The organism is Nonomuraea sp. NPDC004186, assembly GCF_053603495.1.
Genome location: NZ_JBSGFQ010000081.1, coordinates 1 through 54,242 on the forward strand (window position 1 = coordinate 1; position 54,242 = coordinate 54,242).

At 71.3% G+C, this 54,242-nt stretch carries 58 protein-coding genes (1 of these 58 running past the window's edge); 33 read left to right on the forward strand and 25 right to left on the reverse strand.

Annotated elements, in window-relative coordinates:
- Window positions 1–25: 25 nt before the first annotated feature.
- Window positions 26–1,057: an AAA family ATPase gene (locus ACWEPL_RS44965; RefSeq protein ID WP_452439813.1), complete on the reverse strand. Its 1,032-nt coding sequence runs from the start codon at window positions 1,055–1,057 to the stop codon at window positions 26–28.
- Between the two features lie 275 nt (window positions 1,058–1,332).
- Entirely contained in the window at window positions 1,333–1,554 is a 222-nt protein-coding gene (locus tag ACWEPL_RS44970) for a hypothetical protein (protein ID WP_363968294.1), read from the reverse strand.
- Window positions 1,555–1,727: 173 nt separating this feature from the next.
- Here ACWEPL_RS44970 and ACWEPL_RS44975 point away from each other — a divergent pair, with 173 nt between their 5' ends.
- On the forward strand, window positions 1,728–2,186 hold the full coding sequence (locus ACWEPL_RS44975; RefSeq protein ID WP_452439814.1) for a hypothetical protein: 459 nt from the start codon (window positions 1,728–1,730) through the stop codon (window positions 2,184–2,186).
- A 7-nt stretch (window positions 2,187–2,193) separates the two neighbouring features.
- Here the strand turns inward: ACWEPL_RS44975 and ACWEPL_RS44980 are convergent, their stop codons facing one another.
- From ACWEPL_RS44980 to ACWEPL_RS45005, 6 genes are all read right to left on the reverse strand, one after another.
- The gene (locus ACWEPL_RS44980) at window positions 2,194–3,765 is read right to left on the reverse strand and encodes an ABC transporter permease (RefSeq protein WP_452439815.1); all 1,572 of its coding nucleotides are present in this window, start codon (window positions 3,763–3,765) and stop codon (window positions 2,194–2,196) included.
- Window positions 3,762–4,652 (reverse strand): ABC transporter ATP-binding protein, encoded by an 891-nt coding sequence (locus ACWEPL_RS44985; RefSeq protein ID WP_363968300.1) that lies wholly within the window; start codon window positions 4,650–4,652, stop codon window positions 3,762–3,764. Before ACWEPL_RS44985 ends, ACWEPL_RS44980 begins: the two co-directional genes overlap by 4 nt.
- Complete coding sequence (locus tag ACWEPL_RS44990) at window positions 4,649–5,278, reverse strand: TetR/AcrR family transcriptional regulator (protein WP_192783476.1); 630 nt, start codon at window positions 5,276–5,278, stop codon at window positions 4,649–4,651. Before ACWEPL_RS44990 ends, ACWEPL_RS44985 begins: the two co-directional genes overlap by 4 nt.
- Before the next feature lie 178 nt (window positions 5,279–5,456).
- Entirely contained in the window at window positions 5,457–6,086 is a 630-nt protein-coding gene (locus ACWEPL_RS44995) for a Rid family hydrolase (protein ID WP_355211773.1), read from the reverse strand.
- A 14-nt stretch (window positions 6,087–6,100) separates the two neighbouring features.
- Window positions 6,101–7,687: a flavin monoamine oxidase family protein gene (locus ACWEPL_RS45000; protein ID WP_452439816.1), complete on the reverse strand. Its 1,587-nt coding sequence runs from the start codon at window positions 7,685–7,687 to the stop codon at window positions 6,101–6,103.
- A gap of 125 nt (window positions 7,688–7,812) precedes the next feature.
- The gene (locus tag ACWEPL_RS45005; RefSeq protein ID WP_363968306.1) at window positions 7,813–8,274 is read right to left on the reverse strand and encodes a hypothetical protein; all 462 of its coding nucleotides are present in this window, start codon (window positions 8,272–8,274) and stop codon (window positions 7,813–7,815) included.
- A gap of 175 nt (window positions 8,275–8,449) precedes the next feature.
- On the opposite strand from ACWEPL_RS45005, the gene ACWEPL_RS45010 reads away from it, so the two are divergent.
- Window positions 8,450–9,169 carry a hypothetical protein gene (locus ACWEPL_RS45010; RefSeq protein WP_452439817.1) on the forward strand — a complete coding sequence of 240 codons (720 nt, stop codon included), beginning with the start codon at window positions 8,450–8,452 and terminating at the stop codon, window positions 9,167–9,169.
- Between the two features lie 145 nt (window positions 9,170–9,314).
- Here ACWEPL_RS45010 and ACWEPL_RS45015 read toward each other — a convergent pair whose 3' ends face one another.
- Window positions 9,315–9,785, reverse strand: coding sequence for a MarR family winged helix-turn-helix transcriptional regulator (locus ACWEPL_RS45015; protein ID WP_452439818.1), 471 nt, complete (start codon window positions 9,783–9,785; stop codon window positions 9,315–9,317).
- A gap of 132 nt (window positions 9,786–9,917) precedes the next feature.
- Between ACWEPL_RS45015 and ACWEPL_RS45020 the strand changes: the two genes are divergently transcribed.
- Window positions 9,918–10,892 (forward strand): NAD(P)H-dependent flavin oxidoreductase, encoded by a 975-nt coding sequence (locus tag ACWEPL_RS45020; RefSeq protein ID WP_452439819.1) that lies wholly within the window; start codon window positions 9,918–9,920, stop codon window positions 10,890–10,892.
- Window positions 10,893–10,905: 13 nt separating this feature from the next.
- On the opposite strand, the gene ACWEPL_RS45025 is transcribed toward ACWEPL_RS45020, so the two are convergent.
- Window positions 10,906–12,591, reverse strand: coding sequence for an HAL/PAL/TAL family ammonia-lyase (locus ACWEPL_RS45025; protein ID WP_452439820.1), 1,686 nt, complete (start codon window positions 12,589–12,591; stop codon window positions 10,906–10,908).
- 186 nt (window positions 12,592–12,777) lie between these two features.
- On the opposite strand from ACWEPL_RS45025, the gene ACWEPL_RS45030 reads away from it, so the two are divergent.
- From ACWEPL_RS45030 to ACWEPL_RS45045, 4 genes are read left to right on the forward strand one after another with little or no spacing between them, the layout of a single operon-like run.
- Window positions 12,778–13,164 carry a PadR family transcriptional regulator gene (locus ACWEPL_RS45030; protein ID WP_363968316.1) on the forward strand — a complete coding sequence of 129 codons (387 nt, stop codon included), beginning with the start codon at window positions 12,778–12,780 and terminating at the stop codon, window positions 13,162–13,164.
- Window positions 13,161–13,883, forward strand: a complete 723-nt coding sequence (locus tag ACWEPL_RS45035) for an RDD family protein (protein WP_363968318.1) — start codon at window positions 13,161–13,163, stop codon at window positions 13,881–13,883. The genes ACWEPL_RS45030 and ACWEPL_RS45035 overlap by 4 nt, the downstream gene beginning before the upstream one ends.
- 50 nt (window positions 13,884–13,933) lie before the next feature.
- Complete coding sequence (locus ACWEPL_RS45040) at window positions 13,934–14,263, forward strand: hypothetical protein (protein WP_363968320.1); 330 nt, start codon at window positions 13,934–13,936, stop codon at window positions 14,261–14,263.
- Between the two features lie 8 nt (window positions 14,264–14,271).
- Window positions 14,272–14,586 carry a hypothetical protein gene (locus ACWEPL_RS45045; protein ID WP_363968322.1) on the forward strand — a complete coding sequence of 105 codons (315 nt, stop codon included), beginning with the start codon at window positions 14,272–14,274 and terminating at the stop codon, window positions 14,584–14,586.
- A gap of 16 nt (window positions 14,587–14,602) precedes the next feature.
- Here the strand turns inward: ACWEPL_RS45045 and ACWEPL_RS45050 are convergent, their stop codons facing one another.
- On the reverse strand, window positions 14,603–15,574 hold the full coding sequence (locus ACWEPL_RS45050) for a hypothetical protein (protein ID WP_452439821.1): 972 nt from the start codon (window positions 15,572–15,574) through the stop codon (window positions 14,603–14,605).
- 2 nt (window positions 15,575–15,576) lie between these two features.
- Entirely contained in the window at window positions 15,577–15,780 is a 204-nt protein-coding gene (locus ACWEPL_RS45055; protein ID WP_452439822.1) for a hypothetical protein, read from the reverse strand.
- A 145-nt stretch (window positions 15,781–15,925) separates the two neighbouring features.
- Between ACWEPL_RS45055 and ACWEPL_RS45060 the strand changes: the two genes are divergently transcribed.
- From ACWEPL_RS45060 to ACWEPL_RS45070, 3 genes are all read left to right on the forward strand, one after another.
- Complete coding sequence (locus ACWEPL_RS45060) at window positions 15,926–16,357, forward strand: hypothetical protein (RefSeq protein WP_350741438.1); 432 nt, start codon at window positions 15,926–15,928, stop codon at window positions 16,355–16,357.
- A gap of 76 nt (window positions 16,358–16,433) precedes the next feature.
- Complete coding sequence (locus tag ACWEPL_RS45065; RefSeq protein WP_363968328.1) at window positions 16,434–17,948, forward strand: helicase HerA-like domain-containing protein; 1,515 nt, start codon at window positions 16,434–16,436, stop codon at window positions 17,946–17,948.
- 164 nt (window positions 17,949–18,112) lie between these two features.
- Entirely contained in the window at window positions 18,113–18,730 is a 618-nt protein-coding gene (locus ACWEPL_RS45070; RefSeq protein ID WP_452439825.1) for a DUF6069 family protein, read from the forward strand.
- A 57-nt stretch (window positions 18,731–18,787) separates the two neighbouring features.
- Here ACWEPL_RS45070 and ACWEPL_RS45075 read toward each other — a convergent pair whose 3' ends face one another.
- Window positions 18,788–19,855, reverse strand: a complete 1,068-nt coding sequence (locus ACWEPL_RS45075) for an alkene reductase (RefSeq protein WP_452439826.1) — start codon at window positions 19,853–19,855, stop codon at window positions 18,788–18,790.
- Window positions 19,856–20,017: 162 nt separating this feature from the next.
- Here ACWEPL_RS45075 and ACWEPL_RS45080 point away from each other — a divergent pair, with 162 nt between their 5' ends.
- Window positions 20,018–20,551: a MarR family winged helix-turn-helix transcriptional regulator gene (locus tag ACWEPL_RS45080; RefSeq protein WP_452439827.1), complete on the forward strand. Its 534-nt coding sequence runs from the start codon at window positions 20,018–20,020 to the stop codon at window positions 20,549–20,551.
- Here ACWEPL_RS45080 and ACWEPL_RS45085 read toward each other — a convergent pair.
- Both ACWEPL_RS45085 and ACWEPL_RS45090 read right to left on the reverse strand, forming a co-directional pair.
- On the reverse strand, window positions 20,517–20,987 hold the full coding sequence (locus tag ACWEPL_RS45085) for a nitroreductase/quinone reductase family protein (protein ID WP_452439829.1): 471 nt from the start codon (window positions 20,985–20,987) through the stop codon (window positions 20,517–20,519). The two genes, ACWEPL_RS45080 and ACWEPL_RS45085, sit on opposite strands and share 35 nt — an antisense overlap.
- Complete coding sequence (locus tag ACWEPL_RS45090) at window positions 20,984–21,412, reverse strand: PPOX class F420-dependent oxidoreductase (RefSeq protein WP_350741448.1); 429 nt, start codon at window positions 21,410–21,412, stop codon at window positions 20,984–20,986. The genes ACWEPL_RS45085 and ACWEPL_RS45090 overlap by 4 nt, the downstream gene beginning before the upstream one ends.
- 69 nt (window positions 21,413–21,481) lie before the next feature.
- Between ACWEPL_RS45090 and ACWEPL_RS45095 the strand changes: the two genes are divergently transcribed.
- Window positions 21,482–21,979: a MarR family winged helix-turn-helix transcriptional regulator gene (locus tag ACWEPL_RS45095; RefSeq protein ID WP_363968337.1), complete on the forward strand. Its 498-nt coding sequence runs from the start codon at window positions 21,482–21,484 to the stop codon at window positions 21,977–21,979.
- 21 nt (window positions 21,980–22,000) lie between these two features.
- Here ACWEPL_RS45095 and ACWEPL_RS45100 read toward each other — a convergent pair whose 3' ends face one another.
- Window positions 22,001–22,951, reverse strand: coding sequence for a GlxA family transcriptional regulator (locus ACWEPL_RS45100; RefSeq protein ID WP_452439830.1), 951 nt, complete (start codon window positions 22,949–22,951; stop codon window positions 22,001–22,003).
- Between the two features lie 151 nt (window positions 22,952–23,102).
- On the opposite strand from ACWEPL_RS45100, the gene ACWEPL_RS45105 reads away from it, so the two are divergent.
- On the forward strand, window positions 23,103–23,510 hold the full coding sequence (locus ACWEPL_RS45105; RefSeq protein WP_363968341.1) for a DUF6010 family protein: 408 nt from the start codon (window positions 23,103–23,105) through the stop codon (window positions 23,508–23,510).
- A gap of 8 nt (window positions 23,511–23,518) precedes the next feature.
- Here ACWEPL_RS45105 and ACWEPL_RS45110 read toward each other — a convergent pair whose 3' ends face one another.
- Window positions 23,519–24,667 (reverse strand): acyl-CoA dehydrogenase family protein, encoded by a 1,149-nt coding sequence (locus tag ACWEPL_RS45110; RefSeq protein WP_452439831.1) that lies wholly within the window; start codon window positions 24,665–24,667, stop codon window positions 23,519–23,521.
- Window positions 24,668–24,751: 84 nt separating this feature from the next.
- Between ACWEPL_RS45110 and ACWEPL_RS45115 the strand changes: the two genes are divergently transcribed.
- The 3 genes from ACWEPL_RS45115 to ACWEPL_RS45125 all read left to right on the forward strand — a co-directional run bounded on the left by ACWEPL_RS45115 (window position 24,752) and on the right by ACWEPL_RS45125 (window position 29,998).
- Window positions 24,752–28,318, forward strand: a complete 3,567-nt coding sequence (locus ACWEPL_RS45115; RefSeq protein WP_452439832.1) for a WD40 repeat domain-containing serine/threonine protein kinase — start codon at window positions 24,752–24,754, stop codon at window positions 28,316–28,318.
- 84 nt (window positions 28,319–28,402) lie between these two features.
- On the forward strand, window positions 28,403–28,597 hold the full coding sequence (locus ACWEPL_RS45120) for a hypothetical protein (protein ID WP_452439833.1): 195 nt from the start codon (window positions 28,403–28,405) through the stop codon (window positions 28,595–28,597).
- A 141-nt stretch (window positions 28,598–28,738) separates the two neighbouring features.
- Window positions 28,739–29,998 (forward strand): MFS transporter, encoded by a 1,260-nt coding sequence (locus tag ACWEPL_RS45125; RefSeq protein WP_452439835.1) that lies wholly within the window; start codon window positions 28,739–28,741, stop codon window positions 29,996–29,998.
- Between the two features lie 181 nt (window positions 29,999–30,179).
- Here the strand turns inward: ACWEPL_RS45125 and ACWEPL_RS45130 are convergent, their stop codons facing one another.
- From ACWEPL_RS45130 to ACWEPL_RS45140, 3 genes are all read right to left on the reverse strand, one after another.
- On the reverse strand, window positions 30,180–30,710 hold the full coding sequence (locus tag ACWEPL_RS45130) for a hypothetical protein (protein ID WP_363968350.1): 531 nt from the start codon (window positions 30,708–30,710) through the stop codon (window positions 30,180–30,182).
- 82 nt (window positions 30,711–30,792) lie between these two features.
- Entirely contained in the window at window positions 30,793–31,293 is a 501-nt protein-coding gene (locus ACWEPL_RS45135) for an NUDIX hydrolase (RefSeq protein ID WP_452439837.1), read from the reverse strand.
- A 92-nt stretch (window positions 31,294–31,385) separates the two neighbouring features.
- On the reverse strand, window positions 31,386–31,838 hold the full coding sequence (locus ACWEPL_RS45140) for a winged helix-turn-helix transcriptional regulator (protein WP_363968354.1): 453 nt from the start codon (window positions 31,836–31,838) through the stop codon (window positions 31,386–31,388).
- Window positions 31,839–32,007: 169 nt separating this feature from the next.
- Between ACWEPL_RS45140 and ACWEPL_RS45145 the strand changes: the two genes are divergently transcribed.
- Complete coding sequence (locus tag ACWEPL_RS45145; protein ID WP_363968356.1) at window positions 32,008–32,133, forward strand: hypothetical protein; 126 nt, start codon at window positions 32,008–32,010, stop codon at window positions 32,131–32,133.
- A 56-nt stretch (window positions 32,134–32,189) separates the two neighbouring features.
- The gene (locus ACWEPL_RS45150) at window positions 32,190–32,573 is read left to right on the forward strand and encodes a PPOX class F420-dependent oxidoreductase (protein WP_452439838.1); all 384 of its coding nucleotides are present in this window, start codon (window positions 32,190–32,192) and stop codon (window positions 32,571–32,573) included.
- Window positions 32,574–32,821: 248 nt separating this feature from the next.
- Here ACWEPL_RS45150 and ACWEPL_RS45155 read toward each other — a convergent pair whose 3' ends face one another.
- Window positions 32,822–33,487, reverse strand: a complete 666-nt coding sequence (locus ACWEPL_RS45155) for a maltokinase N-terminal cap-like domain-containing protein (RefSeq protein WP_452439840.1) — start codon at window positions 33,485–33,487, stop codon at window positions 32,822–32,824.
- Between the two features lie 128 nt (window positions 33,488–33,615).
- Here ACWEPL_RS45155 and ACWEPL_RS45160 point away from each other — a divergent pair, with 128 nt between their 5' ends.
- On the forward strand, window positions 33,616–34,086 hold the full coding sequence (locus ACWEPL_RS45160; RefSeq protein WP_452439841.1) for a hypothetical protein: 471 nt from the start codon (window positions 33,616–33,618) through the stop codon (window positions 34,084–34,086).
- Window positions 34,087–34,381: 295 nt separating this feature from the next.
- Here ACWEPL_RS45160 and ACWEPL_RS45165 read toward each other — a convergent pair whose 3' ends face one another.
- From ACWEPL_RS45165 to ACWEPL_RS45175, 3 genes are all read right to left on the reverse strand, one after another.
- Window positions 34,382–36,724, reverse strand: a complete 2,343-nt coding sequence (locus ACWEPL_RS45165; RefSeq protein ID WP_452439842.1) for a DUF4132 domain-containing protein — start codon at window positions 36,722–36,724, stop codon at window positions 34,382–34,384.
- A 324-nt stretch (window positions 36,725–37,048) separates the two neighbouring features.
- Window positions 37,049–37,717 carry a response regulator gene (locus ACWEPL_RS45170; protein WP_452439844.1) on the reverse strand — a complete coding sequence of 223 codons (669 nt, stop codon included), beginning with the start codon at window positions 37,715–37,717 and terminating at the stop codon, window positions 37,049–37,051.
- A complete protein-coding gene (locus ACWEPL_RS45175) occupies window positions 37,714–38,994 on the reverse strand; it encodes a sensor histidine kinase (protein ID WP_452439846.1) in 1,281 nt (426 codons plus the stop codon). Before ACWEPL_RS45175 ends, ACWEPL_RS45170 begins: the two co-directional genes overlap by 4 nt.
- A 158-nt stretch (window positions 38,995–39,152) precedes the next feature.
- Between ACWEPL_RS45175 and ACWEPL_RS45180 the strand changes: the two genes are divergently transcribed.
- The 13 genes from ACWEPL_RS45180 (at window position 39,153) to ACWEPL_RS45240 (ending at window position 52,280) form a co-directional block, all read left to right on the forward strand.
- The gene (locus ACWEPL_RS45180; RefSeq protein ID WP_452439847.1) at window positions 39,153–40,574 is read left to right on the forward strand and encodes an alpha/beta hydrolase family protein; all 1,422 of its coding nucleotides are present in this window, start codon (window positions 39,153–39,155) and stop codon (window positions 40,572–40,574) included.
- A 168-nt stretch (window positions 40,575–40,742) separates the two neighbouring features.
- Window positions 40,743–41,063 (forward strand): hypothetical protein, encoded by a 321-nt coding sequence (locus tag ACWEPL_RS45185; RefSeq protein ID WP_350734536.1) that lies wholly within the window; start codon window positions 40,743–40,745, stop codon window positions 41,061–41,063.
- Between the two features lie 44 nt (window positions 41,064–41,107).
- Entirely contained in the window at window positions 41,108–41,440 is a 333-nt protein-coding gene (locus tag ACWEPL_RS45190; protein WP_452439848.1) for a hypothetical protein, read from the forward strand.
- A gap of 42 nt (window positions 41,441–41,482) precedes the next feature.
- A complete protein-coding gene (locus ACWEPL_RS45195) occupies window positions 41,483–41,605 on the forward strand; it encodes a hypothetical protein (RefSeq protein ID WP_452439849.1) in 123 nt (40 codons plus the stop codon).
- 1,229 nt (window positions 41,606–42,834) lie between these two features.
- A complete protein-coding gene (locus ACWEPL_RS45200) occupies window positions 42,835–43,842 on the forward strand; it encodes a hypothetical protein (protein ID WP_363968375.1) in 1,008 nt (335 codons plus the stop codon).
- 175 nt (window positions 43,843–44,017) lie between these two features.
- Window positions 44,018–44,308, forward strand: coding sequence for an RNA polymerase sigma factor (locus tag ACWEPL_RS45205; RefSeq protein WP_452439851.1), 291 nt, complete (start codon window positions 44,018–44,020; stop codon window positions 44,306–44,308).
- A 31-nt stretch (window positions 44,309–44,339) separates the two neighbouring features.
- Window positions 44,340–45,239: a hypothetical protein gene (locus ACWEPL_RS45210; RefSeq protein WP_452439852.1), complete on the forward strand. Its 900-nt coding sequence runs from the start codon at window positions 44,340–44,342 to the stop codon at window positions 45,237–45,239.
- A gap of 370 nt (window positions 45,240–45,609) precedes the next feature.
- The gene (locus ACWEPL_RS45215; protein WP_185074514.1) at window positions 45,610–45,960 is read left to right on the forward strand and encodes a bifunctional 3-phenylpropionate/cinnamic acid dioxygenase ferredoxin subunit; all 351 of its coding nucleotides are present in this window, start codon (window positions 45,610–45,612) and stop codon (window positions 45,958–45,960) included.
- Entirely contained in the window at window positions 45,957–47,135 is a 1,179-nt protein-coding gene (locus ACWEPL_RS45220) for an NAD(P)/FAD-dependent oxidoreductase (protein ID WP_452439853.1), read from the forward strand. Before ACWEPL_RS45215 ends, ACWEPL_RS45220 begins: the two co-directional genes overlap by 4 nt.
- Before the next feature lie 14 nt (window positions 47,136–47,149).
- A complete protein-coding gene (locus ACWEPL_RS45225; protein WP_452439855.1) occupies window positions 47,150–48,235 on the forward strand; it encodes an S-(hydroxymethyl)mycothiol dehydrogenase in 1,086 nt (361 codons plus the stop codon).
- A gap of 70 nt (window positions 48,236–48,305) precedes the next feature.
- Window positions 48,306–48,929 carry an MBL fold metallo-hydrolase gene (locus tag ACWEPL_RS45230; protein WP_452439856.1) on the forward strand — a complete coding sequence of 208 codons (624 nt, stop codon included), beginning with the start codon at window positions 48,306–48,308 and terminating at the stop codon, window positions 48,927–48,929.
- A gap of 28 nt (window positions 48,930–48,957) precedes the next feature.
- The gene (locus tag ACWEPL_RS45235; RefSeq protein WP_452439858.1) at window positions 48,958–50,070 is read left to right on the forward strand and encodes an aromatic ring-hydroxylating oxygenase subunit alpha; all 1,113 of its coding nucleotides are present in this window, start codon (window positions 48,958–48,960) and stop codon (window positions 50,068–50,070) included.
- Window positions 50,067–52,280 (forward strand): FdhF/YdeP family oxidoreductase, encoded by a 2,214-nt coding sequence (locus ACWEPL_RS45240; protein WP_452439859.1) that lies wholly within the window; start codon window positions 50,067–50,069, stop codon window positions 52,278–52,280. The genes ACWEPL_RS45235 and ACWEPL_RS45240 overlap by 4 nt, the downstream gene beginning before the upstream one ends.
- Here the strand turns inward: ACWEPL_RS45240 and ACWEPL_RS45245 are convergent.
- Complete coding sequence (locus ACWEPL_RS45245) at window positions 52,252–53,025, reverse strand: IclR family transcriptional regulator (protein WP_363968391.1); 774 nt, start codon at window positions 53,023–53,025, stop codon at window positions 52,252–52,254. The genes ACWEPL_RS45240 and ACWEPL_RS45245 overlap by 29 nt on opposite strands.
- A 127-nt stretch (window positions 53,026–53,152) precedes the next feature.
- On the opposite strand from ACWEPL_RS45245, the gene betA reads away from it, so the two are divergent.
- A protein-coding gene (gene betA, locus ACWEPL_RS45250; RefSeq protein ID WP_452439860.1) for a choline dehydrogenase crosses the window boundary here: on the forward strand, window positions 53,153–54,242 show its 5' portion. 548 nt of this gene lie beyond the right edge of the window; 1,090 of the gene's 1,638 nt are visible here — the first part of the coding sequence; it begins with the start codon at window positions 53,153–53,155; the stop codon falls past the right edge of the window.

The following is a 54,242-nucleotide window of genomic DNA, read 5'->3' on the forward strand; positions in this document are numbered from 1 at the left end:
GGCCTGGATGCCCGCCGGGATCGCGTCATGGCGGAAGCCGGCGGTCTTGGACCGCCCGGCGGGACGCCGGCGCCGCGGCCTCATGCACGGCCGAGCGGATGAGGGGGTGACGGAATCGTACGGACGCGCCCTCGACCCGCACCAGGCCGGCGACCTCCAGCTCATGCAACGCCGCCCGCCCTGTCTCCGTCGACCCGGCCGCTTCCCGCCCATGCGGCGCCAACCTGCCCGCGCCGATCCGCGCGGCGGCGCGCAGCACCAGGTCGAGGTCGCTTTCCACGGCGGCGAGCAGGGCCACCAGCCGGGCGTCGTCCGGCAGCCCGGCCACCTGCTCACCGAACAGCTGCGTGCCACCGGGCAGCGGATCGGGCAGCGGCTCACGGCCCGCGAGCTGTCCGGGGCCCAACCGCCGTACGATCTCGCGCAGGGCCAGCGGGTTGCCGCCGGTGGCCGCCACGAGCTCCCTCTTGACGGCGGGCGGCATCGCGGCGTCGAGCAGTTCGGCCGCCGCCGGCTCCGGCAGGCCGCCGAGCCGCAGCGGCGGCACCCCCTTCACCGGCGCGTCCCCGCGCACGGCCAGCAGCATCGCGATCCGCTCCGTGCCGAGCCGTCTGGCGGCGAACAGCAGCGCGTCCGCCGAGGCCCGATCCACCCACTGGAAGTCGTCGACCACGCAGACCAGCCCGTCGGGCGCGGCGGCCTCGGCCAGCAGCGACAGAACCCCGGCCGCCAGCAGGAACCGGTCCCCCGACGCGCCCCCGCCCAGCCCGAGCGCCCCGCGCACGGCCTCGCGCTGCGGCTCCGGCAGCGTGTCCAGCAGCCCGGCGACCGGCCGCAGCAACTGGTGCAGCGCGGCGAAGGCCAGGTCGGACTCGGGCTCGACGCCGGTCGTCCTGAGCACCCGCATGGAGCCGCCCCGGGAGGCCGCCAGGTCGAGCAGGGCCGTCTTGCCCACGCCGGCCTCGCCCCGCAGCACCAGGGCATCGCCCGCGCCCTCGCGGGCCCGGGAGATCACGTCATCGATGGCGGCGATCTCCGCCGATCTGCCGAACAGCACAAGCGCCCACTGTATGCCCAAATCCGGACACCCCCGGCGGGCCGGCGTTCACTGGAGAAACACCGGAGCCGCGCCGCGACCGGGCCGACCTCCCCTCGCTCCAGCACAGCGGCCTCCAGCAGGCGCAGCCGGCCGGGCCCGAGGGGCCGCTGGTGCCGCGTCCTCGCCGATCGACGCCGTGGACGGGTGAAGACGGTGGCCCGCTCGGATGCCCGCCGCCGGATGCGGCCGGCCGCCGTACGGGAGCGCCGCGAAGGCGTGGCCGCCGCCCGGTTTCACGGAGTGAGGGATGCGGGCGTCGGCTGGTCGGAGGGTGAGGATGCCGTGCTCTCGGCGGGTTCGTCGCGCGCGGGCTCGGGCGGGGTGTCGGAGCACTGCCCCCGGCAGTAACCGTTGGTGACGATCAGCCGCCCCCGAGCGGGCGTGTAGGCGCTGTCCTGCGCCCCGACGATCACACCCTGACACGTGGAGCAGATGAGCGGCTGGTCGGCTGTCATGAAAGCCCTTCCGAAGGTCCTCGCGTGCACGGTGCGCCCGGGAGACCGTCTCGGGCGCGGGATCTACCATGCCGGACGCCACCGACAATTCTCGCCGCCACATCCGGCCCGGAATGGGTGTGTACTTGAGACGCCCGGAAACCGACACCCCGACCGCCCTTGGAGAAGTCGTCATGACCACGCCCGAGCCCATCACGACCTGGCGCGACGCTCGCTTCGACATGCCCGTCAGCCGGCAGCTGGAGCGCTACGACGCGTTGGCCGCCAAGGACGCGGCGGCTCGCGCCCGGGTCGAGCTGGTGACCCGGGGGATCTACGACCCCGACCGGCACGGCGCCGACGACCGGCCCGCGCTCACCGTGGCCGAGCACCTCGAGCTGCTGGCGCTGGCGGAGTGCATCGCGCGCACCGTACGCCATCCCGCCCACGTCCATCACGCGCTGCAGGCGGGGGCCACCTGGGCCGACATCGCGCGGATCGTCGACTCCGACGAGCTGACCGTCCGGCGGGACTACCAGCAGTGGGCCAACGACCAGCACGACCTCCACCAGAGCTACCCCCACCTCGGCATGACCGCCGACGAGTACGCCGCCGCGACCGCCAGGGCCGGCCAGGGCGCGACGGAAGCCTGAGCGGGGATCAGGCGGAGGGCACCAGGTTGCGGCGGCGCAGGAACGCCAGCCCCGCCGCGGCCAGGGCGACGGCCACCGCGGTCAGCCCCAGCAGCGGCGCCACCGCCGACGAGGAGCCGCCCAGCAGCATCGCCGGCACGTGCACGAACGGCGACAGGTTCAGGACGATCCCGGTGGCCAGCTTGAACTCCGCCAGCAGATCCACGACCAGGAAGAGGCCGAGCGCGGTCCAGCTCACGGCCACCGCCAGCCGGGGCAGCAGGCCGAACAGCAGCGTCGCGATCCCGACCACGGTCCAGACCGCGGGCAGGTACGCCAGCGTGGCCCCGGCGACGCGGGCCACGTCGCCGTCGTAGGTGAGCCCGGCCGCCGCGCCCAGCACGGCCAGCAGCAGCGCCGGGCTGACGACGGCGAACACCAGGTGGCTCAGCGCCCAGCGCAGCCGGCCGACGGGGGTGGACAGCAGGAGCTCGGCCCGGCCCGCCGCCTCCTCGCCGCGGGCGCGCAGCGCCGACACGAGCGCCGCCCCCGTGACGAGCTGGCTGAGCACGTACATCACGAAGGTGAAGAACACGTCCGAGATGCGGGCACCGGCGCCGCCGACGGTCGCGGCCAGCTGCTGGAACTGCGGCGTGTCCAGCTGGGTGTCCAGGCCTCGCGCCGACACGCCGAGCAGCGCCCCCAGCAGGCCGAACCCGATCGCGAAGCCCGCGAGCGTGCTCCGGTGCAGCCGTCCGGCCAGGCCGAACGGGCCCGGCAGCCCTCCGGTGGCGGGCCCCTGGCGGGTGGGCACCAGGCCGCCGGCCACGTCGCGCCGGGTGGACAGGACGAAGGCGGCCGTCGCCACGGCGGCGACGGCCACCGCGATCAGGCCCAGCACCCACCAGTGGTCGCCGGCGTAGGGCTTGGTCAGCCGGACCCAGCCGAACGGCGTCAGCCACGCCAGCCAGCCGATGCCGCCGGTGTCGGCCAGCGAGCGCAGCGCGAACAGCAGGCCGCCGACGGCGATCGCGATGCCGCGCGCCGTCCCGGATGACGCGGTGAGCTGCGCGGTGACCGCTGCCACGGCCGCGAACGCCCAGCCGCCCCCGGCGGTGGACAGCCCGAACAGCAGCGAGGAACCCGCGGGCAGGCCGCTCGCGATCAGAGGGACCACCGACAGCAGGCCCAGCAGCAGGTTGGCGGCCAGCACGACCGCGAGCGCGGCGGCCAGCGGGGCGTGGCGGCCGATGACGCCCGACGACAGCAGCTCGCGCCGGCCGGTCTCCTCCTCGACCCGGGTGTGCCTGGTCACCAGCAGGATGCTGACCAGCCCGCCGATCAGCGCGAGGGACGAGCCGAGCGTCCAGGCGGTCAGGCCGCCGACGCTCGCGTCGTAGATGTGGCCGCGCATGGCCAGCTGCGCGGGGTTGCTCGCCGAGGCCGCCGCGAAGGCGTCGCGGGCGGCCTGGTCGGCGTACAGGTCACTGGTGGCGGAGGCGATGCTCGCCGGCAGCAGCGCGCTGATCGCGATCCACACCGGCAGCAGCACGCGGTCCCTGCGCAGGATGAGCCGGATCAGGGTCAGGGTGCCGGTCATGCGGCGGCTCCCTCGTAGTGGCGCAGGAACAGCTCCTCCAGCGTCGGCGGCTGCGTGGTCAACGTCCGCACGCCCGCCCTGGCCAGCTCGGCGAGCACGGCGGTCAGCGCGTCGCCGTCCACCTGGCAGCGCAGCCGGGCGCCGTCCACGGTCAGGTCGTGCACGCCGGGCAGCGCGGCCAGCCCCGGCGCGGGCCCGATCAGCTCGGCCGTCACCGAGGTGCGGGTGAGGTGGCGCAGGTCGGCCAGGCTGCCGGACTCGACGGTACGGCCGGCGCGGATGATGCTGACGCGGTCGCACAGCGTCTCGACCTCCGACAGGATGTGGCTGGACAGCAGCACGGTGCGGCCGTCGCGCTTCTCCCGCAGGACGCAGTCGTTGAAGACCGCCTCCATCAGCGGGTCCAGGCCCGAGGTCGGCTCGTCCAGCACCAGGAGTTCCACGTCGGAGGCGAAGGCGGCCACCAGCGCCACCTTCTGCCGGTTGCCCTTGGAGTAGGTGCGGCACTTCTTGCGCGGGTCGAGCTCGAAGTGCTCGAGCAGCTCGGCGCGCCGCCGCGGGTCGAGGCCGCCGCGTACCCTGCCCAGCAGGTCGATGACCTCGCCGCCGGTCAGCGAGGGCCACAGGGTGACGTCGCCGGGCACGTAGGCGAGCCTTCGGTGCAGCTCGGTGGCGTCGTGCCACGGGTCGCCGCCGAGTAATTCGATCCGGCCGCCGTCGGCGCGCATCTGGCCCAGCAGGATGCGGATCGTGGTGGTCTTGCCCGCGCCGTTGGGGCCGAGGAAGCCGTGCACCTCCCCCGTCCTGACGGTGAGGTCGAGCCCGTCCAGGGCCCTTGCCGGGCCGAAGGTCTTGACCAGGCCGTCGGCGCGCACTGCGGCGTTCATTGTTGTCCCTCGAACTTCTCCAGCCCGGTCCGCGCCTGTTCGAACAGCTCGCGGCCGAGGAATTCGGGTCTGATCAGGTCGAGCTGGGCCTTGCCGACGCGCAGCGCGCCCTGCGGGGCGTAGAGGTCCGTGCCGAGCGCGCGGGAGACGTGCTCGTGCAGCACCGTGATGCCGAGCTTCATCGCCGTCAGCACGGTCGCGCGGGCGCGGTGGTCGGCCTCGGAGTGCTGGTCCTCGTTGGCGAGATGCTGCTCCGTCACGGTCACGAGGTCGTCGAACATGGTGGCCGCCGCCGGAGAGCCCTCCACGAGCGCGCGGCCGAGGTACTTCATCAGGGGCGGCGCGGTGCGGTGGACGTTCTCGATGAACTCGGGCTTCTCGAGGTTGCGGTCGGTGACGCCGGCGGTGACCTGCTCGCGCACGTAGCTGAGGACGTACTCGTCGCAGGCCTGCCTCAGCGCTTCCTTCGTGCCGAAGTGGTGCTGCACCAGGCCGGGCGAGACTCTGGCCGCCTCGGCGATCCCGCGGATCGTGGTGGCCTTGACCCCCTGCTCGGCGAACAACGCCATCGCGGCGTCGCGGATGCGGGCACGCGTGGTCAGGTCCTCTTCAGAAATTGGTCGCACGTCCAGCATTCTATACAGTTGTATTGGTTCCCATGCAAGCGTTCAACCAATCGGGCGTCGGAGGCCGGTGGCGGGAACGATGAAGGCGCCGCCTCTCTTCAGTGCGTGAGCAGAGGCGGCGCCTTCATGTTTCTTCCCTTGGACAACAGAGCCCACACCAGCCTCGGCAGCGCCGAGGTCAGTGCTTGTAGGCGGCGACGACCTCCACTTCGACGAGCCAGCCCGCGACCGGGAGGTTGGCGATCTCGATCGTCACGCGGGCCGGGCGGGCCGGGTTGACCTCCATGGGCGGGGCGGGCGGCGCGGTGCCGAGCGGGACGGGTACGGGCCGGCCGGTGGCCAGATCCGTGTTGGCGAAGAACTGGCGGTAGGCGCGGTTCCAGCCGGCGAAGTCCGCCGACTCGGCTCCGGGCGGCTTCTCCAGGTAGGCGCGCATCGAGACGACGTCGGCCAGGCCAAGCCCGGCCGCGGTGAGGTTGGCCTTGACGCGTTTGAGCACGTTGAGGGCCTGGGCCTCGGTGAGGGTGACGCCTGGAGGCAGGGTTCCGCCGGGGAGGTCGACGTAGCGTTCGGGAGAGTCGGCGGGGGCCGCGGGGTTGCCCGCCGCCGGTCCCAGGCCGCTGGCGGTGTACGTGGCCACCTGCTTCCCGAGTGCCACTCCGTCGGCGATCGCCGGGTTGGTGCTGCCCTCGGGGAGGAACGGCCTGACCTCCTGCGGCCGGGGCGACCAGGTGGGGGTGGCGGCAGCCGTACCCGTGCCGAGGACGAGGACGACGGCCGCGGGGAGGGCGATGGTGCGGATCTTCATGCGGAGGTGTCCTCTCAGGAGGTGCTCAGGACGCGCTGGTGCAGCTCGGTGACGACCTTGCGGGCGGACTCCAGGGCTCCCGCCTGCCAGGCGATCATGTAGCTCAGCCAGTCACCCGCGAAGTACACGTGCCCGGCGGGCTTGCCGAGCAGCTGGTACGCGCCCTGCCGGGACGGCCAGCCCACCCACGCGCCCTCGATGTGCGGCTGGAGTTTCCAGGCGATGGACACCGACGACGCCAGTTCGTCGCGATATTTCGCACCATGGATCTTCATGCCCTGCTCGATCGCGCGGCGCTCGCGCTCGGCCGGCTTCAGCGCGGCGTACGCGTCGGCCTGGGCGCCGAAGTTGTAGTAGCCGACGACCATGCCGCGCGAGCCGCCGTACCCGTAGGAGGGGTACCAGATCGTGCCCAGGTCCAGGTCGGTGGCGGTGACGCCGCCGTAGATGTCCTCGTCGACCTCCCACCAGCGGCGGCGGTACTCCAGGCCGATCTTGCCCGCGTTCGTGGGGGTCGGGGTGGCGAGGGCGGCCTGGACCTCCGGGCCGAGGTTGTGCGCGGTTCTGGCCAGGATGTGCGGGGGCATCGCCGCGACGCACAGGTCCGCCTTGATCTTCTGGGTACGGCCGTGGCGGTCCTCGTACTCGACCTCCACGCCGTCCGGCAGATCGGTGATCCTGGTGACCTTGGCCCGCAGCCGGATCCGCTGCCGCCCGATCTTGCCGGCGAAGGCCCGCGGGATCGCGTCCATGCCGCCCACCGGCTGGAACATCAGCATCGCCTGGTCGTAGCCGAACTCGAACGCGAACCGCTGCCCGACTCCGCTGGCCAGCACCTCCGACAGCGACGGCACCGGCCCGAGCGCCGTGCCCGGCTGCTCGCCCGCGCCCGGGTTCACGCTGTGGCCGCGGCGGGTGCCTCCGGAGTACTTGAACCCGCTCGCCTTGTCCCCCACCGCCCCGAAGCCCGACAGGAAGGAGATCAGCCGCTCCTTGTCCTGCGCCGTGAGCGCGGCGTCGAGCGCCCCCGCGTCGGTCGCCCGCGACAGCAGCTCCGAGACGTACCCGTACACGTCGGCCTTGGCGGTGCGCCAGCGGACGGGGGCCCGCATGTTCTGGTGGTAGATGTAGGCCTGGGCGTTGGAGTTGGTGAAGACCTCCAGGTCCACGCCGAGCTCGCGGCAGTAGTCCATGGTGACCATCCACTGCGCCAGCCGGGCCGGCCCCGCGTTGAGGTAGACGCCGTCACCGAACTTCGAGACCTGCGTGGAGCCGTCCAGCTCGGTCACGCGGTCGCCGCCGCGGATGGTCCAGTTCCGGCCGCCCACCCGGTCGAGCGCCTCCAGAATCGTGCAGTCGTAGCCCGCCTTGCCCAGTTCGTATGCCGTGGCGAGGCCGGCTATCCCGGCGCCGAGGATCACGACCTTCTTCGCGGAGCGCCCGGTGAGGGAGAAGTCGGACTGCTGCGGCGGGTCGAAGGTCCCCTTCGCGGACGCCTCGGCGGTCGGCGCGAGCCCGAGCGCGCCCATGGTCGCGAAGAGCGCGCCTGCCCCACCGGAGACACCGACGGCGGACAGGAAATCGCGTCTGCTGTACCCCAACACTTACCTCCAAGATTTTGCTGGAGGTGAGTCTGGAAGCGTTTTGTTGCCGTTCATCCGTCGGTGTGTTGTTTGTGCGTTGCAAGCAGATCATCGGGTTTGTAGTGAAAAGTGAGGTTTCAGGGTCAGTCTCGGCTGGAACAGCGGGCGTAGAGGTCACGGGCGCTGGCGTGCAGGAGCTGGCCGGACTCGCGCCGCATGCCGCCGACCGGCCAGGCCGTGCCGAGCACTTCGACGGACATGAGGTCCGCGTACAGGCGTCGTCCCTGAGCCCGTACGTCCTTGGCGACGGCGGGGTCGACGAGAGCGATCATGGCGGCGGCGTACATCCATCGGGATCGCCACCGCGCCAGGGCGACGCCGCGCTCGTGCCGCGTCGTCGCGTCGCGCATGCCGGTACGGACGTCCTCGATTGCCGCGGCCAGATCCAGGGCGGCCCGGCGAGCTCGTTCCCGGCGGGCGGTGCGCCGCCGGGTCCGCCCCCGGATCAGCGCCGAGCAGGCCCCCAGCACCACGATGCCGATCAACGATATCCCCGCAGCGCCCCACGGTGCGGCCGCGTCCGCCCCGGCGGTGTCTCCAAGCATGTCCGGACCATATGGGCCGCGAGCCCAACAGCCGATCAAGCCCGGCACTTGCCGCGCCCAAGATGCTCATAGCGGCATTGACCATGAACACCATCCCCAACACTGGGGAATGCCCGGGCCGCCGCCCCGCCCGACCATGAAGGAGCTCGCACCACTAACAGGGGGAGGCAAACCCGTGACAAGCATCGCGACCCCGGCCCGCCGCCAGATCGAGCGGTTCCTGGAGTTCTCCGACCACGTCGGCGGCCTGAACGAGGCCGACGTGCTGGCACTGCTCCGCGACCGGGGCATCACCACGCTGGAGGCGCTCGTCAGCAAGGCCGTCAACGCGCCCCGCTCCGCCCCGCCCATCCAGATGGACGCGGCCCAGGCATTGAGCAGGCCCGCGGCCGCCTCCACCCAGCCCGTCACCCACCCCGCGCCCGCCATGGCGGTGGTCGTGGACGGCGTCGAACACGACCCCCGCGACCTGTCGCGGTTCGACGGCCGTCCGCTGACCTACATCTACGGCACCGAGCGCCTGGTCGCGCTGACCGACGACAGCGCGCTCAACGGCGCGGCGTGGGCGGCCTCGCAACTGCGCGCGGCCGACCCCCGCCCTGCGACGCAGGGCCAGGTCCAGATGTTCGAGCACGTGGACTACGGCGGCGACTGGTTCTGGTGCGGCGCCCGGCAGGCGCACAACGACCTGACCAGCGTCCACCACGGCCCGCTCCACCTGCACGACTGGAACGACGTCATCAGCTCCATGGGCAGCACGAACAACTCCGTCCGCTACTACGAGCACATCAACTTCAGCGGCAGCTCCCTGTTCGTCCAGCCCTTCGCCGACATCCCGACCCTCGTCCCCAGCGGATGGAACGATCGCATCTCCTCCGTCTGGAACCTGGGCTGACCGCCCGGCCGCGGCAGCAGGACGGCACCACCACCTGCCCGCGGCCGACCGAACCCCTCCGCCCCGGCGAGCCGTAGCGAGAACGCCGCCGGGACCCGCGAGCCCGCTCTGCGCGAGCGGGCTCGCGGCTTTTCTCGGCAAGGTCCTACTGGCGCTGCTGCCCCAGCAGTTTGGCGAGGATCGCGCTCAGCTGGCTGCGCTCGTCGCCGGTGAGAGCGTGGAAGGTGTCGTCGAGGAACGCCGGGATCGAAGCCTGGGCGGCGGCCAGCCGTCGCCGCCCCGAGTCGGTGATGGTGACGGCGTAGGAACGCCGGTCACGCGGGTTGCGCTCCCTGCGGACGTGGCCCTCCCGCTCCAGGTCGTCGCAGACGCCGACCATGACGCTGCGGTCGATCCGCAGCTCCTCGCTGAGCGTCTGCTGGGAGCAGGGGCCGACGGCGTCGAGCATCTGGAGCACGAGATGCTGACCGACCCCGAGCCCTTCCTCGGCGGCGTGCGCGTCGGCGGCGCGGGCCACGGCGGACGAGGCCCGGCACAGCGCGATGTCCAGCCGCTCGGCGGCGAGTCGCGGGAAGTACGCCGCCCCACGGTCCGTCGCCCTGGTCGTCGCCGCCATCGCTCTCCTTCCGGGTGAGCCGCCAGTCTAGCGCACATCCATCTCCTCTCAGATCGTTTTACATAAGATGATTGGCTGTCAAACGGTCTGCCTGCCGCCCGGTGTCGCCGCCGATGAGCGATGATGGCGATCATGGCATTGATGACGGAGTTCACGGAGTTGTTCGGGGTTCGGCATCCGATCGCGCTGGCCCCGATGGGCGGCTCGGCCGGCGGAGCGCTGACCGCGGCCGTCTCCAACGGCGGCGGGCTGGGGCTGCTGGGCTCCGGAAACGGAGACCCGGACTGGCTGGCCCGTGAGCTCCCGATCGTCACGCGGAGCACCGACCAGCCGTGGGGTGTCGGCTTCCAGGTCTGGGCGACCGGCGTCGGCGCGGTCGAGCGGGTGCTGGAGCACGGCCCCAGGGCGGTGATGCTGTCCTTCGGCGATCCGCGTCCGTTCGCCGAGCGCGTCCGGGCCTCCGGCACGGCACTGATCATTCAGGTCACCGACCTGGAGGAGGCGCGGCAGGCGATGGACGCGGGCGCCGACGTCATCGTGGCGCAGGGCACCGAGAGCGGCGGGCACGGGGCCCGGCACGGACGGTCGACGCTGCCGTTCGTACCGGTCGTGGTGGACCTGGTGGCTCCGGTGCCCGTGCTGGCCGCGGGCGGGATCGCCGACGGTCGCGGCGTGGCCGCGGCGCTGGCTCTGGGCGCCGCCGGGGCGCTCATCGGCACCCGATTCCAGGCCACCGCCGAGGCCCTGGTCGACCCTTCGGCCGCCAGGTCGATCGTCGAAGGCCGCGGGCAGGACACCAGCCGCAGCCGGGTGCTGGACATCGCCCGCGGCTCCAAGTGGCCCTCGAAGTACACCGCCCGTACTCTCGGCCACCCGTTCATCGATCGATGGCTGGGCCGGGAAGCGGACCTGGCCGGGGATCCCCAGGCCAGGCAGGACTACCAGGACGCCGTGGCACGCGGGGATGTGCCCGCGTTGCCGGTGTGGGCCGGCGAGGCCGTCGATCTCATCACGGACCTGCCGCCCGCGGCCGACCTCGTCGCCCGCCTGGCCGCGCAGGCCGAGAACGCGCTGGCCCGCGCGGGCAGAAAGCGGCCGGAAAGCTGAGCGGCTTCCGGCGTCAGGCGGCGGCGGCCGGTACGAGGCGGCGGTTGCGTACGAGCCAGATGGCGCGCTCCAGGTCGGGAGTCATGTAGCGGTCGTCGCCCAGAGGGGTGATGTGCTGCCGGATCTCCGCGTGCAGGGACCGCGTGACGGCGCCGAGCGGCAGGCCCTCCATCTTCTGCGCGATGAGGTCGATGCCCTGGGCCGCCATCATGTACTGGACGGCCAGGACGACCCCGAGCCGGTCCAGGTTCTGCTGCAGGTTCCTGACCGAGGCCATCGCCATCGTGTTGTGGTCCTCCTGCCCGTCCTTGACCGGCCGGGACAGCGTTCCCGCCGGCGTGGCCCTCACCTGCATCTCCGGGACCAGCGCGGCGGCCACCGTCTGCACCTGCACCATGCCGGAGTTGAGGCCGACGGTCCCGCCGGCGAGGTTGGCGGGCAGGCCGTAGCTCCACTTGGGCGACAGCAGCCGCCCCGACAGCTCCTGCGACAGCACCCCGACGTCGGTGATCTCCGCGTTCAGGGTGTCGGCCAGGTGCCCCATGATGGAGGCGTCCCAGTTGCCGCCCATCACGAACTCGTACCCCTGACCGTCCCCGCGCAGGAAGACCAGCGGGTTGGAGGTCGAGGAGTTGGCCTCCCGCACGAGTGCGCGGCGCGTCTCGGCCAGCGCGTGCCGCAGGCCGGCCAGGATGTGCGGCGCGGCCCGCACCGACACCGCGTCCTGGATGCGCGGCTCGTAGTTCGCCGGGTCGAGGCGCTTGCGGCCCTCCTCCGTCATCCAGCCCGAGCCCGCCACCATCGCGCGCAGCCGCGTGGCCACCGCGTCCTGCTCGGGGATGTGGCGTTCCTTGTGGGTACGCGCGTCGAGCGAGCCCTGCTCGGCCCTGGTCGCCTCCATGAACAGGGCGAAGGCTCCCTCCGCCTGGTCGGCGAGCGTGGTGGCCCGGTAGACGGCGTTCATCAGCACGGCGGCCACGACGGTGCTACCGCTGATGATGGGCAGCGCCTCCCCCGCCTGGAAGACGAAGTCCCTGGGCAGCCCGGCCTGCGGCAGGATCTCGGAGGCGGGCCCCTCCCTGCCCAGGTAGCGTACCGGCGCGTTCTCGCCGGCCGCCGCGAGTCCCGCGGCGGCCTGCGGCTGGAGGTCCCCGGTGCCCAGCGACCCGATCTGCGGCATCCGCGGGATGACTCCGGCGTTGACCATGGACAGCAGGCGCTGCGGCACCTCGGGCCGCACCCCGTACGTTCCCCTGGCCATCTGGTTCGCCTTGAGGATCAGGGCCAGCTTGGCCACGTTGTCGGGCAGCGGCTCGCCGACGCCCGCGGCGTGGGAGCGCAGGACGTTGTGCTGGAACTGCTCGGCCTGTTCGGGCGTGAGGGGGCGGTCCTTCAGCGGCCCGAGCGCCTGGTTCCAGCCGTACACGCGCTGGTTGGCCAGGGCGGCCAGCGCCCCCTGCCGGGTCTGGTTCATGGTTGCCGGCACGGTCGCCGCGAGCTGTGCGGTGACGGGGCGGCCCGAGAGGACCGCGAAGGCGTCCCGCAGCGAGAAGGAGCTTCCGTCCAGGACCAGGCTCAGCGGCCGCGGCGGCGGCGCCGCCGCGGGCGGGCGTTCGGGGGTGGCGACGGCCTGGCCCGGTACGAACATGGCGACGAGCAGGGCCGCACCCGCGGCTGCTCGTCCGACTCTGGTGGTCAACGTGTCCCCCGGCCTTCGCGACGCGGATCAGCAACGCTCCCTTTTAGACACGGGACGGGACGGCGTAGAAGACGGCTCGGCAATGGCGGGACAAATGCTGACTCACCCTCGACCGGTCCGTGACAGGCCGTGTTCGAGGTGACCCGATACCTTGCCACACAAGGTATCGGGTCGTACTTTGGTCATATGCCTGAGGACACCGAGGCGACGCCGGGCTCGGCCACCGTCGCCCGCCTCCGCCGCGAGCTCGCGCGGGGCACGACCGAGCTGGCCGTGCTGTCCGTCCTCGACGTCCGCCGCCGGTACGGCTACGAGCTGCTGAAACTGCTGCGGCAGGCGGGTGAAGGGGTCCTTGAGGTCAAGGAGGGCACGCTCTACCCGCTGCTGCACCGGCTCGAGGACGCCGGCCACATCCTCGCGACCTGGGAGGCGGAAGGGCGGGCCAGGCCGCGCAAGTACTACGTCATCACCCCGGACGGTCGCACATACCTCGCCATGCTGCGGGCCGAGTGGACCGGCCTGGTGGACGCCATGCGACAGCTACTCGACACCCTTGGCGAGGTGCAGGAATGAGCGACGAACAGCAGATCATCGACGACTACGCGGAAAGGGCCGGACGGCACCTGACCGGCCCGGCCCGGGAGAGGGTGAAGGCGGAGCTCGTCGATCACCTGTCCGACGCGGCGGAGGCGGGCGAGCTGGCCGAGGCCCTGAGCCGGCTCGGCACCCCGGAAGAGGCGGCGGCAGCCTTCGCCGAGATCGACTCAACGCCGCCCGCCCGCGTGGACGTGCGGTTCGTCGCCGTGCTGATCGACAACCTGCCGCTCGTCGGCGTCACGATCGCGCTGCTCGTCCAAGGGCTCGGCCGGATGGCCGAGCAGGGAAGCGCGTTCAGCCTGGCGTTCCCGCCCTTCGTGTACGTCAAGGTCGGCGGCGTCTGCGTGTCCACGGCACCCCAGGGGTGCGGAATCGCCGCCTACGACTCCGCCGGGCTGCTCTACGCCCTGGGCGTCCCGCTCGCCATGGCCTGGTCGATCGTCGGGCTGGGGCTGCTGGAGGCGTGGACCGGCACGACGCCGGGCAAGCGCGCCATGAAATTACGGGTGGTGACCGAGGCCGGGCTGCGCATCCGTCCGGTCGCCGGCATCGTGCGCAGGCTCAGCCTGCTGCTGGGGCCGTTCGCCTGGCTGGACTGGGCTCCCGTCGTGTGGGGCGACCGGCGGCGGGTGCTCGATCACCTGGTCGCGACCAAGGTCGTCAACGCCCAGGTCAACGACGTTTCCGCGGGGTAAGCGGGGGGATGATTCCGAACCGTCTGAGATCGCGGCAACCGGGGGTAAGCGTGCCAGTTACTGGACAACAAGGGAGCTGGCTGTGGGCTCGGGACTTTGACGGGATATTCACCCATACGGTCACTGTTCAGGTCGCCAACCGCGACACTTTCGCGGAAATCGCGTTGTTCGACGACCGGGCGATGGACAAGGAACTCCATGTGGCGAAGTGCGCGATCACTCAGATCGTCAGTGCCGGCGGCGTCGAAAACTGGGACATCGGGCTGACCGGCGTCTTCAATCCAAACGCGTTCCGGAGGAATGTCACGAGCATCACGTTCGGGGCGCTGGCCACCAACTCGCGGGCCGCCGCGCGGTGGATGCTGACCTTCTGGTCTTAGGGGGAGTGATGGAGTTCCATGTCGATGCGCGGGAGGGCGAGGAGCCGCACCACCAGTGGTGTCTGGTGTACGAGGTCGGGTCGTCCCGGGTCGTCCACCTGCACCAGCACATCGCCATCAGCCCGGACGCGGCCCTGGCGAAGGAGCAGTTGGCCGAGGCGGCTCTGGCGCAGGTGCCGTCCGGTGTCCCCCGGGAGCGCCTTGCCGTCGCGCACCCGGATCCCGGCGTGGAACTGGGCCCGGACATGACCTACGTGATCGATCCGGAATCGGGCCGGGTGACCGCCAGGCCGGACGCGAAGACGTTCTACGAGACGCGCTGAGCCGGGTCCCGCGTGCTCATGCCGGTGCTGCGGCCGTGGCGGCGCGGAGCTTGCGCGGGTGCAGCAGCTTGGCCCGCGACACCAGGATGCCGCCGGCGGACCCGGCGTCCTGGAGGGCGGCCGTGAGCCAGTCGACGCTCACCGGCTGGCCGTCGCCCTGCTTGATCAGCAGATCGCCGGCGGCCCGGGTGGAGCTCAACGCCCTCAGCCAGGGATGGACCCACGTGGGGACCGGGAAGGTGACGACATCGCCTCGATCGTCGCGCATGGTGACGAGCACCAGCGGGCAGTCCGAGCCGTGACCCACGGCGTGCAGGTCCTCGCTGGTCAGGCTGGCCAGCGTGGCCACGCTGGCGCCGGTGGCCTCGATCAGGGCGACGGCCACCGCCTCCGCCACGCGGCCGTCCGCGGCCAGCCGGGAGGCGCCGTGGCGCAGCAGCCGCCGCTCCTCGCGCGTGATCGTGGGCGACCGGGGCTCGTCGGCAGGCATGGAACCGCCGTCGCCCTGCCGGATCGCGCCGATCGACCAGGCGAACCAGTAGAACGAGGACAGGGCGCGGTGCTTCCTGGCCACGGTCGCGCCGGAGAGGGCCCGGCCGGGGTTGCGTACACCGATGGTGAGTGCGCCGATCCGGGCCTGCTCGCAGTAGGCGTCCAGGTGATCACCGGTGGCGGCGAGCAGCCCCAGGCCCGGCTCCACGGCCTGCAGCCAGCGCAGGAACCCGGCCAGGGTCTGCAGGCACGCCTGCCGCGTGGCCGTGCTCGGCCGGTCCAGCAGCCAGGCGGCCACCGTCCGCCGGGTGTGACAGTCCAAGGCGTCGAGGAGCTCGACGTCGGCACGGGGCCGCAGTCCGGCGATCTGCCCGACGCCGGGCACGGCTTCCGCGCGCGGAGGCGGCGTCCCGGGCCCGCGGCGGCGCGCGGCTCGGGTCCCGGCCGGGTCCTCGTCGGCCGGCGCGTCTGCTCCTCCGGCGGGTGCGTACGACATGCTCACCACGCGCGCGCCGGTGAGGCTTCGGCGCGGCGGGGTCGTCCCGCGCCGGTGGCGCACGGCAGAGCCGCATGGCCGCGCGTCGGCGACGCGGCCGTCGCGTTCGCTGCCGCGGCCGTCGCGCAGACATGACCGCCGCAGCCGGCACTCAGACCAATCATCATCGTGTTGATCTTCTCATGGATGGAGACGCGCTGTCGCATGCGATCGATCCCACGGGCCGCCCTTCCTGAAGGCGTCTAAAGCGGTCTGCATGCGGACGTCAGGGTGCTGAAAGAGCGTTGCAGGCGCTCTGCCCATCAATGGTGACGCAAGCCTTCGTCAGCCTTCGTCACCCAGGAGAACCCGATGAAGCGCACCATCGGAACGCTGCTCGCCGCCACCGCCACCGCCGGGGCCCTCGCCGTCGGCGTCCCCGCCCTCAGCGCCGCCGCGGACGCCTCGACCGCGTCCTCCGCCGGCGCGCTCGACGGCCTCAGGCAGGCCCGGCCCTTCCTGTTCACCTACACCTTCAACGGTCACCTCAAGGTCGCCGGCGGCAATTTCACCGTCGACCGCCGCGTCTACCTGGCCGTCAAGTACAACACCGGCCGAGTGGCGTTCTCCAGGTGGGAGATCGCCCGGCCGCATGCCGTCACTCCCGGCGGGGCCGTCTACGTGGAGACGACGATCGCCGCTCCCTGCGCCGGGAGCAAGAACGGGTACGCGCAGGCGTACGACGAGGCCACCCGGACCTGGTCCCCTCGCCTGCAGGTGACGATCTGCCAGCGGATCGACTGACACTTGTCGCTCTTTTCCGTGACATATCAATCACAATGGGTAACAACATTGCGGGGATGCCACACGGGGAGAGCCGATGAAGGGATACGACGTCGAGGGACCGGCGCTGGAACTCGGGGCCCTGGTGCGCGAGGACGGCACCGCCGACCCCTCGGAACAGATCCGCATCTCTCTCGGCATGCTGAACCGGCACGGACTGGTCGCCGGCGCCACCGGAACGGGGAAGACCAAGACCCTCCAGCTCATGGCGGAGCAGCTCGCGGCCCAGGGAGTCCCGGTCTTCCTGGCCGACATCAAGGGAGACCTGTCGGGGCTCGCCTCGCCGGGCACGACATCCGAGCGCGTCACCCGGCGGGCCGCCGAGGTGGGGCAGACGTGGCAGCCCATGGCCTGTCCGGCGGAGTTCTTCTCCCTGGGCGGCCTGGGGACCGGAATCCCGATCCGCGCCACCATGACCGCGTTCGGGCCGACCCTGCTCGCCAAGGTCCTCGGGCTCAACGAGACGCAGGAGTCGTCGCTCGGCCTGATCTTCTATTTCGCCGACAAGCACGGGCTGCCCCTGCTCGACCTCAAGGACCTGATCGCGGTCATCCGGTATCTGACCGGCACCCCGGAGGCGCTGAGCGGGATCGGCGGGCTGTCGGCGGCCACCGCGGGCGTCATCCTCCGGTCGTTGACCAACTTCGAGGCGCAGGGGGCGGAGGCGTTCTTCGGCGAGCCGGAGTTCGACGTGCGCGACCTGCTCCGGGTGACCGGCGACGGCAAAGGGATGGTCTCCGTTCTCGAGCTGCCCGCCGTGCAGGACCGGCCGCAGCTGTTCTCCACCTTCCTGATGTGGCTGCTCGCCGACCTCTTCCACGTGCTCCCCGAGGTGGGCGACGTCGACAAGCCGAAGCTCGTGTTCTTCTTCGACGAGGCGCACCTGCTGTTCGACGACGCGTCCAAGGCGTTCCTGCAGTCGATCACCCAGACCGTGCGGCTGATCCGGTCGAAGGGCGTCGGCGTCTTCTTCGTCACCCAGACGCCGAACGACGTGCCGTCCGACGTGCTCGCGCAGCTCGGCGCGCGCGTGCAGCACGCCCTGCGCGCCTTCACCCCCCAGGACGCCAAGGGGCTCAAGGCCACCGTCTCGACCTTCCCCGCGTCCTCCTACGACCTGGAGCGGCTGCTCACCGAGCTCGGCATCGGCGAGGCCGTGGTCACGGTCCTGTCGGAGACGGGCGCGCCGACCCCCGTGGCCTGGACGCGCCTGCGCGCGCCGCAGACGCTCATGGCCCCGTCGAGCCCGGACGTGGTCCAGGGCATCATCGCCGCCTCGCCGCTGCAGCAGAAGTACGGTACGGCGGTCGACCGCCAGTCCGCCTACGAGATCCTGTCCGCGAAGCTGGCCGAACAGCAGCAAGCCGGGGAACCCGCCGCCGAGGCCCCACGCGAGCCGGCGCGGCCCAGGGAGCCGGCGCCGAAGCGGTCCACGCTGGAGAGCGTGCTGGAGTCGAAGGAGTTCCGCTCCATGGCGCGGTCGGCGGCCTCCGCCCTCGGCCGGGAGATCACCAGATCCATCTTCGGCACCGCCCGCCGCGGACGGCGCTGACCCGGAGCACGTCCGGCCAGGCCGTCCCCGTCGGGCCGGCGGCGAATCGGGCCCGGAGGTGACTCACGGTGATCGGCTTGGAGCGGAAAGCGGCTTTGCCCTCTTGACGGCGCGTGTAAGGTGCTCGAAGTCCCTGATCAGCATCCGCGACAAGGGTGATTCGCATGTCATACCCCTCCCACGATGGCTACGATCGCCGCCCGGCTCCGGCCCGGCCGAGGGTGAATCCCGCGCGAGTGTGGGGAGGCGGCGTGGCGGCCGCCGTGGTGGCCGCACTGATCGTGGTGGTCGGAGTCATGATCAGCAAGAGGCTGCTCGGCATCCGCGTCCTCACCCCCGACGGGGCGCCCGTCTACGGCAGCTCGGCGACCACGGGATACGCGATCTCGGCCGCCGCCCTTGCGCTCATCGCCACGCTGCTGCTCTACATCCTCATGCTGTCGACCCCGGAGCCGAACAGGTTCTTCGGCTGGATCGCCGGGCTCGGCACCGTCATCATCACGCTCCTTCCGTTCATGAGCTCCGCGGATCTCATCCCGCAGATCGCCACGGCCGTCATCAACCTGATCATCGGCGTCGCGATCGTCTCGCTGCTGGCGTCGATCGGGCGTACGGCCATCGAGGAGGTGCCGGATCAGGGCTCGTACCCGTACGAGCAGCCCCGCGGATACGACCAGCCCCGGGGGTACGAGCAGCAGCGGTACGAGCAGCCCCGGCACGAGCGGTCGCGCGAGTACGAGCAGCGCGGATACGAGCGCCGGGACCACAACCCGTACGACTGACCGCCCGGTCCGACCACCGGTTTCGGTTGCCGCAGAAGGCCTCGACCCGCGGGCGGGTCAGGTGAGGGCCGGGTAGTCGGTGTAGCCGCGGTGGTCGCCGCCGAAGAAGGCGGCCGGGTCGGGGGTGTTGTACGGACCGCCGGCCGCGAGGCGGGCGGGCAGGTCGGGGTTGGCCAGGAACATCGAGCCGAAGGCGATCATGTCGGCGGTGCCGTCCCCCACCAGGTCCAGCGCGTCGGGTCCGGTGGGGGCCGGATGCGTGAACGGGTTGAGGATGAGCGCGCCGGGCCAGTCCTTGCGCAGGCGGCGGGTCAGGTCGCGGTCCGCGCCTTCCACCAGGTGCAGGTAGGCCAGGTCGAGCGGGACCAGCCGGGCCATGAGAGCGCCGTACGTCTCCTCCACATCGTCCTCGGCGATGTCGTTGTACGGGTTGCCGGGCGAGAGGCGAAGACCGACCCGCTGCCCGCCGATCGCCCCGGCCACGGCGGTGGCCACCTCGGCGGCGAAGCGGATGCGGCCCTCGGCCGAGCCGCCCCAGGCATCGGTGCGGCGGTTGCTGTTGGGGGCGAGGAACTGCTGGATCAGGTAGCCGTTGGCGCCGTGGAGCTCCACCCCGTCGAACCCGGCGGCGATCGCGTTGCGGGCCGCGGCGGCGAAGTCGTCGACGGTCCGGCCGATCTCGGCCTCGGTCAGCTCCCTGGGAGTGACGAAGTCCTTGGGGCCCTCGTGGGTGTAGATCTGCCCCTTGGCCGGCACGGCGGAGGGGGCGACCGGGTGCAGGCCGTCGGGCAGGAGGCTGGGGTGGCCGATCCGGCCGGTGTGCATGATCTGCGCGAAGATCACACCGCCCGCGCCGTGGACGGCGTCGGTGACCTTCCGCCAGGCCGCGACCTGTTCGGCGGAGTGCAGCCCGGGGGTGTCGGGGTAGCCCTGGCCGACCACCGACGGCTGGGTGCCCTCGGTGACGATCAGGCCGGCGCCGGCCCGCTGCGCGTAGTAGGTGGCCATCAGCTCGGTCGCGCCGGCGCCGGGACCGTAGGCGCGGCTGCGGGTCATGGGGGCCATGACGATGCGGTTGGCCAGGCGCTTGCCGCCCAGTTCGTAAGAGTCGAATGCCGTTGGCATGATCACATTCCTTGTTGAGATGTACTACATAGCGTTACCTGTTCGAGCAAGTAAGTTCGCGGATCCATTCCGGATGGCCGCGTTATCCATGTCACGCATGGCGAGAAGCCGTTCCGATAGGATGAATGCTTGTTCGAGCAGCCACATTCACGGGAGAGGCCGATGGGCTCAGCGAAGAAAGGCGCCGAGATCGCGGCGACGGCCGGCACCCCGCTGCCGCCCTCCGTCCAGGCGGGCCCGCTCAACCACGCGATCATCCGCGTCGCGCGCCTGCACCGCATGCTCGCCGCCCAGCTCCTGCGCCGCGTCGGCCTCCACCCCAGCCAGGAGCTGGTCATGATGCAGCTGTGGGACCGCGGCCCCCAGCGTCAGACCGACCTGGTGCGCATGCTCGGCTCCGACGCCGCCACCATGACCCGCACCATCCAGCGCCTCGAGCACGCCGGCTTCGTCCGCCGCCGCCCCTGCGCCACCGACAGACGTGCCACCATCATCGAGCCCACCCCCGCCAGCCAGGCCCTGCGCCGCGAGGTCGAGAACATCTGGGCCGAGCTCGAGAGCAGCGTCGCCGGCGACCTTACCCCCGATCAGCAGGCCGACGCGCTCGACGTGCTCGAACAGATCGAGGCCGGCCTCGCCCGCGCCACCACGCAGAGCACCCTCACTCCTGGCCGGATCGGGGTACCAGGCGAATGATCGGCAGTTCCCGGTCGGTCTTCACCTGATACTGGGCGAAACGGGGCGCGGCGGCGACGATCTGCTGCCAGGCCTGTTCGCGTTCCGCGCCGTGGAGCTGCTCGGCGACCACCGGCACCGTGCGGCCGTCGACCTCGATCCGCACCTGGTCGGGGTGGGCGGCGAGGTTGTAGTACCACGCCGGGTTCCCCACCGCTCCGGCCGCCGAGGCCACGATCAGCCGGCTGCCGTCCTTCCAGGGGAACCAGCCGACCGGTGTCGTACGCTCCAGCCCGCTCTTGCGGCCGACGGTCGTCAGGATCAGGGCGTTGAAGCCCATGAACGTCCCGCCGCCCTTGCGCCGGAGCCGTCTGGCCATCAGCGCGTTCAGCCATCGGAACGCCCGGCCGGCCGGCCGGCGGGCGCCCCGGGTCCCCGCGGGGGTGTCGAAGCTCATGCGATCTCTCCATCATCGGTCGGGTGGACGGTGCGGCGGACCTCGACCTCGCGGTCGTGGCCGAACGGCAGCCCCTCCAGGTTGAAGCTCCACGACACCGCGGGGGTGATCCGCATGTAGGACGCGAGCCCGAACTGGCCCTGGCGTTCGACGAGTTCGGCGTCGCCGTAGATGCGCAGGTAGCGCGGCGTCCACGGATCGGTCGAGGGCAGGTCGTCGATGACGAGGGCGACCTTGGTGTTCCCGTCCCGCACGTTGCGGAACTTCCTGGTCCTGTCCGGATCGATGCCGCCGACGTACACGTGCGTCCCGTCGAAGTCGAACCCCACCGGCACCACGTCCGGCTGGCCGTCGTCCGAGACGGTGGCGATGCGGGCCAGTCGCTGGGACCGCAGGTAGCCGATCTCTTCTTCGCTGAAAGACATGCTGAACCCGTTCGTTAACGGAGCGTACTGTATGCGGCATTAACTATATGCCCCATGTACCGTAGTGCCGTGAACAAGACGGCGCAAGCAGGGCAGGAAGACGCGACGGAGGCCCGCCATATCGGCGACCCGCGGACGGACGTCGCCACCGCGCTGCACCAGCTCTCCACCCTGGTGCAGGGCATCTACCTCCGCGTCTCCGAACGCCACGACCTGACCCCGGTCCAGGCCAGGCTCCTGTGCGTCCTGCTCGACGGTCCCCGGGGCATGGCCGAGCTCGCGCAGGTCTTCGGCGTGGAGAAGGCCGCGCTCACCGGCCTCATGAACCGGGCCGAGCGGCGTGGTCTCGCCCAGCGATCAGCCGTGCCGGGCGACCGGCGCGCGCTGCAGGTGACGCTGACCGACGCCGGTCATGATGCGGCGATGGCGTTCCATGCCGAGGTCAGCGTGGAGCTCGACCGTCTCGTCTCACCGCTCGCGCCCGACGTCCGCGAGCGCTTCGGCGACACGATGGCCGAGATCATCGAGAAGTGCCGGGGGTCGGGCGGCTGCGCCGGACACCGCTGACCTCCGCGGGCCCCCGAAGGCTCAGAAGGCGTTCGTCCGGAAGGAGGAGCGGTAGGACTGCGGCGTGACGCCGACGACGCGCTTGAACCGCTCCCGGAACGCGGTGGCCGACCCGAACCCGGCCTGCGCGGCGATGCGTTCCACGCCGTGGTCGGTGTTCTCCAGCAGGAACTGCGCCCGTCGTACGCGTGCGCGCAGCAGCCACTGCAGCGGCGTGGTGCCGGTCTGCTCGCGGAAGCGGCGGCTGAAGGTCCGCTCGCTCATCCCGCCGCGCAGGGCCATCTCCGCCAAGGTCACCTCCTGGGCGAGGTTGTCCTCGATCCACGACAGCACCGGCTCCAGCAGCGACCCCTGAGGCACCGGCGGCTGGGCGTGGACGATGAACTGCGCCTGCCCACCCTCCCGTTCCAGAGGCATCACCGACAGCCGGGCCGAGTCCGCGGCGACCGCCGAGCCGAAGTCGCGCCGGATGATGTGCAGGCACAGGTCCAGGCCGGCGGCGGCCCCGGCCGAGGTGAGGATCTGGCCGTTGTCGACGTACAGGACGTCCGGCCGCACGTCCACCCGCGGGAACTGCTGGGCCAGCCGGTGCGCCGCCGCCCAGTGCGTGGTCGCGCTCAGCCCGTCCAGCAGCCCGGCCGCGGCAAGGGTGAACGCCCCCGCGCAGATGGAGGCGATCCGGGTGCCGGCGGCGGCAGCCGCGCGCAGGGCGTCGAGCACCTCCGGCGCGGGCGGGGCGGCCCGCTCGGAGCAGCCCGGCACGACGATCGTGTCCGCCTCCCGCAGCGCCCGCAGGCCGTGCGGGGCGATGAGCGTGAAGGCGCCGCTGGCCACCTGCGGCGTCGCGGCGCAGACCAGGATCCGGTACGGGCTGCGCCCGTCCGCCAGCCGGGCCCGCCCGAACACCTCGATGGGCGTCGCCAGGTCGGCCGCCACCACATGGTCCAGAGCCAGGACCGCCACCGTGTGCATGAGGACACGGTAGGCGCTCACGGGTTCGGGCCGGATGGCGGGAACCCGTGGGAAATTGTCGATCCAGCCCATGGGGAGCCGTGGTCGCGCGCTCTAGCGTTGCGCTGCGAGAACCGGAGAACCCCAACCACAGAACGGATTGCCACACCCCATGTCCGTCATCATGCCGATCGTCATCGGGCTGATCTGCGTTTCCCTCCTGTCCCTGATCCCCGAGCCGCATCGGCGCCAGGTCAACGCCGTGCTGGTCGGCGGGGCCGGCGCCGCCTACCTCAGCGGGGGCGGACTCGGGTACTGGGAGTTCGTCCTGCCGGTCGTCATGACCTACGTCGCCTACCGAGGGCTCGACAGCTGGACCTGGATCGGCATCGGCTGGCTGCTCCACACCGCCTGGGACGTCCTGCACCACCTCCAGGGGAACCCCCTCCTGCCCTTCGCCGCCCTTTCCTCCTTCGGCTGCGCCATCTGCGACCCGGTCGTGGCGCTGTGGTGCTTCGCGGGCGGGCCGTCGATCGTCACGTGGGTCCGCGCCCGCAAGGCCGCGACGCCGCAGGCATAGGGCCCCGGTCAGTCCAGCCCGCCGCGTTTGACCAGCTGGGCGGCGATGACGTTGCGCTGGATCTCGTTGGTGCCCTCGCCGACGATCATCAGCGGCGCGTCGCGGAAGTAGCGTTCCACGTCGAACTCGGTGGAGTAGCCGTAGCCGCCGTGGACGCGTACGGCATTGAGCGCGGCTCTCATGGCGGCCTCGGAGGCGAACAGCTTCGCCATGCCGGCCTCCATGTCGCAGCGCGCGCCGCTCTCGTAGCGCTCGGCGGCGTGCAGGATGAGCTGGCGGGCGGCGGTGAGGTCGGTGGCCATGTCGGCGAGGTGGTTGCCGACGGCCTGGTGCTTCCAGATGGGCTTGCCGAAGCTCTCCCGCTCCTGCGCGTAGCGCAGGGCGTCGTCGAACGCCGCCCGGCCCACCCCCAGGGCCCGGGCGGCGACCTGGATGCGGCCGACCTCCAGACCCTTCATCATCTGCGCGAAGCCCCGGCCTTCCTCGGCGCCGAGCAGGGCGGTGAGCGGTGCCCGGTGGTCCTCGAAGACCAGCTCGCAGCTCTCGACGCCCTTGTAGCCGAGCTTGGGCAGGTCGCGCGAGACCGTCAGGCCCGGCCCGTGTTCGATGAGCAGGATGGAGATGCCCTTGTGGCGCGGCCGCGCGGAGGGGTCGGTCTTGCACATGAGGGCGATCAGCTGGGAGCGACGGGCGTTGGTGATCCACGTCTTGGCGCCGTTGACCACGTAGTCGTCGCCGTCCCGGCGGGCGGTGGTGGTCATGGCCTGCAGGTCCGAGCCGCCGCCGGGTTCGGTCAGCGCCATGGTCGCGCGGATCTCGCCGGTCGCCATCCTGGGCAGGTAGTGGTCCTTCTGCTCCTGCGTGCCGAAGGCGAGGATGAGCTTGGACACGACGGTGTGCCCGCCCATGGCGCCGGCCAGGCTCATCCAGCCGCGGGCGAGCTCGGCGGTGACCAGGGCGTAGCACGGCATGGACACCGGGGCCTCGCCCCAGGGTTCGGGGATGGCCAGGCCGAAGATGCCCAGCCGCTTCATCTGCTCGATGAGCTTGTCCGGGTACGCGTTGGCGTGTTCCAGGTCGCGGGCGACGGGCCGGACCTCCCGCTCGACGAAGTCGCGGACCGTGTCGACGACGGCTTGTTCCTCGGTGGTGAGCATGAGTCCTGCGTCCTCTGCTGATCTTGTGGCCGGCGCCGAGCACCCCGCCCGAACCGGCGGCGGTGATCGGCCATCTAACGAACCATGACAGCAGACCCGCTGCGTCCGGGGGATCCGTCGAGGCTGGGCCGCTACCGGCTGGCGAGCAGGCTCGGCTCGGGCGGCCAGGGCGTCGTCTACGAGGGCTACGACGAGGCGGCCAACCGCGTGGCGGTCAAGGTCCTGCACGCGTACCTGTCCGGCGACTCTCCCCTGCGCCGCCGCTTCACCCGGGAGGTGACCGCCGCGGGGCAGGTGGCCTCGTTCTGCACCGCCCGCATCCTGGATCACGACCTCGGAGGCGAGCGCCCCCACATCGTCAGCGAGTTCGTGCCCGGCCCGAGCCTGCGCGCGGCGGTGACGGAGGGGGCGCCGTTCTCGGGTGACCCGCTGCACCGGCTGGCCGTGGGCGTGGCCACCGCGCTGGCCGCCATCCACCAGGCGGGCGTGGTGCACCGCGACCTGAAGCCGGAGAACGTCCTGATGGGGCCCGACGGGCCACGAGTGATCGACTTCGGCATCGCCAGGGCGGCGGGCCTGTCGATGACCTCGACGGGCGAGCTGGCCGGGACCCCGATGTACATGGCGCCGGAATTGTTCTCCGGGGGCCGGGCCGAGCCGGCGGCCGACGTGTTCGCCTGGGGTTCGGTGGTGCTGTTCGCCGCGACGGGGCGCGACGCGTTCACTGCCCCGACGACGATCGCGGTCATCAACCGGCTGCTCAACCACGACCCTGACGTCGATGTCCTGCCCGAGGGGCTGCGCGAGCTGGTTCGCGCCGCGCTGTCCAAGGACCCGGCCGCGCGTCCTTCCGCGCAGCGCCTGCTGCTGACGCTGCTGGGCGGCGAGCGCGCGACGCTGGCCGAAGGCGCCGAGGCCGCCGCGGGGGTGCGCCCTTCCGGCGGGCGGGCCGCCGACCCGGCGCTCGGCGCGGTGGCCGAGCGGTTCTACGCCGGGCTGCCGGCGTCCGAGCGCGAGGTCGCGCGCGATCTGCTGCTGCGGCTGGTGGACGTTCGCGACGGCGACGAGGCGCCACGTACCGCCACTCTGGACGAGCTGATCGAGGTACGGCAGGAGGCCGCCGAACGGGTGCTCGCCGCGCTCGAGGAGGCCACGCTGGTCCGCCGCCAGGGAGACGGGGTCGTGATCGGCAGCGCCGCCCTGCTGTACGCCTGGCCCCGGCTGCACGAGTGGGTGACCGGCGACCGCGACGCGCTCGGACGCCACCGCGAGCTGGGCGAGGCCGCCCGCCGCTGGGCCCGTGGCGGCCGCCGCCCTGAGGACCTCCTCCGCGGCACCGCCCTGCGCCACGCGCTGGACTGGACCGGCGCCACGCATCTGACCCTGAACACCACGGAGCGCGAGTTCGTCGAGGCGAGCAGGGCCGGGTCGGCGCGGCAGAGCAGGCTGCGGCGCCTGGTCACCACCGGCGTGGCGGTCCTGCTCGTCGCCTCGCTCACCGCCGGCACCCTCGCCTGGCAGCAGTCGCTCAGGAGCGACGAGGCCGGCAAGCGCCTGGCCGAGGAGAGGTCGCAGGCCGCGGCGCGGCGGGTGGCGCTGCAGGCGGACGCGCTGCGCGGGACCGACCCGGTGAAGGCGATGCTGCTCAGCGTGGCGGCCTACCGCATCGCGCGGGTTCCCGAGGCACGTTCGGCGGTGCTGAGCTCGCTCGCCCAGCAGGAGCAGTCGGTCTTCACGGATCCCGCCCCGGCCAACGAAGGGCGGGCGCTGAGCCCCGACGGGCGGACGCTGGTCAGCGCGGGCGCCGGCCGGGTGACCGTCTACGACGTGGCGACGGGGCGGCCGGTCAGGACCTTCGGCGGCATCGGCGAGGCGCCCGTCACCGCCGCGGTGGGTCCGGACGGTGACACGCTGGCGCTCGCGGGGGGCGGCATGCTGGAGCTGTGGAGCCTGCGGACCGGGCGGCGGCTGGGCGAAGGCGGCTGGATGCCCGCAGGCTCGACGAGCTACGACGGACGCCCGGCGAGCCTGGAGTTCAGCCCCGGCGGGGGCTACATCGTCGTGCGCGCCAACCTGGGCGGGCCGTACGTCGCGCTGTGGAACGTGGCACGGCGGGCGCTGGAGAAGCAGGACGGCTACGTGAGCCACGCAAGTGTCGGCCCCGGCGACCGCTTCGCCGCCCTCGAGATCACCGAGCACGACACCGTGACGACGCTGCGGGCGTTGCCGGGAGGGGGAACGCCGGCGGGCAAGCGGCTCCCCGGCCGTGGCCTGCCGGGGCAGGTCACGGCCATCAGCCACGACGGCGCGCTGGCCGCTGTGGGCGGGCGGAAGGGCACGACGCTGTGGAGCCTGTCCACCGGCACGCGGGACCGGCGCAGCTTCCCCGGCCCGGGCACCGAAGCCGTCTTCAGCGACGACGGCCGCTTCCTGATCGCCTTCGACAACTGGGCGGGCGGCCGCATCACCCTGTGGCGGCTGAGCGACGCGGCCCCGCTCCTGCGGCTCACCGTCGCGTCCGAGATCGTCGGGGCCCCGCGGTTCGGCCCGGGGAACCGTACGCTGAGCATCCTGGACGACGCCGGGCAGGTGACCACCTACGACATCAGCCGGCAGACCGGCCCTCGGCGCGTCGTGCCCGCCGGCGCTCTGCAGCCGCGGTTCACCGCCTCGGGGAGCCTGCTGCTCGCCCGGACGGGCGACGCCGTGCGCGGCTGGTCGGTGCCCGGGTTCGCCGAGACCCGGCGGCTCGGCGTCGCCAGGAAGGGCGAGCCGATCATGCGGGTCAGCCCCGACGGGCGCACGGTCGTCACGATCTCCTCGGAGGACCTCACCACGGGACCCACGTTCTGGGACGCGGCATCCGGGCGGAAGCTGGGTTACCTGGCTCTGCAGTCGGCGGACGTCAGGGCGGACATGCAGATCAGCCCCGACGGCCGGCTGCTCGCCCTCAGCTCGGCCATGGCCAACGACTACACCGGCGCGGGCGAGGTCGTGGTCATCGACATCGCGCGGCGCGAGCGGGTCATGCGGTTCGGCCCGGTCGCGGGCGGCCCGCTGTCCTTCAGCTCCGACGGCCGGTTCCTGGTCACCGCCGACGCCGCGGGTGCCGACGTCATCGACCTGGTCTCCCGCAAGGTGCTCCCCCGCGGGCAAGGCCCCGGGACGCTGGCGGTGGGGTGGATGGTCCTCGCGCCGAAGGGTCCGCTCGGCGTCTCGCCGTACGGGAGCAGAGCGGTGGTCCTGTGGGACACCCGCACCTGGCGTACGACGGGTCAGGTGTTCAGGGTGCCGGGAGACGTCGTGGGGGCCAGGTTCTCCCCCGACGGGCGGATCCTGGCGGTCGCCCACGACACCAGGGTGACGATGTTCGACACGGTCGCGGGCCGGCAGCTCGGCGCCGCCTGGACAGTGACCACCGGGGCGTTCGATCCGTACGAGCTGGATGACCTCATGCCGGCGCTCGCCTTCACGGCCGACGGCTCGGCCCTGCGCGTGGTGGGGCTCGACGGCGCGTTCCAGGAGCTTCCGGTCGACCCCGCGCCGGCCGTCCGGATCGTGTGCGAGCGGGCGGGCCGCCGGCTCACGCAGGCGGAGTGGCGCGAGCATGTGGGAGCCGACGTGGGTTATCAGGAGGTCTGTCCCGCTTAGGTGAGGGTTACCCCATGGCGGACTGGAGAGCCGGCTTCAATGCTTCCAGCGGCCGGGTGCGACATGTTCGTTGTTGGAGGGACCATGTCGAACTCAGACGATCACCTCGTCAGCCGCTTTCTCGGCGTCCGGGCTCCCGGCGCCGCCATCGAGACCAGTTACCCGCACTTCGGCGCCTTCACCCCGGACGAGCGTGCCATCGGCCGGGGTCCGCGCGATTGCCGGCCGGCCACGCGGACCCGCACGGCCGGCGGGGGCAGTCCAGACCACCAGCACTGATATCGAATTGGTTATCCCCCTGGACACATATCGATATTGGACATGACCCGGTGGCTTCTGCTCTCCTCTTGCAGTGCAGATCGAGAATGAGGGGACGACCGAGCCGCAGTGCCCCGACGTCCTCCGGCAGGCATCGGGATCGTGAGAACGACCCGGCCCATGGCGCCGAGCACGTCCGCCCCGCATCCGAGCCGACCGCTCGCCGGGGACCCCGCGCCTCCGGTGCGCCCGCCGGGCAACGGCCGCCACGTGCTCGCCGTCGTCGTCGGAGTGCAGCTGGCCATCTCGATCGGGTTCTTCGCGGTGATGGCGCACCTGGTCACGTACCTGCGCCACGACCTCGGCCTGCTCGCCGGCACCATCGCCGTGGTGCTCGGGGTGCGCGTGGCGCTGCAGAACATGCTGTTCCTGCCGGCCGGCGCGATCACCGACGCGGTGGGACCGGCCCGCGCGGGAGCGCTGGCCTGCGCCCTGCGGGCGGCCGGTTTCGGCCTGCTCGGAGTCATCGACGGGCCGGCCGGGTTGCTCTGCGCGGCGGCGGTCCTGGCGGTGGGCGGGGCCCTGTTCCACCCGGCCGCCCAGTCCCTGCTTGCCGGGGTGCGGCCCGAACGGCGTGCGAAGGGCTTCGCGGCCTACGTCGTCGCCGGCCAGTTAGGGGCGGTGGCCGGCCCACCCGTCGGGCTGGCCCTGCTGGCCGGCGGATTCGGGCTGCTGTCCGCGGCGGCGGCGGGCGCCTGGGCGGTCGGCGCCGTACTGTTCCTGCTGCTGCCGGCCGAACGCGGCGCCGGCCGTCTCCACGTACGCAGGCTCACCGGTGGCGTGTCGGCGGTGCTCCGAGACCGAGACTTCCGGCGCTTCGCCATGACCGCCGCGCCGACGACGCTGCTCGCCGACCAGATCGTCACCGTGGTCCCGCTCAAGGAGGTCGGGGCAGGCTCGACGACCCTGTTCTTCTGCGTGGTGGCGGTCGCCATGGCCGCGGTCCAGCCCTGGTGCGCGGCCCGCGGGCGAGGCGAACGTCCCTGGGTGCTCAGAAGCGGCCTGGTCTGTGCCGGCCTCGGCTACCTGGCACTGCTCGCGATGCCCTCCGGCGAGGGCGGTCACCTCGCCATCCTCCTGGTGGCCGCGGTGCTGCACGGGCTGGCCCAGGGGCTGATGCAGTCGGCGCTGTTCCAGACGGTCACGCGGTGCGCGCCGTCCGGACGGTTCGGGGTCTATTTCGGCCTGCTCAGCTTCGTCGCCGGGGTGGTCACGTTGGCCGGCGGGTTCGTGGTCGGCCGGCTGTTCGACGCCGGGGGCGGCGTGGCGGCCATGGCGCCGGCGGGGCTCGCGCTGATCGCGGTGCTCTCCGCCGCCGTCCTGCGGCTTCCCGCGAGCACGACGGGTCGTGATCTTCGCTGACGACACCCGCACCCATTCGAGGCTGCGCGAGCTGATCCCCGACTGATAGCGTGGGGATCGCGAGGCCATGGGAGGGCTTCCTTCTCACTTTTGGAAAAAGTCATCTAGCCTTCCCGCTTTCCTCGCGTCCAGGCCGTGAGACATTCTGCGGGCTCCCTGCGAGCCAGGGGCCCGCAAGGGTCTATGGCCGATCAGGCGCTTCCTCCACACTTCGCCGATGCCATTCCGCCAGCTCCACCAGCAACCCATCGGCGGCCCCACCGAACATCGCCGCGAGCGCTTGTTCGCTGTCCACCACCACGACGGTGTCGAGCAGGTCCGCCCGCAGCCTCGCCGCTCTCGGATCCCCGGCGCCGTCAGGGTCGAAAGCGGTGGCGGCCAAGAACAAACCGCCGACGCCTGCCAAGGTGCCGGCCTGGTGGGCCTGGGTGCCGAGCACCGCGGAAGCGTTCGCCGGCGCGGCAGGCAGTGCCGGCTGACCGTCGCGGAGCAGAAGCGCGAGCGGTCGGACGGGGACCGTTTCCCCTACCTCGCCGTCCGGCACATGAGCGCCGCCGTCGCGGCCGCGTGTCACACCGGACGGATATCCCCATGGCCGACCGCTGTCCTGGTCCTGCACACTCGCGCGTGTGAACAGACCCCCCTCGGCATCGACGACAAGGTCTCCAGGCTGCCATCGCTCGCCATCGAGCGGTGCGTGCGTGTCCTTCATGGTGGGCAGGGTACGCCCCGACTACGACAAATGACCCGACAAGACGTACGCATCTTGATCGGCATCCCGCTCATATCGGAGGTCAGCCGTCGACGAGGATCGGGTGGCGGGGCGGGCCTTCGGCAAGGAGGGCGGCCAACAGGTGCGGCAGTCCGGCGGGGCGCAGAAGATCGGCGGTCCCAGCCAGTTCTTGCGCCGTCCACCAGCGGTGGCCGGTGATGCTCGCCCTCTCGAAGTCCTCCATGCGGGTGGTATCGATCTCCGAGATGGGAATGCGGGCCAGGTAGTAGCGCTGCCGGACCTCATAGGTGACGCCGCCCCTCTCCGTGGTCCAGGGGCGTCCTCTCCACACCTCCGGCCCCAGCGCCACATTCGCCAACCCGGTCTCCTCGCGCAGCTCACGCAGTGCCGCAGCTTGATGGTTCTCCCCGGGCTGGAGACCGCCGCCGGGGGTGTACCAGCGAAGCGTGCCATCGCGTTGGTCACGGCTGGAGAACAGCAGGAGCCGATCGGCGTCGTCGATGAGAACGACACGTGCACTGGGACGCGAGACCAAGCCATCCGCCGTTTCCACCACGATCATTGTCTCCCCTGAAAGCAATCCTCTCCAGCCCTTCGGTGCCCCCGCTCGTCGGATGTTCAAAGGCCTGAGGTCAAGAGCTCCGGCCCCCTCGGTCAGACGGCCGCTCCTGGGCCTGGCAGCAGGTCGACGTCGCCGGCGTGCATCGGCTCGCCGCAGTGGGCGCAGCGCAGGTCGGTACGGCTGATCTCGCCGCATGCGTGGTGGCGGTAGAGCACCGGCGGTCCGGCCTCGCCCGCGAGCCATTTGTCGCCCCAGCCGGCCATGACCATGAGCAGGTCGACCAGTTCGGTGCCTTTGACGGTCAGGTGGTACTCGTGCCGTGGCCGGTTGTCGTAGGGGCGGCGTTCGAGGACGCCTTGGTCGACGAGATGGTTGAGGCGTTCGGTCAGCACTTTGCGGGAGATCCCGAGGTCGGCCTGGAGGTGGTCGAACCGGTTCAGGCCGGCCCATATGTCACGCAGGATCAGGGGTGACCAGGGCTCTCCGATGACGTCGAGGGTGCGGGCGATGGAGCAGGCCATGTCGCCGAAGTTGGTGCGTTGCATGGGGCCAGTCTACCCATTGGAGTTCCCTTAAGGAACTTGTCGTGTTACGGTCATGGAGTCTCTTCAAGGAACCCAAGGAAGGAATCGCCACCATGAGCGCGCCCGAGATGACCGAGCGGCAGACCCTCATCACCACCGGGGACTCGTCGACGAGGTGATCCTCCACCAGGTGCACATCCTGCTCGGCGGCGGCCGCCCCTTCTTCCAGGCGCTGCCCGAGCACGTACACCTCCGCCTGGTCGAAGCCGTACCGGCACCGGGCGTCACCCACCTCCACCACGAGGTCGAGCGCTGATCAGCGCTCACACCCCCTTACAACGTCACCACCGCAACCCCTGCAAGGAGAAGAAGATGCTCAACCCCGACGTACGCCGCGTCCTCGACGGCACTTCGCTGGCCCACCTCGCCACCGTCCTGCCGGACGGCTCGCCCCACACCGTCCCGCTCTGGGTCGGCACCCACGGAGACCACATCGTCTTCCTCACCGGTCCGCAGTCGCGCAAGGCCCGCAACCTGCGCCGCGACCCGCGGGTGGCGCTCTCCATAACGCCCGCCGACAACCCGTTCCAGCCCGTCATCGTCCGCGGCCGGGTCATCGAATGGCTCGACGGCGACGCGGCCTGGAAGATCATCGACCAGATCTCCATGAAGTACATCGGCAGGCCCTACAACCGAGACGAGGAGCGCATCGTCGCCGTCATCGAGCCCGAGCGGCAGACCGTCGGCATGAGCTGAGCCATCCTCTTACCGCTCATCCAGCACTCCCCTGCACCGACCAACCACCCACCCACGACGCTGTGCCGCATTCCGGCCGCGTCCGCATGATCGGCCCAGTTCAACTCCTTCGGTGCTGCCCCGGCGGCAGCGTGTGCCCCATTCCCTCGACCATCATCAACCGCGCTCCCGGGAGCCGCGCCAGATCCGTACGGACACCGGCGAGTCGGCGGTCAGTCGCGGGCCTCCACGTGCGATCGCGGCATTCCTCAGGTACGAGGGCCGGTGTGCAAGACCACGAACAGCCCCCGCGCGCGGGTGCCGTCCGGCAGCTGCCAGGACCCGGCGACGTGGCCAGTCGCTTCCGGCGGAAGGAGAGACGCGTCGTCCGGGGCGGAACGCAGGACCCGGTGCAAACGCAAGGTCGTGCCGTCCGGTGCGGGCAGCTCAGTGCCCTCGTGGTCGTCGACGGCAGTGACGGAGAAGTCCGTGGGGGCGGGGCTGCCACCGAGGTAGGAGCGGGTGACCTCCCGGTCGGGAGTGTCGCTGGTGTTCTGGTCCTGGGCCTGGACCCGGCCCTCGATCAGAGCCTGCAACTGGGCGACCAGCACCGGGTCGTGGCAGCCGTCGTAGGCCCAGCGCCGCCCCAGCACCCCGTGCTCCATGGTGCCGACGAGGGCGTGCTCCGCCCCGTCGAGCGGGGCACCGCGATAGGTGAGCGGTACCAGGTAGCTGATCGGCTGAGTGCCCGAGGTGTCCGTGACCACCATGAACTCGATCCCGACCTCACCCTGGGGGTCGTCCAGCCGGAAGCCGCCGGCCTTGGTCAATTCCGGTTCGCCCGCTCCGCCCAGGTACCACGGCCGGGTGGGTAGCCAGGAGGTGAGCAGTTCCAGCTTGGACGGCTTGAGGTCGGTGCGGTGGATGACGGCCATGCTGAGGATTCTCTTTCGTTGACGGGAACGACCTCCACATCTTCCCAGTGGGCCTCGGAGAGCGTGAGGGCGTACCCCTCACCGTGTTGTTCAATGGTGATCACTCTACGAACGCGCTGGAGGATGGCATGGTGCTGACCGAGGCGGCCCCGGAGGCGTTACCGAAGCAGCGGAGCAGGTGGCCGTTCTACGTGTGCCTGGGGCTCCTTGCCTGCGTCGTCGCCTACGTCCTGCTGTTCAAGGTCCCCGAGTGGCGGAACGACGAGAAGCTGGCCCGGCTGGAGGAGCGGGTGAGCATGTTCCCGCTCCCGCCCGACACGGAGCCAGGTGATCGCGGCGTTGAGGGCACGGTGGGTATTCAGTCGGGCAACAGCAATCATTGCGACTATCTGGTCCGCATCTCCCTGCTCACCAAGTTGCCGGACGCCGAGATCGCTCGCTACTACGAGTTCGCCGCGATCGAGGGGGTCGAAGGCCGCGCGCTCTCCGGCACCGTGTACGTCAACCCGAGCGGATCGTGGCGGGGCGGGTTCAAGGGCGTCATCGTGGAGTTCTTCGACGGATATCACGAACCCGGGTTCGACATGCGCTGCCACTGACCAGCGACGACCATGTGCCGGTACCGACCGATGGCAGCCGCCGCAGGACCTTCGCCCCGGTGCTGCGCGTCAGCGACCGGCGGGCGGCTTAGAAGTCCTAACAGAATGATCTCTGCTGTGCTTTTCTCTCGCTGTAGCCGGGTGGTTGGAGCATGCGTGGCCAAGCGGAAGCCGTGGGAGGTCAGTGACGAGCCGTGGGCGGTGATCGAGCCCGGACTCGGCGCTGGCGGAGGATGATCTGCCCAGGCGGCTGGTAACTCCCGGGAATCTGATGCGACGGTGTCCGGGTGGTCGTTCAGCCGAGCTGCCGGGTGATCGTCGGGTCGGTGATCGCCGTGTCGTTGGCCAGGAGGAACGCCTTCGAAAGGACCACCGACAGCGTCCCTCCGTCGTCCTCGAACGGCAGGAACACCGATCCGGCCGCGCGCTCGCTCGCCGGGACGATGCACAGGTACGCGTCGTTGGGCTCCATCAGGATGTTCGTCGACCCCAGATGGATCTTGTACGTCTTCAGATCACCCCGGACAAGAAGGAATCTGTCGGTCAGCTCCACCCGGGAGGCGATCTTCAGTTTCGGCAGCAGCCGCGCCAGCACCTCGCGCCGGGTCTTGGCCGTCTCCGTCAGCTCGCCGAAGCCATGGGAGCGCCAATAGCCTTCGTGGCCGATCAGCGCCTGGTCGTCGCGGGCGACCGAGGCCACGCCCACGGCTAGGTCGGCCTCGCGGAGGATCTCCGACATCACCAGCGGCGGCAGATCGGCCATCGACGCCGGTTGCCCGTCGCGGTGGAAGGTGATGCCCTCGGTCGCGCACAGCATGGTGGTCTCGGCCCCGGGGGCGGAGATGATGTGCATGGCCCATCGGGCCTGCCAGCCCGCCAGGTTACGCACCACTTCGCCCTGGTCGCCGCCGTTCTCGTAGTCCCAGTGGCCGATCGACCGGCCGGTCCAGCCGCGCTGGCCCAGCAGGGTCCGGGCCTGGCCGTAGCGCAGAATGTGGCCAGCGAAGCGGTTGGAGAAGGTGCCGGTCCGCTCCTCGGCGGGGGTCAGCAGGTAGATCTCGCGGAAGGCCTGCTTGAACGGCTGGCGTACACCACTTTCGAGAAGATGGTCGCGCAACGCCGCCACCTCGTCGGCGGTCGCGTGGATCGGATGCCACAGGCCTGCCACGGCGTCGGGGGCGGGGCGGTAGCCGGCCAGTTCCCAGCCGTCGGAGGTCTTGACCGGCAGGGCAGCCGGGCCGCCGGCGATCTGCCAGACCAGGGTGCGGGCGTAGGGGCCGGTGACGGGATGGTCGAGGAAGTGCTCGGTCACCTCGCGCCAGTGCCACGTCCGTTCATGGACGATCGCCTGTTCCAAGCGGGACCGCACGGCCGCCTGCGCCAGCTTGAGCTCCTTCAGGGTGGCCCGCAGATCGGACAGCTCCGCACGCAGATCCTTGGGCAGCGACTTGACGGTCTTGCCCGCGGCGTTCATGTAGCGCAGGGCGGGCACGTCGGCGGACAGCCTGACCCGGTAGTCGCCGATCTTCTCCTCGCGGACGCCGCCGGGGTCCAGGCCGAAGGTGGGGACCGTCCGGTCGAGCAGTTGCTCGCCGGTCAGCCCGTTCTCGACGGCCACCGCGTCGAGGGCGAGGCTCAGATTCCTCTGTACGGACCTCGCGCGCACCTTCGCCTGGATTCTGGACAGCGGGACGATCATGTCGAGGCCGCCCCTGCGGGCCAGGACGCCGACGGCGGCGTTGGTGACGGGTTCGCAGCGGCACGTGGAGCCCATCCCGTTGCTGCCGGTGCCGCAGGTCATCGCGACGCCGGTGACGAGCGAGGTCACCCAGCGCTCGTCGATGACCTGACAGGTCCACAGGATGCCGCGCACCACGACGATGGTGTCCTCCTTGAGGAAGACCTTGTCCCGCCACTCCCTATCGTCATAACGGACGACCCAGTCTCCGCCCCGGTAGGCCACCAGCCGCGTGAGCAGCTCACGGACCAGGACGACCGCGCCGGGGGTGAGCATCCGCGCGGCGTTCCTGAGCCACCGGGCACTGGGCTTGGTCGAGCGGGCGGTGTTCCAATGGCGGAACAGCGGCAGCACCTCGACCAGGCGCGCGCCGTACTCCTCGGCCAGCATGCGGGCGAAGTGGTCGGTGTCCCCGATCTCGGTCCGGACCACCCCGGCCGGGCCGTGCTCGGCGGGTTCGGTGAGCAGCTCGGTCACCTGCTCGGCCAGGAGCGCCCGCGCGTCCTTCAGCCACGGTCCCGACGTCAGCCAGCGCAGCAGGTCCCGGCGCAGCTGGTAGTCGAACCGGCGGGCCGCCGCGAGCGGGATTCGGAACAGCTCCTCGTACCGAGTGTGCCCCTGCCCTACCCAGTACCCCGCCCGCTCCATGAGGTGGTGCGCTTCCCGGTAGGTGAAGTCGATGTCGCGCTCGGCCACCGACCGGACCACGCGTAGCACCCGCTCGTCGTAGTCGTGGCCGCCCTCCGGCCCCAGCCAGAGTTTCATCTGTGCGTAAGTGCCGTAGACCCGCCAGTCGACGCCGGGGCCGGGGTCGAGTCCCCGCTCGGTGAGCTCGTCGAACCGCTGGTAGGCGGCCCTCGTGGCCGGGTCCAGGTAGTCCCATCCGCCCGCTGACGTCATCACACGGCTCCACTCATGATCGGAAACGCTGGGTGATCATGGATATCAGCCAGAACCGACAGATTCCCCCTGCCCGGACATGTCTCCATCGCTCGGCTACAGCGAGAGATCAAAAGCACAGCAAAGATCATTCTGTTAGGACCTCTTATCCGGCTTCTTCGGCATCATCGCTGCCCGCGACCAGGCAGGCGCGCAGGAGGCAGTGGCTGTTCGCGGAGTTGGCCGGCCGCGCGGTGAGCGCCGTGACGCCTGGAGTTGCTGCGTCTACGTACCTTCCTCCTGGCTCCGCCCGCCTCCATGTGAACGGTGGTTCGGGCGCGGTGGTCAGAAGTCGGGGGTGGAGGGGCGGACGAGGCCGGTTTCGTAGGCGAAGACCACCACCTGGGCGCGGTCGCGCAGCCCGAGCTTGACCAGTACGCGGCTCAGATGCGTCTTGACCGTCGCCTCCGCCAGGTGCAACGCCGCGGCGACCTCGGCATTGGACAGCCCGCGCGCCACCTGCACCAGCACCTCGTGCTCGCGCGCGGTCAGCTGCGCCAGCCGTTCGTCCCGCTCGGCGGGCCCCGGCGTCATCTGCGGCGCGAACCTCTCCAGCACGCGTCGGGTGACGCGCGGCGACAGCGCCGCCTCTCCGGCCGCGACGTTGCGGATCGCGCTCAGCAGTTCCGGTGGCCGCGTGTTCTTCGGCAGGAACCCTGCCGCTCCGGCCTTCAGCCCGGCGAAGGCGTACTCGTCCAGGTCGAAGGTGGTCAGGATGAGCACGCGCGAGCGCGGGCTGTCGCGCACGATCCTGCGGGTGGCCTCGATGCCGTCCAGGCCGGGCATGCGCACGTCCATCAGCACCACGTCCGGACGCAGGTGCCGCACCAGCCGGGCCGCCTGCTCGCCGTCGTCCGCTTCCCCGGCCACCTCCATGTCCGGCTCGGCCTCGAAAACCATGCGGAAGGCCATCCGCAGCAGCGACTCGTCGTCGGCAATCAGCAACCGGATCATCGTGGCGCTCCCAGGTCCAGCACGGCCAGCACCCGCCATCCGCCGCCCGCCACCGGCCCGGCGTCCAGGGTCCCGCCGTAGGCGGCCACCCGTTCCCGCATGCCCGCGATCCCGCGCCCATGGCCCCGGAGCCCGGAACGGGGCCCCGACACCCAGGTCCCGGAGTCGAGAGTCCCGGAGTCGAGAGTCCCGGGAGCGAGGGGCCCGGGGTCGAGGGGCGCAGAGTCGAAGGGCCCGGCGTCGAAGGACCCGGCGTCGCCAGGCACGACCGGCTCGCGAACGTCGATGACCTCCACCTCGGCACGGCGCGACGATACGTCGACCCGTACCTCGGCGCGAGCCCCGGACGCGTGCCGCAGCGTGTTCGTCAGCGCCTCCTGAACCAGCCGGTAGATCGTCAGCTGGGCGGCGGCGGGCACCGCCCCGGCGTCACCGGCCACCCGGACACCCGTCGCCAGCCCGGCCGCGCGCATCCGTTCGGCCAGCGGAGCGAGCTCGGCGATCCCGGGCGCGGGCTGGAGCATCTCGTCCAGGCAGTCCTCGTCCGAGGTGGCGTGGCCGGTGCTCAGGGAGCGGCGCATGTCCTGCAGGGCTTGGCGTCCCGTCGCGGCGATGTGCTCCATCGCCGCCGCGGCCCGGTCCGGCGCGCTGTGGCGGACGTAGGCGGCGCTGTCGGCCAGCGCCACCATGACCGAGAGGTTGTGGGTGACGATGTCGTGCATGTCGCGGGTCATCCGTGCGCGTTCCCCGGCGACGGCCAGCCGGGCCCGCTGCTCGCGGTCACGTTCCAGGGAGGTCACGTACGCCCTCCGTACCCGCATCCACAGGCCGGCCATGAGAGCGGCGGCCGCCATCGCGCTCAACGCGGCCACCGTGAAGGGGAACTGGCCGGGCGGCGCCCAGCGGGCGGCGGCCAGCAGCACCCCGACCTGCAACGCGAGCGCCGCCGGCAGGGTGTGACGCCACGGACGGTGCGCGGCGACCGTGTACAGGGCGACCAGGAGGGCGGCGTCGGCGGGAAGCTGCACGTCCAGCGCCCACTGGACGGCGGCGGCGAGGCCGATCGCGCCCAGGACCGTCATCGGAGCGCGCCGTCTCCAGGCCAGCGGCGCGACCAGCCCAGTCTGCAGCGCGAGCAGCCATGGGGGACCTGCCAGCACCTGGCCGGGTCCGAGCGTGGCCAGGAACAGCGCGGCGGCCAGCAGCGCGTCGGCGGGCAGGGTCGACCATCGGCTCAGCGCGGTGAGGCGGGCCGCCAGACGGTCGGCTGGGTTCATGCGCTTCACCCTAGTTGTCCTGCGGGTTCGCTCCCGCTCGTCCTCGGGGATGACGGTCATCCGAAAGTCGCAGGCGCGCTTGCTACCTCCGCCGCTGTCCCGCGGGCGTGCCGGCTGTCAGCCTGTCGGACATCCCTTTCCGATGAAGGAGCTTTCGCATGTCCGTTGTCACGAAAAATCCTGATCTGGCCATGGGCGCTCAAGCCACCGGTTTGTCCTCTGTCTCCAAAAGCCCAACGTCCGCCGTCGCGAAAGCCGCGGGCACCGTCGCGCGCACGGCCGGAGGCACGGTCGCGGGCACAGTCGGAGGCACGGTCGGAGGCACGGTGGCGGGCAGGGTCGCTGGGCTGGCCGTGCTGGTGCTGGCGGTCTCCCTGCCCGCGTCCAGCGCCGGTGCCGAGGCCGACGCCGGTGCCGGTGCCGGTGCCGGTGCCGGTGCCGGTGCCGGTGCCGGTGCCGGTGCCGCGAGCCCGATTGGGGTGAGCCTGCCCGCGCCCGGCGGCCCGTATCCGGTCGGGACCGTGGCCATGCGGCTGGTGGACCGCTCGCGGCCCGATCCGCTGATGGCGGCCAAGCCGTACCGGGAACTGATGATCAGCCTGTGGTATCCGGCGGCGGGCGGCGGGCCGCTCGCGCCGCACATGGCGCCGCTGGCCGCCGCCGACTGGGATCGGCACTCGGCTCCGCCCCTGGGCATCGCGAAGGGCGCCGTCGCCTGGGCCGCCACGCGTACCCACGCCCGCGTGGGTACGCCGGTCGAGCCGCGTGCGGGCAGGCTGCCGGTGGTGCTGTTCAGTTCGGGGGACGGCGGGCCACGTACGCTGGGCACCACCCTGGTCGAGGACCTGGCCTCGCGCGGCTACCTGGTCGTCACCGTCGACCACACCTACGAGGCCGACCAGGTGGAGTTTCCCGGCCGACGCCTGGTACGCGCCCTGCCGCTGCCCGCGAAGCTGACGCCGAAGGTCATCGCCAAGCTGCTGGCGGACCACGCGCGGGCGCGCCTGGCGGACATGCGGTACGTCCTGGACCAGGTCACCGCCCTGGCCCACGGCCGCCCGATCGGCGGCGAGCTGCCCAAGGGGATGCTCGGCGCGCCCGACGCCTCACGGGTGGGGGCGCTGGGACAGTCGCTGGGCGGGTCGGTCGCCGCGCAGCTGACCCGCGACGACGCCCGCGTGGACGCGGCCGTCAACCTCGACGGCTCCTACGTCGGCCCGGTGGCCACGCGCGGTGTGGCCAGGCCGTTCCTGCAACTGGCGGCCGAGACCCACACGCGTGCCGGCGAACCGAGCTGGAAGTCGTTCTGGCGGGCCTCGACCGGGTGGAAGCGGGAGCTGCGCTTCAAGGGTGCGGCCCACGGCTCGTTCACCGACCTGCAGCCGTTGCTGCCGCAGATCGCGGCCAAGCTCCCCAGGGTGCCGCTCGCGGACTACGTGGGTACGATCGATCCCGGCCGTTCGGTGGCGGCCCAGCGCGCCTACGTCGGGGCCTTCTTCGACCTGCACCTGCGGGGCAAGCCGACCCGCCTGTTCGAGGGCTCCGACACCCGCTTCCCTGAGGTCTCGCTCATCCCCTGACCTCGTGAGTCCCCGTGGCTCCCGGGTCAGGCGACTCGCAGCCGGCAGCGGGGTGCTCGCGTTGACGCGAAATGGCCGGTAGATGCCCTCCTGATGCCCTGTCCTCGGATCATGCGCACGCGGAAGCATGAAGCGCGTAAGCCAAGCTGAAGGCGCAAAGGAGACGCCATGGGTAACGTCCTCCGGGCCCTGGCTGCCGCGGCAGCCGGCGCGATAGTCCTCGCCGGTACCGCCACCCCGGCGCACGCCGAAGTATGGAATTGCTTCACTTCCGTTAACACGACGACGAACGTGGCGGGCGCACTGTGCGCGTCCGGCTTCGGCAGCTACCGGGTTGCCGCGAAGTGCAACTCGGCTCACTACCCCTACACGCGAACGATCGTCGGCCCGTGGGTGACCAAGGTTTCCGGCCAGCAAGGGACGTGGTCCACCGCTTCCGGCGACGCCCAAGGCTGCCACGTCGTCGAGGCCTCGACGCAGGTCCGCTGACAGCCGATGCGGCGCGACCGCCGTACGGACGATTCGAGCTGGACATGGGCACCCTCGGGCCGGAAGCAGGGTTGCGCCGACGGGGGTTGACGCGGCTGTCGAGGTGGGGTCGCCGCGTACCGCGCGGCTTCGGAACCGCCGCGTTCCGGGCGGGTACGGAAACGCCTCGTGACGAGGAGGTATGGGAGCGGCTGGCCGGGGCCGGCGTCGAGCCGTGGCCGGCCGAGCAGCTGCTGATCTTCCTGCCGATGGCGTACACGCGGCGGTTGCTGGCGGACGCCTCGTACCCGGACGGGCTGGTGACGCCCAGCGGGCGGGCGAGCCTCTCGGCCGGGCCGGTGTTCGTGGCGGCGTTGGGCAGGGCAGCGGGCGGGTGAGCCTCTTGGCCGGGCCGAGCGTCCGTGGCGGCTTGGGGCCGCGTGCAATGGGCCAGCCGTGACGGGGTTGGGCGGATCGCGGTGCGCAGCAGCGAGTTCAACGCGATCAACAACGCGCTGCACGCCGGGTCGCAGCCGTCGGACGCCACAGCGGGCAAGTGGTAACTGCACCGCCGCTGCGCCTCGCACGCGGCCAGCGTTCTCTGCGGCAATCGGCAGGATGTCGCGCGCCGACAGCTCTCACCCGCATCCTCGGCACGGCCCTGGGAGTGACGGTGACCGGACGGCCGCCGTCAGGCCCCGTGGCGTCGGCACCGTGCCGTTCCTCGCCATGGCCGCGGTCACCGTGGTCGGCACAATCGGCGCAATCGGCACGGTCACCGCAGTCGGCGCGGTCGGCACGGTCACCGCAGTCGGCGCGGCCACTGCCGTGGGTGCCCCGGCTAGGCCGAGGACTCACCCGGGCTTGACCGCCCTGCGCCGGCGCCGCACCGGCGGCGGCCTCGATGTAGCGCGGGACAGCTCGGTGACCCCCGCACGCGGGGCCATCGGCCGATCGCCGAGATGCGCAGGCCGCGCGGCCGGGAGCTCATCCGTGAGATTCATCACCGCTCCTCGCCGGAGTTCCGCACGTGGGGCAGGGACGGCTGGGCAGGCTCACCGCGGCGCGAGCCCCTGACCAGTTCGCCGGCCCTAGCCTGCTTGAGCCGCTTACGGGCCCGATGCGGCCACACGCGGTACGCCGCCGGCGAGCAGCCGATGACGCGGGCGGCTTCCCTGGCGGACAGCATGCCAGGCGCCCAGGACGAGGATTTCCTGGTCGTCCTCCGGCAGCGCGGCCGGCGCCCGCAGGACGCCCATCGGGCTCGGTCGCCTCGTCCGCCACCTGCCGTCCCGCGCGGCTGACCACGTAGGCCCAGACGCGTTGTCGGCATTCGTCGTACATACCGGTGAACCGGTGCGCATCGCCCGCCACTTCGGGTGCGTTCTCTGACTTCAGGAAATGGTGCGAAAGCATTCCGCTCGTTTCGCCTCGACTCACACCTTTTCCCCCAGCAAGAGCGCGGGTGATCACGGGGAGACAGTTTTCGGCTGCGCCATGTGGTCATAAGAAATCGCCCGAAATACCGGAGCTCCCCGGCACACTACGTGGTGCCGAAAGATCGCCTCTGCCGCTGGACGGCACGGGGCGGGACACGTAGTCGACCCGATCGGAGCACGAAATCAAGACATCACATCGCCAGGACGTCGAGAATCGCCGGCGCTTACCCCTCGTCCGCGCGTTCGCCCGGAGTTCCTTCTCCGCCGCCGTCGCCCTCGCCTGCCTCGCCGCCGCCCTCTCCACGAGCGTCGTCACCGGCGGCGAATTCCGTGCGCGCGGTGCGGAGGAGGTCGTGAACCCCATCGACGCCCGGCCCAACGACGGCTCAGGCTACTGGCCGGACTTCTCGAACACCGGCTACGCCAACACGCCGGCCAACGCCGGAGGCCTGGGGCTGGGCGCGTACCCGGGCAAGCTCACCGACTACGCGGCGGGCATGAGCGCCGACAAACCGCTGAGGCTCGAGTTCCCGGACAACAGCGTCATCTCCTACAAGCGCTTCCTCGGCCTGAAGGTGCTGATCTACGGCGACAACCTCACGTTCGTCGGCTGCCTTTTCGAGGGCACCAACCCCAACGACAACCTCGTCCAGATCTACTCGGACAACAACATCAAGTTCCTCTACTCGACGTTCAAGCCGAGCTCCTACGCGATGCCGCCCGGCAACGACGGCACCGTCTCGTCGTCCCACACCAAGCCCGGCACGCCCTTCGAGGATTCCTGGCAGCTCGCCACGACGATGAAGGAAGCCGTGGCCGTCATGGACCACAACGACATCTGGGGCAACGCCGGCATGATCATGGTGACGGGTTTCCCGGACCGCCCGTCGACGTGGACGAACAACTACATCCACGACATGGCGGATACGTCGCATGACGAATACCACCACGACGGCATAGGCCCGCAGAGCGAAGGCAACGGCGGCCCCATGATCGTCCACCACAACACCCTGGCCTCCCTGGGCAACACCAACGGCCTGGCCCTGCAGGGCAACGGCGTGTACGACCACATCTCGGTCACGAACAACTACGTCTCCGGCTGGGGATACGCGCTCAGCATCGGTGTCGCGAACAACGCCACGAACATCACCGTCACCGACAACGTCTTCTCGGCCGAACTCGAGCAGCTGTACGGCTTCCTGTACGGCAACATCTGGGGCGGGTCGGCGCGCGGCTCCACCTGGCGCCGCAACCTCATCCAGGCCCGTACGGGAGACGACAACAAGAACTTCACGACGGCCGACCACGGCAGATACCTGTGGCCGTCCGGCGAGACCCACGCCAGCGACTACACGGGCTGAGCCCCTTCCCGCGTGACGGGCGCCTCGCTGCTCTCCAAGAGCCACTCCGGGCTGGAGAGCCGCGAGGCCGCCCAAGATTTTCCGGTTCCGGGCGAAATGATCGGGGCGACTCCACCCATGAAGAGGGCGTTCGTACCCGTACCGGAAGTGGAGGACGTCACGATGGGAACCGCCTGTGTCAGCTGACACGCACAGGTTCGAAGCGGTCTACCGGGCGACCTACGACCAGATCACCGCCTACGCCGGACGCCGCTGCGACTCGCCGCAGGACGCGGCCGACGTCGTCGCCGAGACCTTCGTCATCGTCTGGCGCAAGATCGACGAACTGCCCCCGGGCGCGGAGGCGAGGCTCTGGGTCTACGGAGTGGCCCGCAACGTGCTGGCCGAACGCCGTCCGTATCTGGCTCCACCGCGCGCAGACGCCTCTCCCGGGCGCTGGAAGGAGCCGACGTCCGATTCACGCTGACCGACGCCGTCCTTCCCACGGGGACATCGCTATGAGGGACCTCGATGAGATCGACGAGCTGCTGAGACCCCTGGCCCGGATCAGTCCGGACGAACCGGGCGGACGTGCCGGCGGCGCACGCGCGCGGGCGCTGTTCGCCGACATCATCGCCCAGGAGCGGGACGTGACGACGACGGCGCTCCTGGGACGCCGGCGCGGGCGTCGACTCGGGCATCGCGCGCTGCTCGGGCTCGCCGCCTCCGCCGTCCTCGTCCTCAGCGTCGTCCTCGGGCCGAGCCTGCTCGGCGGCGTCGCGACCTCCTACGCCAACTCCGCGGTGGAGATCCACGAGGAGGCCGACACCTACGTCGCCCGGATCAAGGACCCCTACGCGGACCAGCGGAAGTTCTCCGAGGCGTTCCGTTCCCTCGGCCTCAACGTCGAGCTCAGGGTGATCCCCATCTCGCCCAGCGCGGTCGGCGAGATCGTGAGCCTGGGCGGCGGCCTCACCCCGGTGAACGTGCCCATCGGGGCCCGCAAGGAGCCGGCGGACTGCGATCTGGCCGACAGCGGCTGCTTCATGGTGGTGACCGTCCCGGCGGCGATCAAGGGCACGCCCGACATGGTGTACTTCGAGCTGGGCAGGCCGGCCAAGCCGGGAGAGTCCTACGAGAACGACCGGATGTCGGCCACCCGTCCCGGAGAGCCGCCGACCGGGGTCAAGGTGAGCGGCCGGACCGTCGACGACGTGCTGGCCGAGGTCGGGAAACGCGGCCTGACCGCGGAGTTCCGCCGCGTCGTGGTCCATGAGGGCGGGTACACGGTCGAACCGCTGGCGGCGGATCAGGTGGGCGGCGACTGGATCGTCTTCAGAGTCACACCGGCGCGCGAGGGCGTGGTCTGCCTGGAGGTCACCGCCGAGCGCCAGACGGGCCTCGAGTACGCGGGCTGAGCGCCGGAGCCCCGCCGGCCTCAAGGATGCGCATCAGACGGCGTGCTCCTGGGCGGGCGGTGGTGGCCGGCCAGCCTCCGCGGGGGTGCCGGGCGTCGTGGGTGAGCGATCGCCGGCGGTGCTGGGCATCGTGGATGAGCAGTCGCCGGCGGTGCTGGGCCAGCGGTCGCCGGTGCTGTTCTGGTGCCGTGCTCGCCGGGGGTCTGGCATTCCTCGCCTTCCCCGTCGGCGCACGGCATCCACGGACGCGGTGAGGCGTCCGGACACTGGGGTCTAAGTCCGACAAATCAGCCTTGACATCTCCCCGCCACACCCTCACTCTGTTGCGTATAGCGCTAGACGTTTCTCTTTACGAAACCGGGGTGACAGGATGATCCCAGCGTGCCCACTGGCGTCACTCCCTCGAGGCGAGGCCCTTCGCGTCGAGGCCGACCCGCCGATCGCGGTTTTCCACACCGAGGACGGCGAGATCTTCGCCATCGATGACACCTGTACCCACCAGGACGCCTCGCTCGCCGACGGCTGGCTGGAGGGGTGCGAGATCGAGTGCCCGCTGCACGCCTCGCGTTTCGACCTGCGCACCGGCCAGGTGGACGCGCCGCCGGCCAAGCGCCCCGTGCGCACGCACGAGGTGGTGGTCGACGACGGCGTCATCTACGTCAAGCAGTCCGAGGCGCCACCCAACCTGCCGCCGGGCGTCACCGTCAAGGGGCAGGTGTGAACACGATCTGCGTCGTCGGCGCCTCCCTCGCCGGGCTGCTGACCGCCAGGGCGCTGCGCGCCCAGGGCTACCGGGGCAGGCTGGTGCTGGTCGGGGACGAGCGCCACCGACCCTATGACCGCCCGCCGCTGTCGAAGGACTTCCTGCGCGGCGACCTGGCCGAGGCCGACCTGGCTCTGGAGAGCGAGGGCGAGGGCGAGGAGCTGGACGCGGAGTGGCGGCTCGGCGTGGCCGCCGTGGCCCTGGACCCCGGGGAGCGCCGCGTCGAGCTGAGCGACGGCACCTCGGTGCGGGCCGACGGCATCGTCATCGCCACCGGCGCCACCGCCCGCCGGCTTCCCGCCGCCGGCCACCTGGCCGGCGTGCACACGCTGCGCACCCTGGACGACGCCCGCTCCCTGCGCGCCGACCTGGAGGCGAGCCGGCGGCTGGTGGTGATCGGCGGCGGCTTCGTCGGCGCCGAGGTCGCCGCCACCGCCCGCGACCTCGGCCTGGACGTGACGCTGGTCGAGTCCGGCCCGGCGCCGCTGGCCCGCGTCGTCGGCGTGCCGATGGCCGAGGCGCTGGCCGCGCTGCACGAGCGGCGCGGGGTGCGGCTGCTGTCCGGCACGGTCGTGTCCGGCCTCACCGGCGAGGACCGGGTGGACGGGGTACGGCTGGCGGACGGCACCCACCTGCCCGCGGACGTCGTGGTCGTCGGGATCGGCGCCGTACCCGCCATCGACTGGCTCCGGGGCAGCGGCCTCGACCTGGGCGACGGCGTACTGTGTGACGAGGCGGGCGGCACCTCCGCCCCCGGCATCGTGGCCGTGGGCGACTGCGCCGCCTGGTTCGACCCCGTCCAGGGCAGGCACCACAGGATCGAGCACTGGACGGGAGCCCGGCAGCGGGCCTCGGTCGCGGCGGCCACGCTGCTGTCCGGCGGCACCGCCCGCGCCGAGGCGCGGCGGCCCACCTACATCTGGTCCGACCAGTTCGACGTGAAGATCCAGTTCATCGGGCACGCCGCGGACGCGGATACGGTCAGCGTGGAGGAGGGCGACCCGGCCGAGCACAGCTTCCTCGCGGTCTACCGGCAGGGCGACCGCCCGGTCGCGGTCCTCGGGGTCAACCAGGTACGGCTGTTCACCCGGTGGCGGCGGCAGCTCGAAACGGCGCCGGTTCAGGTCGGCTGAGACAGGAGTGAATCATGGCTCATGAAGTACGCGGGGTCGTCGCGACCGGCAAGGGCAAGCCGGTCAGCCTGGAGACCATCCTGGTGCCGGACCCGGGACCCGGCGAGGCGCTGGTCCAGGTCCAGGCCTGCGGGGTCTGCCACACGGACCTGCACTATCGCGAGGGCGGCATCAGCGACGACTTCCCGTTCCTGCTCGGCCACGAGGCGGCCGGCGTGGTGGAGTCGGTCGGCGACGGTGTCACCGACGTCGCGCCCGGCGACTTCGTGATCCTGAACTGGCGGGCCGTGTGCGGCTCGTGCCGGGCGTGCCTGCGCGGCCGCCCGCAGTACTGCTTCGCCACCCACAACGCCACCCAGAAGATGACCCTGGCCGACGGCACCCCGCTCAGCCCGGCGCTGGGCATCGGCGCGTTCGCCGACAAGACGCTCGTGGCCGCGGGCCAGTGCACCAAGGTCGACCCGGCCGCCTCCCCCGCCGCGGCGGGGCTGCTCGGCTGCGGCGTGATGGCCGGTCTCGGCGCCGCGGTGAACACCGGCGGGGTCAGCAGGGGCGACTCGGTGGCGGTGATCGGCTGCGGCGGCGTCGGCAACGCGGCCATCGCGGGCGCGCGGCTGGTCGGCGCGACCACGATCATCGCGGTCGACGTGGACGGCCGGAAACTGGAGTGGGCCCGCGGCCTCGGCGCGACGCACACGGTCGACGCCAAGGACGGCGACCCGGTCGAGGCGATCAGGGAGCTGACCGGCGGGTTCGGCGCGGACGTCGTGATCGACGCGGTCGGCCGGCCGGAGACGTACAAGCAGGCCTTCTACGCCCGCGACCTGGCGGGGACCGTGGTTCTGGTCGGGGTGCCCACGCCGGAGATGACGCTGGAGCTGCCGCTGCTCGACGTGTTCGGCCGCGGCGGCGCGCTGAAGTCCAGCTGGTACGGCGACTGCCTGCCCAGCCGCGACTTCCCCATGCTGATCTCCCTCTACCTGCAGGGACGTCTCGACCTCGACGCGTTCGTCAGCGAGACCATCGGCCTGGACGACGTCGAGGACGCCTTCGCCAAGATGCACCGCGGCGAGGTGCTGCGCTCGGTGGTGGCGCTGTGATGGATCCGCAGCGGAGCGAGGACATCCATCACAGCACCGCCGGGCGCAGCCCGGCCAAGGAGGCACAGTAATGCGGGTCGAGCGTGTGGTCACCTCGGGCACGTTCAGCCTGGACGGCGGGACGTGGGAGGTCGACAACAACGTGTGGCTGGTGGGCGACGACCGGGAGGTCCTGGTCATCGACGCCGCCCACGACGCCTCCGCCATCGCCGGGGCCGTGGGTGACCGCCGGGTGAGCGCGATCGTGTGCACGCACGCGCACGACGACCACGTCAACGCCGCCCCCGAGCTGGCCGAGCTCACCGGCGCACCCGTGCTACTCCATCCCGACGACGAGGTGCTGTGGAAGCTGACCCACCGGACGGCCACGCCCGGCGGGCGGCTGGCCAACGGCCGGCTTCTGAAGGTGGGCGGCTCCGCCGTGCACGTGCTGCACACGCCGGGGCACGCGCCGGGCGCGGTGTGCCTGTACGTGCCGGAGCTCGGCGTGCTGTTCTCCGGGGACACCCTGTTCAAGGGCGGCCCCGGCGCGACGGGCAGGTCGTACAGCGACTTCCCGACGATCATCTCGTCGATCAGCCGGACGCTGCTGACGCTGCCCGGCGAGACCGTGGTGCACACCGGACACGGTGAGGACACCAGCATCGGAGCCGAGGCTCCGCAGCTCGAGGACTGGATCCGCCGAGGGCACTGACCCGGCCTGTCTCAGAGGAGTACTGCCCGTGACCACCACCACGTCAAGCGTGATCCCCACCCTCCCCGGTCGCTACTACGTGGACCCCGAGATCTTCGCCGCGGAGCAGCGGAACATCTTCGAGGCGATGTGGTTCTGCGTGGTGCGCTCGGCCGACCTGCCCAAGCCGGGCTCGTTCAAGACCGTTCAGGTCGGCTCCGAGAGCATCCTCGTCACCAGGGCGCGCGACAGATCGGTGCGCGCGTTCTTCAACGTCTGCCGCCACCGCGGCGCGACGCTGCGCACGGAGGAGTCGGGCGAGGTGAAGCGGGCCTTCCAGTGCCCGTATCACGCCTGGACCTACGACCTGGACGGCAAGCTGATCGCCGCGCCCAACCTGACCAAGATGGCCGACCTGGACCGGGTGGAGTACGGCCTGGTGAAGGTGCACGTGCGCGAGTGGCTCGGCTACGTGTGGGTGTGCCTGGCCGACGAGCCGCCCTCCTTCGAGGAGGACGTGCTGGGCGCGGTGACCGAGCGGCTCGGCTCGCTGGAGCTGCTCGAGAACTACGACGTGGCCGGTCTGGAGGTGGGCCGCAGGATCGTCTACGACGTGAAGGCGAACTGGAAGCTCATCATCGAGAACTTCATGGAGTGCTACCACTGCGCCACGATCCATCCCGAGCTGACCGAGGTGCTGCCGGAGTTCGCCGACGGCTACGCGGCTCAGTACTTCGTGGGCCACGGCGCCGAGTTCGGCGAGGAGATCCAGGGCTTCACCGTCGACGGGTCCGAGGGGCTCGACCGCATCCCGGGCGTCAGCGAGGAGCAGGACCGCCGCTACTACGCGATCACGATCAAGCCGCAGGTGTTCATCAACCTGGTGCCCGACCACGTGATCGTGCACCGCATGTTCCCGCTGGCGGTGGACCGCACGGTGGTCGAGTGCGACTGGCTCTACCTGCCCGGCGTCGTGGCGAGCGGCAAGGACCTGGACAAGTCGGTGGAGCTGTTCCACCGGGTCAACGAGCAGGACTTCGAGGCGTGCGAGCGGTGCCAGCCGCAGATGGGCTCGCGTACGTACGCCAAGGGCGGCGTGCTGGTGCCCAGCGAGCACCACATCGGCGCCTTCCACGACTGGGTCCAGGACCGCGTCGGGTGAACGAGCACGACGACGAACGCCTGACGGCCGGCCCGCCCAAGGACTGGGCGGGCGGCCTGCCCGCGGTGGGCCACGCCCTGCGCATCGCCCACCGGCAGATGGGGGTCGGCCGCACCGCGCTGACGCTGTTGCGGGTCAACCAGAAGAGCGGCTTCGACTGCCCCGGCTGCGCCTGGCCGGAGGGCGAGCACCGCAGCCCGGCCGAGTTCTGCGAGAACGGCGCCAAGGCGGTGGCCGAGGAGGCCACGACCCGGCGGGTCACCCGCGAGTTCTTCGCCGCCCACCCGGTGAGCGAGCTGGCCGGGATGAGCGACTACTGGCTGGGGCAGCAGGGCAGGCTGACCGAGCCGATGTACAAGCCCGCGGGCGCCGAGCACTACGAGCCCGTCGGCTGGGCGGAGGCGTTCGGCATGATCGCGGCCGAGCTGCGCGCGCTGGACAGCCCCGACCAGGCGGTCTTCTACACCTCGGGCCGCACCTCCAACGAGGCGGCCTTCGCCTACCAGTTGCTGGTGCGCCGGTTCGGCACCAACAACCTGCCCGACTGCTCCAACATGTGCCACGAGTCCAGCGGCGCCGCGCTCACCGAGACGATCGGGATCGGCAAGGGCACCGTGTCGCTCGACGACCTGCACCGGGCCGACCTGATCTTCGTGGTCGGCCAGAACCCGGGCACCAACCACCCCCGCATGCTCACCGCCCTGGAGAAGGCCAAGCGCGGCGGCGCGCGGATCGTCGCGGTCAATCCGCTGCCCGAGGCCGGGCTGCTGCGCTTCAAGAATCCGCAGCGGCCGTCCGGGCTGGCCGCGGGCACCGAGCTGGCCAACCGGTTCCTGCAGATCCGGCTCAACGGCGACATGGCGCTGTTCCAGGCGCTGTCGCTGCTGCTGCTCGACACCGCCGACGAGGCGTTCATCGCCGAGCACACCAGCGGCTTCGAGGAGTGGAAGGCGCACCTGACCGGCCTGGACTGGGCGGAGGTGCTGGAGGCGACCGGCCTGACCCGGCAGGAACTGGAGGAGACGGCCCGCGACGTCAGGAACGCCGGGTCCGTCGTCGTCTGCTGGGCCATGGGGCTCACCCAGCACCGCAACTCCGTGGCCACCATCCGCGAGGTGGTCAACTTCCAGCTGCTGCGCGGCAACGTGGGCCTGTGCCCGGTGCGCGGCCACTCCAACGTCCAGGGCGACCGGACCATGGGCATCTACGAGAAGCCCTCGAAGGACTTCCTGGACGCGCTGGCCGGGGAGTTCGGCTTCGAGCCGCCCCGGCACCACGGGCTGGACACCGTCGAGGCCATCCGGGCCATGCGCGACGGCGAGGCGAAGGTCTTCGTCGGCATGGGCGGCAACTTCGTCCGCGCCACCCCCGACAGCCGCGTCACCGAGGCGGCGCTGCGCCGTACCAGGCTGACCGTGCAGGTCTCCACGAAGCTCAACCGCTCGCACGCGGTGTGCGGCGAGCGGGCGCTCATCCTGCCCACGCTGGGCCGCACCGAGCGCGACCCGGCCGGGTTCGTCACCGTCGAGGACTCGATGGGGCTGGTGCACGCCTCGCGTGGCCGGCTCGCGCCCGCCTCCCCGGACCTGCTGTCGGAGGTGGCGATCGTGGCCCGGCTGGGCCGCGAGCTGTTCGGCGAGGAGCCGTGGGCGGGCTTCGAGCGGGACTACGCCACGATCCGCGACCGCATCGCGCGAGTGATCCCCGGCTTCGAGGACTTCAACGACCGCGCGGAGGCCGGCTTCGCGCTGCCCAACGCGCCCAGGGACGAGCGCCGCTTCCCCACCGCCACCGGCAGGGCGGGCTTCACCGTCAACCGGCTGGAGGTCCTGCGGGTGCCGCCGGGGCGGCTGCTGCTGCAGACCGTACGCAGCCACGACCAGTACAACACCACCGTCTACGGCCTCGACGACCGCTACCGCGGCGTCAAGAACGGCCGCAGGGTGGTCTTCGTCCACCCCGGCGACCTCGCGGAGCGCGACCTGGCCGACGGCGACGTGGTCGACCTGGTCAGCGAGTGGCCCGACGGCGAGCGCACCGCCGAGGGCTTCAGAGTCATCGCCTACCCGACCGCCCGCGGCTGCTGCGCCGCCTACTTCCCGGAGACCAATGTGCTGGTGCCGCTCGACTCGGTGGCCGAGACCTCCAACACCCCGACCTCCAAGAGCATCGTGGTCCGGCTCAGCCGGCGTACCCGAGGCGGCGGCTGATCTCGTCGGCCCCGCCGATCAGGACGGGAGCGAGCTCGTGCATGCGCTCGGCGGTGAAGCGGTAGGCGGGGCCGGAGGCGCTCACCGCGGCGACGACGTCGCCGTGGTAGGAGCGGATGGGCGCCGCCATGGCGTTCAGCCCCTCCTCCAGCTCCTCCAGGCAGTAGCCGTAGCCGGCCTGCTTGATCTCGGTCAGCTGCTCCCTGAGCCGGTCGAGGTCGGTGACGGTGCGGGGGGTGAAGGACTCCAGGGCCCCGTCGGACAGCACCCGCTCGCGCTGGCGCTCGTCCAGGTGGGCCATCAGCACCTTTCCGCTGGAGGTGGCGTGCAACGGCGTGATCTGGCCGACCCAGTTGTAGGCGGTGACCGCCGAGGCGCCGCGCACCTGGTCGAGGTTGACCGCGTAGCTGGAGCGGAGCACGGCGATGTTGACCGTCTCGCCGATCTCCTCCGCCAGGCGCTGGCAGACCGGGCGCCCCCGCTGGGTGACGTCGAGCTGGGTGTTGACGCCGCCGGCCAGGCGGATGATGCCGAAGCCGAGCCGGTATTTGCCGCGTTCCTCGGCCTGCTCGACCAGGCCGCGCGCCTCGAGCGCGCCGAGCAGCCGGAACGCGGTCGACTTGTGCACGTCGATCTCCGCGGCGACCTCGCTGACCCCTGCCTCGCCCCGCCGGGAGAGGATCTCCAGCACGCTGATCGCCCGATCGACCGACTGCACGCCCCCGCTGCCCGAATCGTTGCCCATAGCGAAACTCTAAGTGCTAGAGGGAACTCCGTCTAACGTACGACCAAAAGATCTCCTGTTGCGAGTAGTGAAACGCAATGCGTATAGCGCTACGATTTGGCGAAACGCGCGAGCGAGACGAGGCACCATGACGTCACATCAATACGACTTCGTCATCGTCGGAGGCGGCTCGGCCGGCAGCGCGCTGGCGAACCGGCTCTCCGCGGACCCTGCCACGCGGGTGCTCGTCCTGGAGGCGGGCCGATCGGACTACCCGTGGGACGTGTTCATCCACATGCCCGCGGCCCTGCCCTTCCCCATCGGCAACCGCTTCTACGACTGGCGCTACGAGTCGGAGCCCGAGCCCCACATGCACGGCCGGCGGATCTATCACGCTCGCGGCAAGGTGCTCGGCGGCTCCAGCAGCATCAACGGCATGATCTTCCAGCGCGGCAACCCGCTGGACTACGAGCGGTGGGGCGCCGATCCCGGGATGAAGAGCTGGGACTACGCCCACTGCCTGCCGTACTTCAAGCGGATGGAGAACTGCCTGGCCGACCCCGACACGCCGTGGCGCGGCCACGGCGGGCCGCTGGTGCTGGAGCGCGGGGCGGCGAGCACACCGCTGTACGACGCGTTCTTCGAGGCGGTGCAGCAGGCCGGCTATCCCCTGACCGACGACGTGAACGGCTACCGGCAGGAGGGCTTCGCCCGCTTCGACCGCAACATCCGGCGCGGGCGCCGCCTGAGCGCCGCCAGGGCGTACCTGCACCCGGTCATGAAGCGGCCCAACCTGACCGTCAAGACGCGCGTGCTGGTGACGAAGGTCGTCTTCGACGGGAACAGGGCCGTCGGCGTCGAGTTCGACGGCGGCCGGGTCCGCGCGGGCGAGGTCATCCTGTGCGGCGGCGCGATCAACTCGCCGCAACTGCTGCAGCTGTCCGGGATCGGCAACGCCGACGAGCTGCGCGACCTCGGCATCGACGTCGTGCACGACCTGCCGGGCGTGGGCGAGAACCTGCAGGACCACCTGGAGGTCTACATCCAGCACGGCTGCCGCGAGCCGGTCTCGATGCAGCCGAACCTGCAGAAGTGGCGCCACCCCTGGATCGGCGCGCAGTGGCTGTTCCTGCGCGGCGGGCCGGGGGCGACCAACCACTTCGAGGCGGGCGGCTTCGTCCGCGGCAACGACGAGGTCGACTACCCCAACCTGATGTTCCACTTCCTGCCGCTGGCCG

Excerpts from the sequence above, each read along its gene's own strand:
- ACWEPL_RS44970 (WP_363968294.1), bottom strand. The coding sequence starts at position 1,554 with ATGACAGCCGACCAGCCGCTCATCTGCTCCACGTGTCAGGGTGTGATC.
- ACWEPL_RS44975 (WP_452439814.1), top strand. The coding sequence starts at position 1,728 with ATGACCACGCCCGAGCCCATCACGACCTGGCGCGACGCTCGCTTCGAC.
- ACWEPL_RS44980 (WP_452439815.1), bottom strand. The coding sequence starts at position 3,765 with ATGACCGGCACCCTGACCCTGATCCGGCTCATCCTGCGCAGGGACCGC.
- ACWEPL_RS44985 (WP_363968300.1), bottom strand. The coding sequence starts at position 4,652 with ATGAACGCCGCAGTGCGCGCCGACGGCCTGGTCAAGACCTTCGGCCCG.
- ACWEPL_RS44995 (WP_355211773.1), bottom strand. The coding sequence starts at position 6,086 with ATGAAGATCCGCACCATCGCCCTCCCCGCGGCCGTCGTCCTCGTCCTC.
- ACWEPL_RS45005 (WP_363968306.1), bottom strand. The coding sequence starts at position 8,274 with ATGCTTGGAGACACCGCCGGGGCGGACGCGGCCGCACCGTGGGGCGCT.
- ACWEPL_RS45015 (WP_452439818.1), bottom strand. The coding sequence starts at position 9,785 with ATGGCGGCGACGACCAGGGCGACGGACCGTGGGGCGGCGTACTTCCCG.
- ACWEPL_RS45020 (WP_452439819.1), top strand. The coding sequence starts at position 9,918 with ATGGCATTGATGACGGAGTTCACGGAGTTGTTCGGGGTTCGGCATCCG.
- ACWEPL_RS45030 (WP_363968316.1), top strand. The coding sequence starts at position 12,778 with ATGCCTGAGGACACCGAGGCGACGCCGGGCTCGGCCACCGTCGCCCGC.
- ACWEPL_RS45035 (WP_363968318.1), top strand. The coding sequence starts at position 13,161 with ATGAGCGACGAACAGCAGATCATCGACGACTACGCGGAAAGGGCCGGA.
- ACWEPL_RS45045 (WP_363968322.1), top strand. The coding sequence starts at position 14,272 with ATGGAGTTCCATGTCGATGCGCGGGAGGGCGAGGAGCCGCACCACCAG.
- ACWEPL_RS45050 (WP_452439821.1), bottom strand. The coding sequence starts at position 15,574 with ATGTCGTACGCACCCGCCGGAGGAGCAGACGCGCCGGCCGACGAGGAC.
- ACWEPL_RS45055 (WP_452439822.1), bottom strand. The coding sequence starts at position 15,780 with ATGCGACAGCGCGTCTCCATCCATGAGAAGATCAACACGATGATGATT.
- ACWEPL_RS45060 (WP_350741438.1), top strand. The coding sequence starts at position 15,926 with ATGAAGCGCACCATCGGAACGCTGCTCGCCGCCACCGCCACCGCCGGG.
- ACWEPL_RS45065 (WP_363968328.1), top strand. The coding sequence starts at position 16,434 with ATGAAGGGATACGACGTCGAGGGACCGGCGCTGGAACTCGGGGCCCTG.
- ACWEPL_RS45070 (WP_452439825.1), top strand. The coding sequence starts at position 18,113 with ATGTCATACCCCTCCCACGATGGCTACGATCGCCGCCCGGCTCCGGCC.
- ACWEPL_RS45075 (WP_452439826.1), bottom strand. The coding sequence starts at position 19,855 with ATGCCAACGGCATTCGACTCTTACGAACTGGGCGGCAAGCGCCTGGCC.
- ACWEPL_RS45080 (WP_452439827.1), top strand. The coding sequence starts at position 20,018 with ATGGGCTCAGCGAAGAAAGGCGCCGAGATCGCGGCGACGGCCGGCACC.
- ACWEPL_RS45085 (WP_452439829.1), bottom strand. The coding sequence starts at position 20,987 with ATGAGCTTCGACACCCCCGCGGGGACCCGGGGCGCCCGCCGGCCGGCC.
- ACWEPL_RS45090 (WP_350741448.1), bottom strand. The coding sequence starts at position 21,412 with ATGTCTTTCAGCGAAGAAGAGATCGGCTACCTGCGGTCCCAGCGACTG.
- ACWEPL_RS45100 (WP_452439830.1), bottom strand. The coding sequence starts at position 22,951 with ATGCACACGGTGGCGGTCCTGGCTCTGGACCATGTGGTGGCGGCCGAC.
- ACWEPL_RS45105 (WP_363968341.1), top strand. The coding sequence starts at position 23,103 with ATGTCCGTCATCATGCCGATCGTCATCGGGCTGATCTGCGTTTCCCTC.
- ACWEPL_RS45110 (WP_452439831.1), bottom strand. The coding sequence starts at position 24,667 with ATGCTCACCACCGAGGAACAAGCCGTCGTCGACACGGTCCGCGACTTC.
- ACWEPL_RS45115 (WP_452439832.1), top strand. The coding sequence starts at position 24,752 with ATGACAGCAGACCCGCTGCGTCCGGGGGATCCGTCGAGGCTGGGCCGC.
- ACWEPL_RS45120 (WP_452439833.1), top strand. The coding sequence starts at position 28,403 with ATGTCGAACTCAGACGATCACCTCGTCAGCCGCTTTCTCGGCGTCCGG.
- ACWEPL_RS45130 (WP_363968350.1), bottom strand. The coding sequence starts at position 30,710 with ATGAAGGACACGCACGCACCGCTCGATGGCGAGCGATGGCAGCCTGGA.
- ACWEPL_RS45135 (WP_452439837.1), bottom strand. The coding sequence starts at position 31,293 with ATGATCGTGGTGGAAACGGCGGATGGCTTGGTCTCGCGTCCCAGTGCA.
- ACWEPL_RS45140 (WP_363968354.1), bottom strand. The coding sequence starts at position 31,838 with ATGCAACGCACCAACTTCGGCGACATGGCCTGCTCCATCGCCCGCACC.
- ACWEPL_RS45150 (WP_452439838.1), top strand. The coding sequence starts at position 32,190 with ATGCTCAACCCCGACGTACGCCGCGTCCTCGACGGCACTTCGCTGGCC.
- ACWEPL_RS45155 (WP_452439840.1), bottom strand. The coding sequence starts at position 33,487 with ATGGCCGTCATCCACCGCACCGACCTCAAGCCGTCCAAGCTGGAACTG.
- ACWEPL_RS45160 (WP_452439841.1), top strand. The coding sequence starts at position 33,616 with ATGGTGCTGACCGAGGCGGCCCCGGAGGCGTTACCGAAGCAGCGGAGC.
- ACWEPL_RS45165 (WP_452439842.1), bottom strand. The coding sequence starts at position 36,724 with ATGACGTCAGCGGGCGGATGGGACTACCTGGACCCGGCCACGAGGGCC.
- ACWEPL_RS45170 (WP_452439844.1), bottom strand. The coding sequence starts at position 37,717 with ATGATCCGGTTGCTGATTGCCGACGACGAGTCGCTGCTGCGGATGGCC.
- ACWEPL_RS45175 (WP_452439846.1), bottom strand. The coding sequence starts at position 38,994 with ATGAACCCAGCCGACCGTCTGGCGGCCCGCCTCACCGCGCTGAGCCGA.
- ACWEPL_RS45180 (WP_452439847.1), top strand. The coding sequence starts at position 39,153 with ATGTCCGTTGTCACGAAAAATCCTGATCTGGCCATGGGCGCTCAAGCC.
- ACWEPL_RS45185 (WP_350734536.1), top strand. The coding sequence starts at position 40,743 with ATGGGTAACGTCCTCCGGGCCCTGGCTGCCGCGGCAGCCGGCGCGATA.
- ACWEPL_RS45190 (WP_452439848.1), top strand. The coding sequence starts at position 41,108 with ATGGGCACCCTCGGGCCGGAAGCAGGGTTGCGCCGACGGGGGTTGACG.
- ACWEPL_RS45210 (WP_452439852.1), top strand. The coding sequence starts at position 44,340 with ATGAGGGACCTCGATGAGATCGACGAGCTGCTGAGACCCCTGGCCCGG.
- ACWEPL_RS45215 (WP_185074514.1), top strand. The coding sequence starts at position 45,610 with ATGATCCCAGCGTGCCCACTGGCGTCACTCCCTCGAGGCGAGGCCCTT.
- ACWEPL_RS45225 (WP_452439855.1), top strand. The coding sequence starts at position 47,150 with ATGGCTCATGAAGTACGCGGGGTCGTCGCGACCGGCAAGGGCAAGCCG.
- ACWEPL_RS45230 (WP_452439856.1), top strand. The coding sequence starts at position 48,306 with ATGCGGGTCGAGCGTGTGGTCACCTCGGGCACGTTCAGCCTGGACGGC.
- ACWEPL_RS45245 (WP_363968391.1), bottom strand. The coding sequence starts at position 53,025 with ATGGGCAACGATTCGGGCAGCGGGGGCGTGCAGTCGGTCGATCGGGCG.